This is a genomic window from Cardiobacterium hominis, assembly GCF_900637305.1.
Classification (GTDB): Bacteria; Pseudomonadota; Gammaproteobacteria; order Cardiobacteriales; family Cardiobacteriaceae; genus Cardiobacterium; species Cardiobacterium hominis.
Map to the genome: position 1 here is coordinate 1,542,501 of NZ_LR134365.1, position 56,187 is coordinate 1,598,687.

53 protein-coding genes, 2 rRNA genes and 1 pseudogene (1 of these 56 cut by a window edge) are annotated in these 56,187 nt (G+C 59.2%); 27 read left to right on the top strand and 29 right to left on the bottom strand.

What is annotated here, in order from left to right; genetic code table 11:
• Positions 1-131 precede the first annotated feature (131 nt).
• The 4 genes and pseudogenes from EL199_RS07540 (at position 132) to EL199_RS07555 (ending at position 4,773) form a co-directional block, all read left to right on the top strand.
• Positions 132-2,989 (top strand): 23S ribosomal RNA (locus tag EL199_RS07540).
• A gap of 99 nt (positions 2,990-3,088) precedes the next feature.
• Positions 3,089-3,204: ribosomal RNA gene (gene rrf / locus EL199_RS07545) — 5S ribosomal RNA — on the top strand.
• Positions 3,205-3,353: 149 nt separating this feature from the next.
• A complete protein-coding gene (locus tag EL199_RS07550; protein ID WP_004140246.1) occupies positions 3,354-3,830 on the top strand; it encodes a ComEA family DNA-binding protein in 477 nt (158 codons plus the stop codon).
• A gap of 226 nt (positions 3,831-4,056) precedes the next feature.
• Positions 4,057-4,773, top strand: a pseudogene (locus tag EL199_RS07555) (IS5 family transposase).
• 154 nt (positions 4,774-4,927) lie between these two features.
• On the opposite strand, the gene EL199_RS07560 reads toward EL199_RS07555, so the two are convergent.
• Positions 4,928-5,713: a Cof-type HAD-IIB family hydrolase gene (locus EL199_RS07560; protein ID WP_004142648.1), complete on the bottom strand. Its 786-nt coding sequence runs from the start codon at positions 5,711-5,713 to the stop codon at positions 4,928-4,930.
• An 18-nt stretch (positions 5,714-5,731) separates the two neighbouring features.
• Positions 5,732-6,817: a ribonuclease D gene (locus EL199_RS07565; RefSeq protein ID WP_232008273.1), complete on the bottom strand. Its 1,086-nt coding sequence runs from the start codon at positions 6,815-6,817 to the stop codon at positions 5,732-5,734.
• 131 nt (positions 6,818-6,948) lie between these two features.
• Here EL199_RS07565 and rpsF point away from each other — a divergent pair, with 131 nt between their 5' ends.
• The 3 genes from rpsF to rplI are packed head-to-tail and all read left to right on the top strand — an operon-like array spanning position 6,949 to position 7,956.
• Positions 6,949-7,281 (top strand): 30S ribosomal protein S6, encoded by a 333-nt coding sequence (rpsF, locus tag EL199_RS07570; RefSeq protein WP_004142644.1) that lies wholly within the window; start codon positions 6,949-6,951, stop codon positions 7,279-7,281.
• Between the two features lie 3 nt (positions 7,282-7,284).
• Positions 7,285-7,497, top strand: coding sequence for a 30S ribosomal protein S18 (gene rpsR, locus EL199_RS07575; RefSeq protein WP_004142643.1), 213 nt, complete (start codon positions 7,285-7,287; stop codon positions 7,495-7,497).
• A 9-nt stretch (positions 7,498-7,506) separates the two neighbouring features.
• The gene (rplI, locus tag EL199_RS07580; RefSeq protein ID WP_004142642.1) at positions 7,507-7,956 is read left to right on the top strand and encodes a 50S ribosomal protein L9; all 450 of its coding nucleotides are present in this window, start codon (positions 7,507-7,509) and stop codon (positions 7,954-7,956) included.
• A gap of 72 nt (positions 7,957-8,028) precedes the next feature.
• Here the strand turns inward: rplI and EL199_RS07585 are convergent, their stop codons facing one another.
• The 4 genes from EL199_RS07585 to EL199_RS07600 are packed head-to-tail and all read right to left on the bottom strand — an operon-like array spanning position 8,029 to position 10,812.
• Positions 8,029-8,616: a DNA glycosylase gene (locus EL199_RS07585; protein WP_004142641.1), complete on the bottom strand. Its 588-nt coding sequence runs from the start codon at positions 8,614-8,616 to the stop codon at positions 8,029-8,031.
• Positions 8,617-8,665: 49 nt separating this feature from the next.
• On the bottom strand, positions 8,666-9,103 hold the full coding sequence (locus tag EL199_RS07590) for a hypothetical protein (protein ID WP_004142640.1): 438 nt from the start codon (positions 9,101-9,103) through the stop codon (positions 8,666-8,668).
• A 55-nt stretch (positions 9,104-9,158) separates the two neighbouring features.
• On the bottom strand, positions 9,159-10,340 hold the full coding sequence (locus EL199_RS07595; protein ID WP_004142639.1) for an amino acid aminotransferase: 1,182 nt from the start codon (positions 10,338-10,340) through the stop codon (positions 9,159-9,161).
• Positions 10,333-10,812 (bottom strand): RDD family protein, encoded by a 480-nt coding sequence (locus tag EL199_RS07600; protein ID WP_004142638.1) that lies wholly within the window; start codon positions 10,810-10,812, stop codon positions 10,333-10,335. The genes EL199_RS07595 and EL199_RS07600 overlap by 8 nt, the downstream gene beginning before the upstream one ends.
• 141 nt (positions 10,813-10,953) lie before the next feature.
• On the opposite strand from EL199_RS07600, the gene EL199_RS07605 reads away from it, so the two are divergent.
• The 7 genes from EL199_RS07605 to EL199_RS07635 are packed head-to-tail and all read left to right on the top strand — an operon-like array spanning position 10,954 to position 17,339.
• On the top strand, positions 10,954-12,753 hold the full coding sequence (locus tag EL199_RS07605; protein WP_004142637.1) for a L,D-transpeptidase family protein: 1,800 nt from the start codon (positions 10,954-10,956) through the stop codon (positions 12,751-12,753).
• Between the two features lie 10 nt (positions 12,754-12,763).
• Positions 12,764-13,288 carry a 3-hydroxyacyl-[acyl-carrier-protein] dehydratase FabA gene (fabA, locus tag EL199_RS07610; protein WP_004142636.1) on the top strand — a complete coding sequence of 175 codons (525 nt, stop codon included), beginning with the start codon at positions 12,764-12,766 and terminating at the stop codon, positions 13,286-13,288.
• Between the two features lie 15 nt (positions 13,289-13,303).
• Positions 13,304-13,822 (top strand): DUF4865 family protein, encoded by a 519-nt coding sequence (locus EL199_RS07615; RefSeq protein ID WP_004142635.1) that lies wholly within the window; start codon positions 13,304-13,306, stop codon positions 13,820-13,822.
• A gap of 18 nt (positions 13,823-13,840) precedes the next feature.
• Complete coding sequence (gene fabB, locus EL199_RS07620) at positions 13,841-15,058, top strand: beta-ketoacyl-ACP synthase I (RefSeq protein WP_004142634.1); 1,218 nt, start codon at positions 13,841-13,843, stop codon at positions 15,056-15,058.
• Positions 15,045-15,836: a hypothetical protein gene (locus EL199_RS07625; RefSeq protein ID WP_004142633.1), complete on the top strand. Its 792-nt coding sequence runs from the start codon at positions 15,045-15,047 to the stop codon at positions 15,834-15,836. The genes fabB and EL199_RS07625 overlap by 14 nt, the downstream gene beginning before the upstream one ends.
• A gap of 24 nt (positions 15,837-15,860) precedes the next feature.
• A complete protein-coding gene (locus EL199_RS07630; RefSeq protein ID WP_004142632.1) occupies positions 15,861-16,658 on the top strand; it encodes an NYN domain-containing protein in 798 nt (265 codons plus the stop codon).
• Between the two features lie 9 nt (positions 16,659-16,667).
• On the top strand, positions 16,668-17,339 hold the full coding sequence (locus EL199_RS07635; RefSeq protein WP_004142631.1) for an epoxyqueuosine reductase QueH: 672 nt from the start codon (positions 16,668-16,670) through the stop codon (positions 17,337-17,339).
• Between the two features lie 94 nt (positions 17,340-17,433).
• Here the strand turns inward: EL199_RS07635 and EL199_RS07640 are convergent, their stop codons facing one another.
• The 5 genes from EL199_RS07640 to EL199_RS07660 form a co-directional block, all read right to left on the bottom strand.
• Positions 17,434-17,796: a DUF488 domain-containing protein gene (locus EL199_RS07640; RefSeq protein WP_004142630.1), complete on the bottom strand. Its 363-nt coding sequence runs from the start codon at positions 17,794-17,796 to the stop codon at positions 17,434-17,436.
• A complete protein-coding gene (locus EL199_RS07645; protein WP_004142627.1) occupies positions 17,793-19,082 on the bottom strand; it encodes an amidohydrolase in 1,290 nt (429 codons plus the stop codon). The genes EL199_RS07640 and EL199_RS07645 overlap by 4 nt, the downstream gene beginning before the upstream one ends.
• Positions 19,083-19,188: 106 nt before the next feature.
• Positions 19,189-21,462, bottom strand: coding sequence for a nitric-oxide reductase large subunit (locus tag EL199_RS07650; protein ID WP_004142625.1), 2,274 nt, complete (start codon positions 21,460-21,462; stop codon positions 19,189-19,191).
• A 174-nt stretch (positions 21,463-21,636) separates the two neighbouring features.
• The gene (locus EL199_RS07655) at positions 21,637-22,035 is read right to left on the bottom strand and encodes a hypothetical protein (RefSeq protein WP_004142622.1); all 399 of its coding nucleotides are present in this window, start codon (positions 22,033-22,035) and stop codon (positions 21,637-21,639) included.
• 103 nt (positions 22,036-22,138) lie between these two features.
• Positions 22,139-22,480: a rhodanese-like domain-containing protein gene (locus EL199_RS07660; protein ID WP_004142620.1), complete on the bottom strand. Its 342-nt coding sequence runs from the start codon at positions 22,478-22,480 to the stop codon at positions 22,139-22,141.
• Positions 22,481-22,645: 165 nt separating this feature from the next.
• Here EL199_RS07660 and glyA point away from each other — a divergent pair, with 165 nt between their 5' ends.
• From glyA to EL199_RS07715, 11 genes are all read left to right on the top strand, one after another.
• Positions 22,646-23,899, top strand: a complete 1,254-nt coding sequence (glyA, locus tag EL199_RS07665) for a serine hydroxymethyltransferase (RefSeq protein ID WP_004142618.1) — start codon at positions 22,646-22,648, stop codon at positions 23,897-23,899.
• An 18-nt stretch (positions 23,900-23,917) separates the two neighbouring features.
• Positions 23,918-24,376, top strand: coding sequence for a transcriptional regulator NrdR (gene nrdR / locus EL199_RS07670; protein ID WP_040355673.1), 459 nt, complete (start codon positions 23,918-23,920; stop codon positions 24,374-24,376).
• A 139-nt stretch (positions 24,377-24,515) separates the two neighbouring features.
• The gene (ribD, locus tag EL199_RS07675) at positions 24,516-25,625 is read left to right on the top strand and encodes a bifunctional diaminohydroxyphosphoribosylaminopyrimidine deaminase/5-amino-6-(5-phosphoribosylamino)uracil reductase RibD (protein WP_004142614.1); all 1,110 of its coding nucleotides are present in this window, start codon (positions 24,516-24,518) and stop codon (positions 25,623-25,625) included.
• The gene (locus tag EL199_RS07680) at positions 25,607-26,251 is read left to right on the top strand and encodes a riboflavin synthase (RefSeq protein WP_004142612.1); all 645 of its coding nucleotides are present in this window, start codon (positions 25,607-25,609) and stop codon (positions 26,249-26,251) included. The genes ribD and EL199_RS07680 overlap by 19 nt, the downstream gene beginning before the upstream one ends.
• Before the next feature lie 4 nt (positions 26,252-26,255).
• Positions 26,256-27,359: a bifunctional 3,4-dihydroxy-2-butanone-4-phosphate synthase/GTP cyclohydrolase II gene (ribBA, locus tag EL199_RS07685; protein WP_004142610.1), complete on the top strand. Its 1,104-nt coding sequence runs from the start codon at positions 26,256-26,258 to the stop codon at positions 27,357-27,359.
• A gap of 360 nt (positions 27,360-27,719) precedes the next feature.
• Positions 27,720-28,196, top strand: a complete 477-nt coding sequence (ribH, locus tag EL199_RS07690) for a 6,7-dimethyl-8-ribityllumazine synthase (protein ID WP_004142608.1) — start codon at positions 27,720-27,722, stop codon at positions 28,194-28,196.
• A gap of 234 nt (positions 28,197-28,430) precedes the next feature.
• Positions 28,431-28,865 carry a transcription antitermination factor NusB gene (nusB, locus tag EL199_RS07695; protein WP_004142606.1) on the top strand — a complete coding sequence of 145 codons (435 nt, stop codon included), beginning with the start codon at positions 28,431-28,433 and terminating at the stop codon, positions 28,863-28,865.
• Positions 28,866-28,966: 101 nt separating this feature from the next.
• Complete coding sequence (locus EL199_RS13530; RefSeq protein WP_004142605.1) at positions 28,967-29,095, top strand: hypothetical protein; 129 nt, start codon at positions 28,967-28,969, stop codon at positions 29,093-29,095.
• Between the two features lie 62 nt (positions 29,096-29,157).
• Positions 29,158-29,724, top strand: coding sequence for a hypothetical protein (locus EL199_RS07705; protein ID WP_004142603.1), 567 nt, complete (start codon positions 29,158-29,160; stop codon positions 29,722-29,724).
• A gap of 172 nt (positions 29,725-29,896) precedes the next feature.
• The gene (locus tag EL199_RS07710) at positions 29,897-30,403 is read left to right on the top strand and encodes an alpha/beta hydrolase (protein WP_004142598.1); all 507 of its coding nucleotides are present in this window, start codon (positions 29,897-29,899) and stop codon (positions 30,401-30,403) included.
• The gene (locus tag EL199_RS07715) at positions 30,400-30,960 is read left to right on the top strand and encodes a DNA-3-methyladenine glycosylase I (RefSeq protein ID WP_004142596.1); all 561 of its coding nucleotides are present in this window, start codon (positions 30,400-30,402) and stop codon (positions 30,958-30,960) included. Before EL199_RS07710 ends, EL199_RS07715 begins: the two co-directional genes overlap by 4 nt.
• Positions 30,961-31,115: 155 nt before the next feature.
• Here the strand turns inward: EL199_RS07715 and EL199_RS07720 are convergent, their stop codons facing one another.
• The 7 genes from EL199_RS07720 to citD all read right to left on the bottom strand — a co-directional run bounded on the left by EL199_RS07720 (position 31,116) and on the right by citD (position 40,794).
• Positions 31,116-34,148, bottom strand: a complete 3,033-nt coding sequence (locus EL199_RS07720) for an NAD-glutamate dehydrogenase domain-containing protein (RefSeq protein ID WP_050768109.1) — start codon at positions 34,146-34,148, stop codon at positions 31,116-31,118.
• Between the two features lie 199 nt (positions 34,149-34,347).
• The gene (locus EL199_RS07725) at positions 34,348-35,838 is read right to left on the bottom strand and encodes an anion permease (protein ID WP_004142593.1); all 1,491 of its coding nucleotides are present in this window, start codon (positions 35,836-35,838) and stop codon (positions 34,348-34,350) included.
• A complete protein-coding gene (gene citX / locus EL199_RS07730; RefSeq protein WP_004142592.1) occupies positions 35,835-37,241 on the bottom strand; it encodes a citrate lyase holo-[acyl-carrier protein] synthase in 1,407 nt (468 codons plus the stop codon). Before citX ends, EL199_RS07725 begins: the two co-directional genes overlap by 4 nt.
• 226 nt (positions 37,242-37,467) lie before the next feature.
• Complete coding sequence (locus EL199_RS07735; protein ID WP_004142591.1) at positions 37,468-37,842, bottom strand: endonuclease domain-containing protein; 375 nt, start codon at positions 37,840-37,842, stop codon at positions 37,468-37,470.
• Positions 37,843-38,120: 278 nt separating this feature from the next.
• The gene (gene citF, locus EL199_RS07740; RefSeq protein ID WP_004142589.1) at positions 38,121-39,626 is read right to left on the bottom strand and encodes a citrate lyase subunit alpha; all 1,506 of its coding nucleotides are present in this window, start codon (positions 39,624-39,626) and stop codon (positions 38,121-38,123) included.
• 2 nt (positions 39,627-39,628) lie between these two features.
• Positions 39,629-40,507 (bottom strand): citrate (pro-3S)-lyase subunit beta, encoded by an 879-nt coding sequence (gene citE / locus EL199_RS07745; protein ID WP_004142587.1) that lies wholly within the window; start codon positions 40,505-40,507, stop codon positions 39,629-39,631.
• Positions 40,504-40,794: a citrate lyase acyl carrier protein gene (gene citD, locus EL199_RS07750; RefSeq protein WP_004142585.1), complete on the bottom strand. Its 291-nt coding sequence runs from the start codon at positions 40,792-40,794 to the stop codon at positions 40,504-40,506. Before citD ends, citE begins: the two co-directional genes overlap by 4 nt.
• Before the next feature lie 232 nt (positions 40,795-41,026).
• On the opposite strand from citD, the gene EL199_RS07755 reads away from it, so the two are divergent.
• Both EL199_RS07755 and EL199_RS07760 read left to right on the top strand, forming a co-directional pair.
• Complete coding sequence (locus EL199_RS07755) at positions 41,027-41,677, top strand: transaldolase family protein (RefSeq protein ID WP_004142583.1); 651 nt, start codon at positions 41,027-41,029, stop codon at positions 41,675-41,677.
• Between the two features lie 101 nt (positions 41,678-41,778).
• Positions 41,779-42,366: a rhomboid family intramembrane serine protease gene (locus EL199_RS07760; protein WP_004142581.1), complete on the top strand. Its 588-nt coding sequence runs from the start codon at positions 41,779-41,781 to the stop codon at positions 42,364-42,366.
• Positions 42,367-42,400: 34 nt separating this feature from the next.
• Here EL199_RS07760 and EL199_RS07765 read toward each other — a convergent pair whose 3' ends face one another.
• The 11 genes from EL199_RS07765 to EL199_RS12995 form a co-directional block, all read right to left on the bottom strand.
• Positions 42,401-43,318 (bottom strand): hypothetical protein, encoded by a 918-nt coding sequence (locus tag EL199_RS07765; RefSeq protein WP_004142580.1) that lies wholly within the window; start codon positions 43,316-43,318, stop codon positions 42,401-42,403.
• 123 nt (positions 43,319-43,441) lie between these two features.
• A complete protein-coding gene (locus tag EL199_RS07770; RefSeq protein WP_004142577.1) occupies positions 43,442-44,734 on the bottom strand; it encodes an adenylosuccinate synthase in 1,293 nt (430 codons plus the stop codon).
• A 101-nt stretch (positions 44,735-44,835) separates the two neighbouring features.
• Positions 44,836-45,225, bottom strand: a complete 390-nt coding sequence (locus EL199_RS07775; protein WP_004142575.1) for a bleomycin resistance protein — start codon at positions 45,223-45,225, stop codon at positions 44,836-44,838.
• Positions 45,226-45,330: 105 nt separating this feature from the next.
• Positions 45,331-45,531, bottom strand: a complete 201-nt coding sequence (locus EL199_RS07780) for a DUF2065 family protein (protein WP_004142573.1) — start codon at positions 45,529-45,531, stop codon at positions 45,331-45,333.
• 343 nt (positions 45,532-45,874) lie between these two features.
• On the bottom strand, positions 45,875-46,867 hold the full coding sequence (hflC, locus tag EL199_RS07785; RefSeq protein WP_004142572.1) for a protease modulator HflC: 993 nt from the start codon (positions 46,865-46,867) through the stop codon (positions 45,875-45,877).
• Between the two features lie 15 nt (positions 46,868-46,882).
• On the bottom strand, positions 46,883-48,136 hold the full coding sequence (gene hflK / locus EL199_RS07790; protein ID WP_004142569.1) for an FtsH protease activity modulator HflK: 1,254 nt from the start codon (positions 48,134-48,136) through the stop codon (positions 46,883-46,885).
• A 19-nt stretch (positions 48,137-48,155) separates the two neighbouring features.
• A complete protein-coding gene (hflX, locus tag EL199_RS07795; protein WP_004142566.1) occupies positions 48,156-49,448 on the bottom strand; it encodes a ribosome rescue GTPase HflX in 1,293 nt (430 codons plus the stop codon).
• Between the two features lie 48 nt (positions 49,449-49,496).
• Entirely contained in the window at positions 49,497-49,799 is a 303-nt protein-coding gene (gene hfq / locus EL199_RS07800; protein WP_004142564.1) for an RNA chaperone Hfq, read from the bottom strand.
• A gap of 117 nt (positions 49,800-49,916) precedes the next feature.
• Entirely contained in the window at positions 49,917-52,718 is a 2,802-nt protein-coding gene (locus EL199_RS07805) for an SNF2-related protein (protein ID WP_040355905.1), read from the bottom strand.
• 8 nt (positions 52,719-52,726) lie between these two features.
• Complete coding sequence (locus EL199_RS07810) at positions 52,727-56,020, bottom strand: DEAD/DEAH box helicase family protein (RefSeq protein ID WP_004142560.1); 3,294 nt, start codon at positions 56,018-56,020, stop codon at positions 52,727-52,729.
• A protein-coding gene (locus EL199_RS12995) for a site-specific DNA-methyltransferase (protein ID WP_345921392.1) crosses the window boundary here: on the bottom strand, positions 56,020-56,187 show its 3' portion. Its footprint extends 1,653 nt past the window's final position; only the last 168 of its 1,821 coding nucleotides appear in the window; its start codon lies off the right edge, out of view; the stop codon is at positions 56,020-56,022. Before EL199_RS12995 ends, EL199_RS07810 begins: the two co-directional genes overlap by 1 nt.

Here is a 56,187-nt window from a genome sequence, read left to right on the forward strand (position 1 = left end):
TACTTATGTTTTCCTCTGCGTAGCCAACAGATGATGAGAGAGCAAGGCGAAAGCGAAGCATACTTCAGAATCTGAAAACGTAGAGTAGTAAAGAGAGAACAGCACAACCGAAAGATAACTTGAGGTTGTATGATCAAGTGAATAAGTGCACACGGTGGATGCCTTGGCGACAACAGGCGAAGAAGGACGTGGAAATCTGCGAAAAGCCCCGGGAAGCTGATAACAAGCAATGATCCGGGGATCTCCGAATGGGGCAACCCGACCTTAGGGTCATCCGTAGTTGAATACATAGACTGCGGAAGCGAACCGGGAGAACTGAAACATCTAAGTACCCCGAGGAAAAGAAATCAACCGAGATTCCGCAAGTAGCGGCGAGCGAACGCGGAGAAGCCCAATTAAGTTGCGTATGAGCTAGTAGAACATCCTGGGAAGGGTGGCCATAGAGGGTGATAGCCCCGTATACGAAAGCCATACACAATGAATCGAGTAGGGCGGGACACGTGAAATCCTGTCTGAAGATGGGGGGACCATCCTCCAAGGCTAAATACTCGTTGTCGACCGATAGTGAACCAGTACCGTGAGGGAAAGGCGAAAAGAACCCTGGTGAAGGGAGTGAAATAGAACCTGAAACCGTGTGCATACAAGCAGTCAGAGCATATGAAGATATGTGATGGCGTACCTTTTGTATAATGGGTCAGCGAGTTACATTCAGTGGCGAGGTTAACCGAATAGGGGAGCCGTAGCGAAAGCGAGTCTTAATAGGGCGATAAGTCTCTGGGTGTAGACCCGAAACCGGGCGATCTATCCATGGGCAGGTTGAAGGTTGAGTAACATCAACTGGAGGACCGAACCCACGCATGTTGAAAAATGCGGGGATGACCTGTGGATAGGAGTGAAAGGCTAAACAAGCTCGGAGATAGCTGGTTCTCCCCGAAAACTATTGAGGTAGTGCCTTGTAGATTGACTTACGGGGGTAGAGCACTGTTTCGGCTAGGGGGTCATACCGACTTACCAACCCGATGCAAACTCCGAATACCGTAAAGTTTTACTACAGGAGACACACGGCGGGTGCTAACGTCCGTCGTGAAGAGGGAAACAACCCAGACCGCCAGCTAAGGTCCCGAAATGACAGTTCAGTGGGAAACGAAGTGGGAAGGCTTAGACAGCTAGGAGGTTGGCTTAGAAGCAGCCATCCTTTAAAGAAAGCGTAATAGCTCACTAGTCGAGTCGTCCTGCGCGGAAGATTTACCGGGGCTAAACTGTCTACCGAAGCTGCGGATTTGCATGAAGATGCAAGTGGTAGGGGAGCGTTGTGTAAGCCGAAGAAGGTGTGTTGAGAAGCATGCTGGAGGTATCACAAGTGCGAATGCTGACATGAGTAACGATAATGCGGGTGAAAAACCCGCACACCGAAAACCCAAGGTTTCCTGCGCAACGCTAATCGGCGCAGGGTGAGTCGGCCCCTAAGGCGAGGCGGAAACGCGTAGTCGATGGGAAACAGGTTAATATTCCTGTACTGATCATAATTGCGATGGGGGGACGGAGAAAGCTAGGCCAGCACACTGTTGGATGTGTGTTTAAGCGCGTAGGTTGGGGACTTAGGCAAATCCGGGTTCCTAAGACTGAAACGTGATGACGAGTTTCTACGGAAACGAAGTGGTTGATGCTCTGCTTCCAGGAAAAGCCTCTAAGCTTCAGATTATGACAACCGTACCCCAAACCGACACAGGTGGGTAGGAAGAGAATTCCAAGGTGCTTGAGAGAACTCGGGTAAAGGAACTCGGCAAAATGATACCGTAACTTCGGGATAAGGTATGCCTCTGATAGTGAATAGCTGTTGGAGGCCGCAGAGAATAGGCCGCTGCGACTGTTTATCAAAAACACAGCACTCTGCAAACACGCAAGTGGACGTATAGGGTGTGACGCCTGCCCGGTGCCGGAAGGTTAATTGATGGGGTGCAAGCTCTTGATCGAAGCCCCGGTAAACGGCGGCCGTAACTATAACGGTCCTAAGGTAGCGAAATTCCTTGTCGGGTAAGTTCCGACCTGCACGAATGGCGTAACGATGGCGGCGCTGTCTCTACCCGAGACTCAGTGAAGTTGAAATCGCTGTGAAGATGCAGTGTACCCGCGGCAAGACGGAAAGACCCCGTGAACCTTCACTACAGCTTGACACTGAACATTGAAATAAGTTGCATAGGATAGGTGGGAGGCTTTGAAGCAGAGACTCTGGTTTCTGTGGAGCCGACCTTGAAATACCACCCTGCTTATTTTGATGTTCTAACGTAGACCCGTAATCCGGGTTGCAGACAGTGTCTGGTGGGTAGTTTGACTGGGGCGGTCTCCTCCCAAAGAGTAACGGAGGAGTGCGAAGGTGGGCTCGGTGCGGTCGGAAATCGCACCAAGAGTGCAAAGGCAGAAGCCCGCTTAACTGCGAGACAGACAAGTCGAGCAGATACGAAAGTAGGTCTTAGTGATCCGGTGGTTCTGAATGGAAGGGCCATCGCTCAACGGATAAAAGGTACTCCGGGGATAACAGGCTGATTCCTCCCAAGAGTCCATATCGACGGAGGAGTTTGGCACCTCGATGTCGGCTCATCACATCCTGGGGCTGTAGCAGGTCCCAAGGGTATGGCTGTTCGCCATTTAAAGTGGTACGCGAGCTGGGTTCAGAACGTCGTGAGACAGTTCGGTCCCTATCTGCCGTGGGCGTTGGAGATTTGAGGGAAGCTGTTCTTAGTACGAGAGGACCGGAATGGACGAACCTCTGGTGTACCGGTTGTCACGCCAGTGGCACAGCCGGGTAGCTATGTTCGGAAGGGATAACCGCTGAAAGCATCTAAGCGGGAAGCCCCTCCCAAGATAAGATCTCCCTAGACCTTAAAGGTCTCTAAAGATCCGTTGAAGACTACGACGTTGATAGGCTCCATGTGGAAGTGTAGTAATACATGCAGCTAAGGAGTACTAATTGATCGTGAGGCTTGATCATACAACGCTCAAGTTATTTTGAGCTGCTCAGAAGTTGAGGCGAAAAGAATTACGCGAATCTGATGCAAAGCATCAGAGGGAATTGAATGTAACCGGTTTTCCTGACGGCCATAGAGCTGTGGCACCACCTGAACCCATGCCGAACTCAGAAGTGAAACGCAGCATCGCCGATGGTAGTGTGGGGCTTCCCCATGTGAGAGTAGGACACTGTCAGGTTTTAATACAAAGCCTCCGGGAAACCGGAGGCTTTTTCTTTATACCATCTAGAGGTTTTTGTTGATTCGGCGGGGCAGGATATGCCAGAATGGCTTGGCGTCCAGGAAACGGACGCATTTAATCCATTTTTTACATGCGAGGAATGAACCATGCTGAAAACCATCAAAGTCTTGCTGATGAGCGCAATCTTGGGACTGTCCACAGCTGCTTTGGCTGTAGTGGATATCAACGCGGCAAACCAGGAAGAATTACAAACATTGAAAGGTATTGGTGCCAAGAAGGCCGCAGATATCATTGCCTATCGCGAAGCGCACGGTGGTTTTAAAAACGTGGAAGAACTGCTCAATGTCAAGGGAGTAGGTAAGGCAACGTTGGAAAAACTGCGTAGTGAAATCGTAGTTGAAGGTGACAAGGGCGTGGCGGTAGAGCAAGCCAAATCCGCAGGAGTTGAAGATAAAGGCGGAGAAGCAGATAAAGCGGCAGCGACAGAGAAGGCAGGGAAGGGCAAGGCTGTGAAGGCAGTCGAAGACAAGGCCGCGACTGACGCGAAAAATACGGAAGGCAAGGGGAAAGAAAAAGTCTCCAAAGCGAAGAAGGCTACCGAGGCTGCTGACAAGGGTAATTAAGTCTTAGCCGTCTCGCGGAAATTAAAGGCCAACGAGTCGTTGGCCTTTCCTTTGTATAGACATGATATAAGTCCGACGGTCGTAGATATAGCATTTATCTAAAGCGTTGTATGGTGCTGTATGGCTATAACCATCCGACTAGGGGCTGTTTGCAATTGGTCTAAGTACTTGAAAAAACCAAAAACGGCAGGAATAAAGGAAGTTCTGCAACAACCGTTACCCTGCCATGCCCCGAACATTACTCACTGATGAACTTTGGTCGAAGCTGCTCGCCATTTTGCTGGAATTCAACCTGTATGACAAACCCAATCTGCGTAGTACCATCGAAGCTATCCTCTACAGAATGCGCACTGGCTGCCCCTGGCGCAATATTCCCGCCACTTTCGGCAAGTTTCCAACGATTTACAGTTGCTTTAACCGATGCTCAAAGAAAGGAATTTTTCAGAAAATCCTCAAAAGATTATCCGCTGATGCCGACAAGGAATGGTTGATGATGGACGGCAGTTACATCCGGGCGCATCAGCATGCAGCAGGTGCTGCGGCATGTAGCGGCGAAGATGACCACGCCATTGGCATCAGCCGAGGCGGCACGACCAGCAAGATGCATCTGATGGTTAATGATGTCAGCGACGCGCCCGAACTGATAGCAGCTGTAGATTTGGGGGGAACGGAAGCTGTCAGCGCGGACAAGGGCTACGATTCGGACAAACTGCGCGCACAAATTGAGGAAGAAGGCAGCAAAGCCAATATTCCCTACAAACGCGACCGGGAGGAGAAGAACAAAGACATGGACTGGTATCTTTATAAAATCAGACATTTGGTTGAGAATACTTTTGCGCGCTTGAAACACTAGCGCGCTATCGCCACGCGTTATGACAAACTCAAGCGCAACTATCTTAGTACGGTTCTTTTGGGGTGCATCATGGTCTGGCTGCCGCTATGAGTGAAATGCAAACAGCCCCTAGCCCATAGCCCATATACCTATTCTTTTTCTCCCGGTAGCATTTGTAGGGAATATTGGCTTTGCTGCCTTCTTCCTCAATTCGTATGCGCACTTTATCTGAGTCGTAGCCTTGTCCTATACGCCTCGAATTCTTTCAGGGAAAAAGTGCCTCCAGTACTTGCGCCAGGCCGTCTTCGGCATTACTGGCGGTGACGTGGCGTACTTGCGCCTTGATGTCGTCTGGGGCGTTGCCCATCGCCACGCTGTAGCCGGCATAGCGCAGCATGTCGAGGTCGTTGTAGTTGTCGCCGAAGGCGATGACTTCGTCTGCACTGACGCCGAGGCGGTTTTCCATGAACTGGATGGCTTGCGCCTTGGTGGCGGCGCGATTGACGATTTCGAGGTATTCGTTTTTGGAGCGGTGGATTTCCAGCTGCGGATAAGCGGGTTTCAAGCGGTTCTCGAGCGCGAGGATGTCGGCGGCATCGCCCATAACGAGGATTTTGTGCACGGCGGTAAGCGGTGCTGCCGGTTTGGCGCTGGCGCGTAGGCCGGTGATATCGCCTTCTTGCGCCGTCCAGTAGTTGTCCGGTTCAGGGCTGTACCAGTGTGTGCCCTGGTAGTAGTTGAGCGAGAGGCGCGGCAGGGTTTCCAGCTCGGCTTCCAGCTGGCGGAAGTCGGCGTCGTCAAGCGGCACGCTGTAGAGTTCTTGCAGGTCGCCGTCCAGGATGAGGGCGCCGTTGTAGGCAATTAGCGGCTGTGCGCCGCCGATGGCGTTGGTGAATGGGGTGATGGCGAGCGGCGGCCGCGCCGAGACGAGGATGAAAGGGATGCCAAGGGAGACGACGTGGCGGGCGGCAGCAAGGGTGCGCGCGCTCATGCGGTGTTCGCGGTTGAGCAGGGTGCCGTCAATGTCGCTGAAGATGGCGCGGTAGGGCATGGGGTTCTCCTTTGGATTTTAGAGCAGTTTTCCGAGCGGTTCGCGGAAGAACGCGGCGCGCCAGCCGGTGAGCAGCGGGCTGGTCGGGTCAGGTTTGGCGACGTAATTTTTAAGGACGCGGGTGGGGGCGAGCATGTCGGGATGGATGTTGAGCGCGGCGGCGGTGTCTGCGATATAAGCGCAGAGTTGTTCGTAGTGTTGGCGCTTGGCGGGCGAGAGACGCGGGCTGGCTGGTGGCGCGGGGGGCGGGGTATTGTCGCTGAAGCGCTGCGCGAGGTAGGGCAGTTCTTGCCAGAGCAGATGGTCTGGCGCGAGGTATTCGGCGAGGTTTTCCGGGACAGACGGGCGTTTTTGCGCGATAGTGATGATTTGCCGGTCGCTCAGGATGGCGCGGCGCGGCAGGTCGTGCGCGGCGGCGAGGCGCTCGCGCGCTTCCACGAGGATTTGTGCGACGGGTTTGTCGTCGTGGCGCAGTTGTGGTGCGCCTTGCAGGCGGTACCAGTGCCAGGCGTCGCGCGTTTGTTGTTGACGGGCAAGTTGTGTCGCGCTTTCTTCCGCCCACCAGGCGAGGCGGCCGAGGCGTTGCAGGTCGGCAACGAGCAGCGGGTAGAGGCGGGCGAGCAGGCCGACGTCATCGGCGGCGTAGTCCAGTTGTGCCGCATTGAGCGGGCGGGCGAGCCAGTCGCTGCGGGTTTGGCTTTTGTCTGGAGCGATGCCGAGGTAGTGCTCAACCAGCGCGGCGTAGCTGACGGCAAGGTGGGGCGAGCAGAGGGCGAAGCCGGTTTGTGTGTCGCGGATGGTGGCGGGCAGGGCGTCGCCGCAGAGTTGCATCAATTCGAGGTCTTGCGCGGCGGCGTGCATGACGAGCGGCGCGGGGTGGTGCAGGATGGGCGCCCAGGGGATATCGCCTTCCAGCGGGTCGTAGAGTTGCGCGGTGCCGCCCGGTTGGCAGGTTTGTACCAGGGCGAGTTTGGGAATGTAGCTGCGTTCGCGCACAAATTCGCTGTCGTAGCAGAGGATGCGCGCGGGGTCGTAAGTGGTGTTTGTCGTGGCGTATTGCCAGGGGGTATGGATCATCGCGGTAAGGAGTGGTTTTTGCGGCAAGGTAGCATGTTTTTTGCTGCGGGCGATAGTTTGTTTTGACGGCTTTTTTCCGTATAATGCGCGCCCTTGCCGGTTCGCCGGCATTTCCTTGCCGCCGCACCGGCGGCTTTGTTTATCCATAAGGAATCTTTATGAGACATTATGAAATCGTGTTTCTGGTTCACCCGGACCAGAGCGAACAGGTCAATGCGATGAGCGAGCGTTATCGCGGCATCGTTGAGGCTGCCAAAGGCAAAGTGCACCGCTTCGAGGATTGGGGCCGCCGCGTGCTGGCGTATCCGATCAACAAGCTGGTCAAGGCGCACTATGTCATGATGAATATTGAGTGCGACGCCGCCACTCTGGCCGAGCTGGAAAACAACTTCCGTTTTAACGACGCCATTCTGCGTCACCTCACCATCCGTCGCGATGAAGCCGTCACCGAGGCTTCGCCGATGGCCGACAGCAAGAAGAAGGAGGGCTAAGTTATGGCACGTCGCAGATCCTGCCGTTTCACCGCCGAAGGCGTGAAAGAAATTGATTATAAAGACCTCGAAACTCTGAAAGCGTTCCTGACTGAGACCGGCAAAATCGTGCCGGCACGTATCACCGGTACCAACGCCTTCTATCAGCGCCAGCTGGCTACCGCCATCAAGCGCGCGCGTTTCTTGGCGCTCCTGCCTTACTCTGATCAGCACTAAGGGGGATACATGAACGTTATTCTGTTGGAAAAAGTAGCCGGTCTGGGCGAACTGGGTGACCGCGTTGAAGTCAAAGCCGGTTATGCCCGCAACTTCCTCATCCCGCAGGGCAAGGCAACCGAAGCGACCAAAGCCAATATTGAACGCTTTGAGGCGCGTCGTGCCGAGCTGGAACGTCAGCAAGCCGAAAAACTGGCTGATGCCGAGCGTCGTGCCGCAGCCCTTGCTGGCAAGGTGCTGACCATCCTCGCCAAAGCGGGCGATGAAGGCAAACTGTTTGGCTCTGTCGGTACGCAAGACATCGCCAATGCCGCCGTGCAGCAAGGTCTGCAACTGGCGCGCAGCGAAGTGCTGATGCCGCATGGCACCATCCGCGAGATTGGTGAATACACCATCGCGCTGCACCTCTTTGCCGGTATCAGCACCGAAGTGCTGGTGCGTGTCGTCGCAGGCGAATAAGCGCAAGCCTTGACGCCAAAGGGCGCCAAAGCCGGAGGGTGGCAACACCTTCCGGCTTTTTTTATGCGCGGCTTAGGGGATCAGGCCAATGGCGGCAAAACAGGCGCGGTAACTTTCCGCTTTTTTCGCCAGCGCCAGCGGATAGGCGCGCGATGAAGAAGGCAGGCGGTAGAGTTGCAGCGTGCGTTGCCCCAAGACTGCACGGCCGGGTTTGCCGATGGCAGGCGCGATGGTATCTGGCGGCAGCAGCGTGAGCAGGGTGCGGGTCGCCAGCTCGCCGGTGGTGAGAATGGCATGACAGCGCGGCAGACGGGCGAGAAGTGCGGCGAGCTCAAGCGGTTCAAGGATTTGCAGCGATTTGTCGGCGGCGTTGCCTTGCAGACGGCGGATGCGGTGCGCGGTGTCGCTGATGGCGATGCCTTTGTCGCCGAGGAAATCGCGGATGGCTGCTTCGCGGAAGCCTTTGCCGTCGGCGCTGACGAAATGTTCGCGGTCGTTGAAGAAAACGAGGCCGAAGATGCGCCACATGTCGTTTTGGATGTTCGGGTAGTAAAAATCCATTTTCCAGCGCTCGCGCGGCGGCGGGAAGCTGCCAAGCATGAGCAGGCGTGCGTTTTGCGGAGCGAAGGGCGGTAGCGGGTGGGTTTCGGTGTCGCTCATGGTTTTTTTATGGAAAACGGCTGCCGGGGCAGCCGTTTTTGTGTCTTGTTTATTTGCGGATGCTCCAGCCGTTTTGTGTGTTCAGCAGGCGGGTTTTGCCGTCTGCCGAGGCGTAGCCGCCTTTGACGCTGTCGAGGATGAGGCTTTCCGCATGGTCGGCGCCAAAGAGTTCTGCCTGGCTTTTGTCCGCAGCGAGGATGATGTAGAGGGCAAGGGTGGCGTTTGCCGGGTCTTGCAGGCGGATGTCGGCGACGTCAAAGGGCTGGATGCAGGCGTGGCGGAGTTTTGACCAACTTTGTCCGGCAGCGGGCAGGCAGCCGTGCGTGTCTTTGTCGCCGCCAAGTGCGGCTGGTGCGGCCGACGGGTCTTCGTCCAGATTCATTTGCGGTGGCGGCGGTGCGGGGTTGGCAGGCGGTTGGCGTTTGTGGCTGGTGGCGCAGGCGGTAAGCAGGGCGGCGGCGAGGAGCGGGAGCAGGAGGTTTTTCATGGTGCGCGTGTGGGGTCAAATGCAAAGCCACCTTGCGGTGGCTTTGTGCGGTTTTTCAGAGGACGGCTTTGACGGCGTCGGCGAGGCGCTGTACGTCGTTTTCGCTTTTCATGCCGGCGATGTTGATGCGGCCTTCGCCGACCATGTACACCGCGTAGTCGTTGCGCAGGCGCTCAACGCGCTCTTTGCCGAGCGGCAGCAGGGTGAACATGCCGCGGTGCGAGTCGGTGATGAAGTTCCAGTTGCCGCCGTGGCGGTTGAGGGCGTCGGCCAGTTGCTGGCGGCGCAGGCGGATGTAGGCGCTGACTTCGTCCAGTTCTTTGACCCAGTCGGCGTAGAGGGCGCTGTCGCCGAGGATTTCGGCAACGCAGGCGGCGCCGTGGTCTGGCGGCATGGAGACCATCGCGCGGCTGGCGACGGCGAGGTGGCTGCGCAGGGCATCGGCGGTGCGTGCGTCTTTGGCGATGGTGAGGACGATGCCGACGCGCTCGCGGTAGAGGCCGAAATTTTTGGAGCAGGAGGCAGCAATAAACAGGGTTTCGAGGCTGCCTGCCAGTTTGCGCACGCCGTAGGCGTCTTTGTCCAGGCCTTCGCCGAAACCGAGGTAGGCGAGGTCAACGACCGGCAGGAAGCCGCGGCGGGCGGCGATTTCCGCGACTTTGTCCCAGTCGGCCGGGGTGAGGTCGGCACCGCTCGGATTGTGGCAGCAGCCGTGCAGGAGGACGATGTCATCCGGCCCCATGTTTTCCAGCGCGGCGAAGAAGGCGGCGGTATTGACGATGCTTTTTTCGCGGTCGTAATAGGGATAGCTGTTCACGCCGAAGCCGCAGGCGCCGAAGATGGCGTGGTGGTTGCCCCAGGTGGGGTCGGGCGTCCAGAAGCGTTTGCCGGGAGCGATGGTACGCAGCACTTCGGCGACGATACGCAGTGCGCCGGTGCCGGCAACGGCCTGGTTGGCACGGGTGCGGTTGGCGTCGTGTTTGTCGCCGAGGATGAGCGCGGTCATGTGCTGGTTGAAGGCTTCCAGGCCATTGACACCGACGTATTTTTTGGTGGTTTGCCGCTGCCAGATGCGCTGTTCGGCGGCCTTGACGGCGCGCATTACCGGGGTTTCGCCCGTGGTGTCCTGGAAGATGCCAACGCCAACGTCTATTTTTTCAGGGCGCGGGTCGTCGCGGCAGAGTTGGGAGAGCTTGAGGATCGGGTCGTCTGGCAGTTTTTCGACGGTTTCAAACATGGTTTTTCCTTTTTTTCTTGGGGGATGGGTAGGGGTTGCCCGGCAGCAGGTAGAGTCGCGTGCGGGAGAGGCGGTCGTAGAGGGTGCGGCCGTCTTTGTCCAGGGCGCGCCACCATAGCCCGATTCCGGCCGGGGCGCAAGTAATCAGGGCGCAGAACCAGCGCAACAGCGCGCGTTTGCCGCCGATGGGGTAGCCGTTTTCGTCGGCAACGGCCAGCCGCCAGGCGCGCATGCCGAGCGTCTGCCCCTGTTTGCTCCAGAAATAGACGTAAAAGGCGATCCACACCGCGAGCAGCGCCGCTTGCAGGGCATAATGCAGCGCGCCACCGGTGATGCGCTCGCCCTTGCTGAAGATGATGAAGATGAAACCGACGCCTATCCAGCAGGCGGCAAGGAGGAAGCTGTCATACAGCATCGCCGCCAACTGGCGGAGCAGCGGGGCAGGGCGGGCGTTTTCGATGATGTGGGGCATGAGGCGGACTCGGTGGAAAAGGTTATGCTAGCACAGCGCGCAGCGGCGATTGCGGCGGCAAAATTTGTGGCGCGCGTACCGCGTTTACCGCTAAAATAGCGCGGTTTTTTATCCCCGTAACTTCATTTTCAGGAATTGTTCATGACTTCTTTTGTACGGCACCGCATCGCCACCGTTATCGGACTGTTGGCGCTCAACGGCATGGCTTTCGCGCAAGAACCCGTTGAGGAGGTGCTGTTTGACGAGGCGCCGCCTGCCATTGCCGATAATTTGCCGCCTGATCCCGCTACCGCTGCCGCCGAATTGTCCGAATCGGATTCCGTCGGCATCCTGCAGCCGTTGCCGCCGGAAGAAGTGCCGGTGCGCCAGCCGACCATCCGCGAGGAAATGCGCCCGTTCAACAGCCGCCGCATTGATTTGGTGGAAGCGCTGGTGCAGGAGCCGAAGCAGGTCACGTTTAACGGCAAGGTGTACGACCTGAAAAATCCGGACCGCGTCCGCGTCTTCTACGAAAACGAACAATATCCGACTATCTGGACGCAGGAAAACAAACTGCTCGACAACTTCGAGCCGTTAAAACGCCTCATCGCTGACGCGCCGCAAGACGCACTGCCGCCTGCGCGCTACCACGACGCACTCATCAACAGCCTGAAAGCGGGTGAACAATACGACGACATCATCGCTGCCGAACTGCTTCTGTCCGACGCCTACCTCTCGCTCGCGGGTGACCTTGCCAACGGACTGGTCAATCCGCGCAAAACGCAGCCGGAATGGAATGCGGAAAAAGTCAGCGACGAAGCGCTCGGTGAAATGCTGGCGCAAGGCATCGTCTCCGGCGATCTTGAAACTGCGGTACGCACCATCAACAACGGCAATCCGCGCTACCTTGCGCTGAAAAGCCAGTATAACGCCTTAAACGGCGCACCGGTGGCCGCCGAGCCCGCCGCCAGTACCCAACCGCTGCCGAAAGTCACCCTCAAACAGGGCATGAACCACGAAGCCGTTGCCATCCTGCGTGAAAAACTGGGCGCGCCTGCCACCGACGGTGACAGCACCTACTTTGACGGTGCCCTCGCAGAAGCCGTTACCGCCTACCAACAAAGCCACGGCCTCAAGGCGGACGGCATCGTCAGCGGCAAAACGCGCAACCTGTTGAACGGCAACAAAGCGAGCAGCGGTGGCAATGCCAGCGTTGACCGCCTAATGATCAACATGGAGCGCCTGCGCTGGATGCCGCAGGACATGGGCGAAAGCTACGTCCTCGTCAACATCCCTTCCTACTACGTCAAAATGTACCGCGGTAGTGAAGAAATCTACGCCTCCAAAGCCGTCGTCGGCCAGCGCGACCGCCAGACCCCGGCATTTACCGACAAACTGCGCCACATCGTGATGAGCCCGACCTGGACCGTGCCGCCGACCATCATGAAAAAAGACAAAATCAACAAACTGCGTAGCAATCCCGGCGCCTTTGACGGCAGCTTTGAAGCCGTGGTCGGTGGCCGCGTCGTCCGCCCCAGCGCGGTGGACTGGAGCGCACCCGGCGCCACCGGCTACCGCCTGCGACAAAAACCGGGCGCGCGTAACGCCCTCGGCCGCGTCAAATTCCTCTTCCCCAACAAACACGCCATCTACCTGCACGACACACCGAGCAAAAGCCTGTTCGGGCGCAACGACCGTGCCTTAAGCTCCGGCTGCGTCCGCCTGCAAAAACCGGAAGAATTTGCCAACATCCTCCTGCAAAACACCAACTGGTCGGCCGAGCGCATCAAAAAAGCGATGAACCAGGAAAAAGAACAATGGGTGAACACCCCGGAACAAACCCCGATCTACCTCGTGTACTGGACGACCTGGAGCGACCCGGACGGCAAAATCCAGACCGCAAACGACATCTACGGCAAAGACGGCGCCCTGCTGCAACAATACAAAAAAGCGCTGAACTAAGGAGGACACGATGAGCCAACACATCCCGCAAAACAGCTACAGCAAAGAAGAACTCCTCGCCAGCGGCCGCGGCGAAATCTTTGGCGCGGGCAACGCCCAACTGCCGCTGCCGAACATGCTGATGATGGACCGCATCATCCGCATCACTGACGACGGCGGCAAATACGGCAAAGGCGAAATCATCGCCGAACTGGACATCCACCCCGACCTCTGGTTCTTCGCCTGCCACTTCCAGGGCGATCCGGTCATGCCCGGCTGCCTTGGCCTGGATGCTATGTGGCAACTCGTCGGCTTCTTCCTTGCCTGGAAGGGGGGCGCCGGACGCGGCCGCGCGCTCGGCTGCGGCGAAGTCAAATTCACCGGCCAAGTCCTGCCCACCCATAAAAAAATCACCTATCACATCGACATCAAGCGCACCATCATGCGCCAACTGGTGCTCGGTATTGCCGACGGCACCATGTCCGTGGACGGCAAAGCCATCTACCACGGCACCGACCTCAAAGTCGGCCTCTTTACCAGCACCGACCAATTCTAACCGGAGAACCAGACCATGCACGCCATGCGTTATGCGATCACCCTGCCCGGTGATTACGACATGACGATTATCCGCAACCGGGTCGCAAAATCCGGGCATCTCATGGACGGCTTTCAAGACCTGCTGTTCAAGGCCTACCTCATTTCCGAAAAAACGGCAGGCGCCTTGCAAAACAGCTACAGCCCGCTCTACGTCTGGAAAGCCGCGGCAGGCATGAACAAATTTATTTTTGACGGTTACTTTGACAACATCCTGCGGGACTTCGGCTGGCAACACATCGAAATAGGCATTGCCGCCGGCGCCGCGCTGACCGATGCGTTCAAAGACAGCAAATACCTCACCGAAGAAATCGCTGCGATTAACCCGACAACCAGCCTGAAAAACCACAAACTCCAGGCTCAACCCCAAAATGACGAAACCGGCAAACTGGTCGTCTATAACCCGGACAAATGGCAACAAGCCGTCTTCACCTTCTATCGGGACAAGCCCGAAACCGAAAAAACGCGCTATGAAATATTGCACCTATCCATGTAACCAGGAGAACCCCCAAACATGAAACGCGTCGTCGTCACCGGCATGGGCATCGTCTCCAGTATCGGCAACAACTGCAAAGAAGTACTGGCCTCGCTGCAACAACTCCAATCCGGCATCAAACACAGCCCCGTGTACGCCGAAATGGGCCTGCGCTCCCAAGTAGAAGGCAGCATCAACATCGACACCAAAGCGCACATTGACCGCAAAATCCTGCGCTTCATGGGTGATGCTGCTGCCTACTGCTACATCGCCATGAAAGAAGCGATCGAACAGGCGCGCCTCTTGCCCGAACACATCTCCAATATCCGCACCGGCCTCGTCGTCGGCACCGGCGGCGCTACCCCTTCGGCACAAGTCGAAGCAGCGGACACCCTGCGCGCGAGCGGCGTCAAACGCATCGGCCCTTACGCCGTGACCAAAACCATGGCGTCCACCACCTCCGCCTGCCTCGCTACCCCCTTCCAAATCAAAGGGGTGAACTACTCCATCAGCTCCGCCTGCTCCACCAGCGCGCACTGCATCGGCCACGCCGCCGAAGTCATCCAGATGGGCAAACAGGACATCGTCTTTGCCGGTGGCGGCGAAGAAGTGCACTGGGCGCTGACCAGCATGTTTGACGCCATGGGCGCGCTTTCCACCAACTACAACGCCACCCCGGAAACCGCCTCGCGCGCCTACGACGCCAACCGCGACGGCTTCGTCATCTCCGGCGGCGGCAGCATCCTCGTCCTCGAAGAATACGAACACGCCAAAGCACGCGGCGCGACCATCATCGCCGAACTCACCGGTTACGGCGCCACCTCGGACGGCTACGACATGGTACAACCCTCCGGCGAAGGCGCGGTGCGCTGCATGCAAATGGCGCTGGCCGAACACGGCGGCGACGTGGGCTACATCAACGCGCACGGCACCTCGACCCCAGTCGGCGACACGCGCGAGTTAGAGGCCATCAAAACGGCATTTGCGGGCAAAACCGTGCCGCCCATCAGCTCGACCAAATCACTCACCGGACACGCTCTGGGCGCCGCCGGCTCGAACGAAGCCATCTACTCGCTGCTGATGCTGCAAAACCAATTCCTGGCCGCCTCGGCACACATCGAAACCCTCGACCCGAACGCCGGCGACCTGCCCATCCTGCGCGAAAGCCGCGAACAGCCGCTTAACGCCGTGATGAGCAACAGCTTCGGCTTTGGCGGCACCAATGCAACCCTCATCTTCAGCCGTGTCCAGGACTAAAACCGCCCTCGTTGCGGTACTCGCACTTGCCGCCCACATCGGCGGCAACGTGCAGGCACAATACGCCAACGGCGAAGAAATCCCCCTGCGTCCCGAACCGCCAGCCGCGGGCAAAATCGTCCAACAACCCGCCGAAAACACCGCGACCGCGGCGAACAACAAAAAAGCCGCCGAAGAAAAACTGCCGGGTGCAGGCGATGACCTGGATGCCTACGCCGCCGCGCAAATCGTCGCCCAGGCACAAGAAACCCACGCGGCAAAAGAAGCGGCAGCCGCCACACAAAACACCGAAACCGCTGCGGCAACATCCAGCCCCGCCGCGGCTGACGAAACCGGCGCCGCATCCGCGGCAGGGCAGGGCGGAGAGACCCCGGCTCCTGCCGCTACCAGCGAAAGCGAAACAGCCGCAGACGAACACAGCGACGACAACGTCGCCCTGCTGCCCGTCGAAAAACTCAGCCCGCCACCCGAACCGCCAGTGCAGACCGAAACCGTCGTCGTCGAACAAGCCATCTACCGCTGCCCCAAAGGCAAAAGCTACATCTACGTCGATGCCGACAAACGCAAAGGCTACAGCCGCTGCACCCTCTTCCGCGCCGAAAAAACCGAAGAAGTCCCGGTCGGCAGCCAGCCCGAAAAACCCTTGCCCGGCGGCAGCGCCAGTTGTAGCGGCACTATCAACTACAAAGGCAACACCTATCTCTTCCGCGACGGCATGCCTTGCCCCATCCCGGATAACATCTTCCGCCGTCTGACCCCAGCTGCGAGCAGCCGCTAAATTTTAGAAAAGTAGAAAAATAATATGTCCAGAATAAAAACCAGCCTAAATGTAATAGAAGAAAAAGCCGCCCGCTTAGCAGTTTTAATTGATGCAGATAACGCCTCATCGCAGACTATAAATGCCATATTGGAAGAAACTACAAAATTTGGCGACGCAACGGTTAAACGCATATATGGAAACTTCGTGAGTGGTGGCGGTAAATGGAAATCTGTAATTAATGAATTTGCTATTAAGCCTATGCAGCAATTTGCCTATACCAAAGGAAAAAATGCTACGGATGGTTTTATGATTATTGACGCAATGGACTTGCTCTATACCGAGCGCTTTGAGGGATTTTGTCTTGTATCAAGTGATAGCGATTTTACTGCATTAGCCATCCGTCTGAAAGAACAAGGGGTAATGGTTTATGGCTTTGGCAAAAAGCAGACGCCTGAAGCATTCCGCAATGCATGTAGCCAGTTTATTTATGTAGAAAACTTGATGCCAAAAACGATGGATAGTGTAGCAATAACTGAAATAGCCGAAAAGGCAAAATCTGCACAAAATGCGGTAACAACAGAAAAGACTATCGACAAAACAGAATCCCAACTACCACTAGATATCATCCGTAAAGTCTTCGAGCATTCAGATAACGAATGGATGGCAATAACTACCTTCGGCTCAACCTGGAAACGTTTACAAGTAGATTTTGATCCTCGTAGTTATGGCTGTAAAAAATTTACTGACCTAGTAAAAAAATATTCTGATGTATTTGCCTACGAGATGCGTCCAAATGCCGAAGGCACTCAAGAAAATATGTATGTCAAACTTAAAATATAAAATAAGACCATGAACATCAAAACCCCCTTCCAGCGCCCCAAACTCGTCCCTCCCGACGGCCATAACAAAGTCCTACTGCATTCCTGCTGCGCCCCCTGCTCAGGCGAAGTCATGGAAGCGCTGCTCGCCTCCGAAATCGACTACACCATCTTCTTCTACAACCCCAACATCCACCCGCGGCGCGAATACGAACTGCGCAAAGACGAAAACATCGCCTTTGCCGAAAAACACAACATACCCTTCATCGACTGCGACTACGATACCGACAACTGGTTTGCGCGCGCCAAAGGCATGGAATGGGAACCCGAGCGCGGCAAACGCTGCACCATGTGCTTCGACATGCGCTTCGAGCGCACCGCGCTGTACGCGCACGAGCACGGCTTTCCGGTGATTACCAGCTCGCTCGGCATCAGCCGCTGGAAAAACATGAACCAGATTAACGAAAGCGGTATCCGCGCCGCCGCGCCCTACCCGGATGTCCAATACTGGACCTTCAACTGGCGCAAGGGCGGCGGCTCGCAACGCATGATTGAAATCAGCAAGCGCGAACACTTTTACATGCAAGAATACTGCGGCTGCGTGTACTCGCTGCGCGACACCAACGCCTGGCGCCTGAAAAACGGCCGCGGCAAAATCAAACTGGGCGTGATGTACTACGGCGATGACGATAGCGACAAGTAGCCCCTGCGCTGAAGGTTTTTTGCAACAAGAATCCCGCCACTGGCGGGATTTTTTATGCGGATGGAGCGATAAGGCGGGTAGCCATAACCGTCGCTTAGTCCGCATGCAGATAATCCAGCAGCACCGCGATGTGCGAGCGTTCCGGCTGTTTGACGGCGGTGAGCAGTACGGTGCGCGGCTGTTCTTTGGCCAGCCGCCACAGTTCGGCCAGCGCCGCCTGGTGTTCCGGGTCTTGCAGCTCTTGACGGTAGCGCGCGGCGAAGGCGTCGTAGCGGTTGTCCGGGTCGGCGTGGTACCAGCGGCGCAGTTCGGCCGAGGGCGTCAGTGCTTTCAGCCAGACCACTTGCGCCATGAGTGCCTTGTGCACGCCGCGCGGGTAAAGGCGGTCAAGGAAGATGGCGGTTTCGCCCTCTTGCGGTTGGTAGTCGTAGATGCGGGCGACGCGGAAGGTGGTCATGGCTGGCTCCGGTTGAGGTGTTGTATGGCGCGGTAGAGGATGTCGGTTGCGGCGAGAAGCGCGTCTTCGTTGATGTCAAAGCGGGCGTGATGGTGTCCGGCGGCAAGCTCGCAGCCGATGAGGCAGTAGGTCGCTTCGCCGCCGCGCGCTTGTACGCGCTGCATGTACCAGGTGGCGTCTTCAGAGCCGCGCGCGCTGTGGTCTTCGGTTTGAACATGGTCGAAATGGGGTGAGTCCGCTGCCAAGCGCGCCAGTCGGGCGGCCAGCGCCGGACTGGGGCGGCAGTCGATGGCTTGTCCGGCAAGGCGGATTTCAGCTTCAACGCCATACATTTGTGCGGCGCCTGCAATGATGCGGCGCGCTTCGGCTTCGAGGTAGTCATTGATGCTGGCGTTGGCGCCGCGGGTTTCGATTTTCAGGGTGGCGTGGTCGGCGATGATGTTGCGCCCGCTGCCGGCGTGCAGTTCGCCGACGTTGATGCGTGAGGCGCCCGCGCTGTGACGCGGGATGGCGTGCAGGTTGAGGGCGGCGCTGGCAGCAGCGAGCAGGGCGTTTTTGCCGTCTTGTGGCGCGCCACCGGCATGGGCGGCGACGCCGCGGTAGATGACGTCCAGTTTGCTGCTGGCGAGAAATCCGCCTGCACCGGCGACGAAGCTGCGCTGCGGCACGCCAAGGCCGAGGTGGAGGGCGATGAAGTAGTCGGCATCGTCCACCACGCCCGTGGCGACTAGCGATTTGCCGCCGCGCACGCCTTCTTCGGCAGGCTGGAAGATGAGGCGGATTTTGCCGCGGAGGGCGGCGCGGTTTTCCGCGATGAGGGTAGCGACGGCGAGGCCGATAGCGCTGTGGCCGTCGTGGCCGCAGGCGTGCATGCTGCCGGGGTTTTGCGAGCGGAAGCCGTGCTGTTGCGGGTAGTGATCGGGCGCGTCGCTTTCGTGGATGGGCAGGGCGTCCATGTCCACGCGCAAGACGGTGGTCGGGCCGGGTTTGCCGCTATCCCAGTCAGCGACGACGGCGGTGTAGCCGTCTTTGAGCGCGTCAAGGAAGGCGGGATCGGCACCGTGTTCGCGTGCCCAGGTGGCATGCGCGGCGGTGGTCGCGGCGTCAGGTTTGCCCATGATGGCGGTCTCGCTCATCACCTCGCGTCCCAGGCGCAGGCGGTAGCCGAGGCGCACCAGTTCGGCGGCAATGCGGGATGCGGTGCGGATTTCGAGGAAGCCTTGTTCGGGATAGCGGTGGAAGTCGCGCCGCCAGGCGAGGAGTTGTGGTTTGAGGGTGTCGGACATGGGGGCTCCGGGCAGAAGAAGGGATACATACACCTGAGTGCTCGGTGTGTATGTATATTAAAACGAGAAAACCCGCCTGACGGCGGGTTTTTGCTGCGTGAGTGAATCAGCTTTGGGCGGTCGGGGTTGCCGCTTCGGCCGGTTCTTTGTGCAGCAGGCCTTTGACAATCTGGGTGCCGAAGGCGACTGCGCCGAGGATGAAGACGACGTCGCCGATGGTGCGTACCCAGCGCAGGGTGTGGATGATCGGCGTTTGCTCGGTGAATTCCGCGCTGCGCGCCCACCACAGGCCTTCGTTGATCGCGGCGTGTGCCTGGATGATGCCGATCGGCAGCAGGCTGGTGAAGAGCATCAATGCGAGGCCGAGGTTAAGCAACCAGAAGGCGCAGAACATCAGTTTGCCGTTCATTTGCAGGGTCGGGCGGATGTAGCGCAGGACCATCAGGGTGAAGCCGAGGGCGAGGAAGCCGTACACGCCGAACAGTGCCGCGTGCCCGTGGTTCGGGGTGGTGTTCAGCCCTTGCAGGTAGTAGAGCGAGATCGGCGGGTTGATGAGGAAGCCGAAGACGCCGGCGCCGAGCATGTTCCAGAAGGAGACGGCGATGAAGAAGGTCAGCGGCCAGCGCATCGGTTTCATCCATTCGGATTTGTGCTGGATGGTCCAGTTCTCGAAGGCGTCGTAGCCGAGCAGCACCAGCGGCACGACTTCCAGCGCGGAGAACATCGCGCCAATGGCGAGGATCGGCGTGGTGGTGCCGGCAAAGTAGAGGTGGTGGAAGGTGCCGGGGATACCGCCGATCATGAAGAGCATCGCGGCAAGCAGGGCGGCGGTGGTGGCGGCGCGTTTGCTGACCATGCCGAGGTTGTAGAAGATGAAGCCGACCGCGGTGGTGGCGAATACTTCAAAGAAGCCTTCTACCCAGAGGTGCACGACCCACCAGCGCCAGTATTCCATGATGGAGATATGGGTGTGTTCGCCGTAAACCAGCGCCGGGGCGTAGAGCAGGCCGATGGCAGCGGCGGAGGCGGTGAAGAGGATGAGCAGGCTCTTGTCGCCCGGCTGGCGCAGCGCCGTCCAGATGCCGCGCAGCATGAGGGCAAGCCAGAAGACGAGGCCGAGGAACAGGGCGATTTGCCAGAGACGGCCGATTTCGACGAATTCGTAGCCCTGGTGGCCGAGCCAGAAGTTCAGTTTGCTGTTCATCCAGCCTTTGAGGGCAACGAACTGGCCGAGGTAGGAGCCGACGACGACGACAATCAGTGCCCAGAAGAGCAGGTCAACGCCGAGTTTTTGGAATTTCGGGTCTTTGCCGCCGTTGATAATCGGCACGAGGAACAGTCCCGCGGCGAGGAAGCCGGTGGCGATCCAGAAGATGGCGGACTGGATGTGCCAGGTGCGGGTCAGGCTGTAGGGCAGCCAGTCGGCGACCGGGATGCCGTAGAAGTCTTGTCCTTCAACGGTGTAGTGCGCGGTGAAGCCGCCCAGCATGACTTGCGCGAAGAACAGCGCCGCGACGATCAGGAGATATTTGCCCAGCGCTTTTTGCGACGGGGTGAGTTTGACCAGGGTGAGCGGGTCACGTTCGGGGATGACGATTTCGTCGTGCTCGTGACGGGTGAAGAATGCCCAGATCCAGATAACGGAACCGATGCCGAAGATCAGGGTGACGACAGAGCTAATGGACCAGATGACGTTTTCTGCGGACGGATGGTTGCCAATCAGCGGCTCATGCGGCCAGTTGTTGGTGTAGGTGACGTCCAGATTCGGGCGGTTGGTGGATGCTGCCCAGGCAGACCAGAAGAAGAAGGCATTGAGCTTGGCGCGCTTGTCGGCGTCAGGCAGGGTGTCTTCTTTCATCGCATAGGCTTCGCGCAGTTTGTGCAGTTCCGGGGCGCTGCCGAACAGTTTGTCGTAATAGGCGGCAACACCTTCGATAGAGCGGACGCGGTCGGCAGAAAGGGTGACCTTGCCGGTTGCCTGATCGTAAGTGTTCTTGCGGAACGCCTGCTGCGCGTCGTAATGCAGCGTGGCCTGATCGCGTTCAGAGAGCTGGTCGTAGGGCTTGCCGTATTCGCGTTGCGCCTGCTGGTCGAGCCAGCCGAGCACTTCGCGGTGAATCCAGTCAGCGGTCCAGTCCGGCGCCTGATACGCGCCGTGTCCCCAGACCGTACCGACCGACATGCCGCCGATGGATTGCCAGGCGGACTGACCGGCGAGAATATCGGCCTCGGTGTAAATCGTTTTGCCGCTTTCATCGACAAATTCCGCCGGAATCGGCGGACGTTCGTTATAAATTTCCTTGCCGAAATAGCCAAGGATGATGAACGAACCAATCATAATTAGGCCGAGAATTATCCACAGCCTCTTGTATTCTTTCATGTTTTATTGCCTCCAGGGAACAGAAAATGCAGCGACGGACGTCGCGACGCGCGGCATTTTTACAAAAGGGCAAGGAGGCTACCTTGATAAAGGTCAGGATTGTAATAAATTCTTTAATATTTGGCGGCTAGCCAAGCGGGCAAATCAAAGTGCAGAACGACTGGGAAAGCGTTGCTAGAGACGGATGCGCCAGCCGTCAGCGGTGTGGTGCAGCGTAACCACACGGGGAAAAGTCGTGCCGTCTTGGGCGGTAATGACGAGCGGCAGGCGCAGCGCATCGCCATGGCCAGCGGCGCTTGGTGCAGCGTTGCCCGCAATCTCGCGCAGGCCTTGATGCGCCTGCACCATCTCCGGCAGCGCACCGAACGCGGCGCGCACCAGCACGAGCTTGTCATCCGGTGCAAGACACGCGGGCGCCTGCGGCGGGAAGTAGAGCAGGGCGGCGGCACGTTCGCTGTTGCCTTCCAGCCAGGCGGTGAAAAAGGCGGTGGCGGCGGCAAGCGGTTCGTCTGTTTGCGCGAAGGCAGGGGCGGTGAAGGCGGCGACAAGGGCGAAGATGAGGCGAGTTTTCATGGTGGCTCCATTAGGCGCTACTGTGTATATAAGGATTATACATACACGAACCCCGCTACCCTGTATGTAAATAAGAAAAAACCGCCTTGCGGCGGTTTTTCATTTATTGCGCGGCAGGCGCGGCCTCTTTTTCTTTGGCGACAAAGGCTTGCGCGTCGGCGAGCGTACCGAGGTTGGTTACCTTGCGATAGCCCATGCCGTTCAGCACCTGTTGCGCGACACCGGCACGGCGGCCGCTGCGGCAGTAAACGTAAATGTCGGCGTCGTGGTCTTGGGTGATCTCGCTGATTTTTTGCGAGACTTCATCGACCGGGATGTTCACCGCGCCGTCGGCGTGCGCTTCGGCAAATTCTTCTGGGCTGCGCACGTCAATCAGGTATTGCTCGGCGGAGGCGGCGAGGGAGGCGGCGGCGAGCAGGCTGCCGAGGACGAGTTTTTTAAGCATGAAGGGTCTCCGTGGGTTGTTGAAAAGGCGGGCAATGTTACGGGGCGGGCGAAAAGCGGGCAATGGCGCGGTGTCGCAGGATTTTGCTTCGCCGTCTCGCAGTTGCCCCGCTATGCGGAAATCGCTACCATAGCCCGCCTCAAACCCCTACCTTAATTTCTCCCCATGTTTAGTAAAGATATGACCATCGCGGGCTTCGATGATGAGCTGGCCGCCGCCATTCGTGGCGAGGCGCAACGCCAGGAAACGCACATCGAGCTGATCGCTTCCGAGAATTACGCCAGTCCGCGCGTGCTGGAAGCGCAGGGCAGTTGCCTGACCAACAAGTACGCCGAAGGTTATCCGGGCAAGCGCTACTACGGCGGTTGCGAGCATGTTGACGTCGTGGAAACACTCGCTATCGAGCGCGCCAAGACGCTCTTTGGTGCCGATTATGCCAACGTGCAGCCGCATTCCGGTTCGCAGGCCAACGCCGCCGTTTTCCTTGCACTGTTGGAAGCGGGCGACACCATTCTGGGCATGGATCTCGGCCACGGCGGCCATCTCACGCACGGCTCACCGGTGAGCTCCTCCGGCATCCTTTATAACGCCGTGCATTACGGGCTTGACCTGAAAACCGGCTTGATTGATTACGACGCGATGCAGCGCATTGCCAACGAACACAAGCCAAAGATGATTATTGCCGGCTTCTCCGCTTACTCGCAGGTGCTGGATTTACAGCGCTTCCGCGACATTGCCGACAGCGTCGGCGCGTATCTGCTGGTCGATATGGCGCACATCGCCGGATTGGTCGCGACCGGACTCGCGCCGAACCCGGTGCCGATTGCCGATGTCGTCACCTCAACCACCCACAAAACCCTGCGCGGGCCGCGCGGCGGGCTGATTCTCGCGCGCGCCAACGAAGCGATTGAGAAAAAGCTCAACTCCGCCATCTTCCCCGGCATTCAGGGCGGGCCGCTGATGCAGGTCATCGCCGCGAAAGCCGTCGCGTTTTTGGAGGCGCTGGACCCCGCCTTCACCAAATATCAGGAGCAAGTACTGGATAACGCCAAAGTCATGGCCAAAGTCTTCCTCGCGCGCGGTTACGAACTGGTCTCCGGCGGCACCAAAAACCACCTGATGCTGCTCAACCTCGTCAATAAAAACCTCACCGGCCGCGCCGCCGATGCCGCCTTGAGCCGCGCCTACATCACCGTCAATAAAAACGCGGTACCGGATGACCCGCAGCCCGCCTCGGTAACCAGCGGCATCCGCATCGGCACGCCCGCTATCACCACCCGCGGCTTCAAACAGGCGGAAGCGAAACAGGTCGCCACCTGGATTTGCGACATTCTGGATGACATCGACAACGAAGAAGTCATCCTCGCCGTGCGCGAAAAAGTGAGCAAACTCTGCGCCGAATTTCCGGTGTACGGCTAACCGCAGCGGAGCGCGTCCTTGCATTGCCCCATCTGCCACCGGCCCGATACTCGCGTCATTGACTCGCGCCTCATCAGCGACGGCAGCAAAATCCGCCGCCGTCGCGAATGCACCAACCCCGCCTGCGCCACCCGCTTCACCACCTACGAAACCGCAGAAATCTCGCTGCCGATGGTAATTAAACAAAACGGCGAACGGCAGGCGTTCTCGGCGGAAAAACTGCGCAACGGCCTGCTGCGCGCCATCGAAAAACGCCCGGTGAGCGTCAATAAAATCAATCAGTTGATAGAAGATATCGAAAACCGCCTGCGCATCAGCGGCGACCGCGAAGTCGCCTCGCGCAAAATCGGCGAATGGGTCATGGCGGGGCTGAAAAACATCGACCATGTCGCCTATATCCGCTTCGCTTCAGTCTATTTGAGCTTTCAGGATGTGGAAGCCTTCATCAACACCATCGCCGAACTGCGGCGGAATTGAGCGCTTTTGCTTTGTGGCAGCTTGGGGGCGCGAGGATGCGCTGACCCGGCCTGTACATTTACATACACCTGAGCGCTCATGGTGTATGTAAATTCCGCCCGCCATCCCCTTGAACCAGAAACGCCGGAAACCACCAACCATGACCACCGCCGCACAAGACATCCCCTGGATGCAAGCCGCCCTCGAATTGGCACGACAAGGCATCTTCTCCACCGCCCCGAACCCGCGCGTCGGCTGCGTGATCGTCAAAGGCGGTGAAGCCGTCGGCAAAGGCTTTCACGTCCGCGCCGGTGAGCCGCACGCCGAAGCGCACGCCCTGCGCGAAGCGGGCGCTGCCGCCCGTGGCGCCACCGCCTACGTCAACCTCGAACCCTGCGCGCATCAAGGCCGCACCCCGCCCTGTGCCGACGCGCTGATTGCCGCTGGCGTCGCCCGCGTCGTCGTCGCCTGCCGCGACCCCAACCCGCTCGTTGCCGGACAGGGCATCGCCCGCCTGCAAGCGGCGGGTATTGACGTCACCGAAGGCGTCTGCGAAGAAGAAGCGCAGGCGCTCAACAGCGGTTTCTTCCGCCGCATCACCACAGGGCGTCCGTTTGTCACCGTCAAACTCGCCGCCTCGCTCGATGGCAAAACCGCACTCGCCAACGGCGAAAGCCAATGGATTACCAGCGAAGCGGCGCGCGCCGACGTGCATTACCACCGCCTCGCCGCCGACGCCATCATCGCCGGCACCGGCAGCATCATCCGCGACAACGCCCGCCTGACCGCGCGTTACCCGACCGAACTGCCGAACCAGCCGCCGCTGCGCGTCATCATCGACAGCCGCCTGCGCACGCCGCGCGATGCCGCCGTTTTCGACGACCCCTCGCCCATCCTCATCGTCTGCGGCATGGATGCGCGCGCGCCGAACTACCCCGCGCACGTCGAATGGCTGCGCCTGCCGCTGGTCGGCGGCCGCGTGCCGTTGCCCGCGCTTTTGGACGAACTGGGCACGCGTGGCGTCAACAACGCCTTCGTCGAAGCGGGCGCTTCTCTCGCCGGTGCCTTTCTGGAACAAAACCTCGCCGACGAAATCCTGCTCTATCTCGCCCCCTGCCTGCTCGGCAGCGGCGCGCGCGAACTGGTACAACTGCCGCCGTTACAGCGCTTATCTGATAGAATGCGCGCCCGCATTGACGACTGCACCCCCATCGGCGCCGACCTGCGCCTGCGCCTCACCCCGGAAACCCCATGTTCACAGGCATCATAGAAACCACCGGAAGCTTGCAACGCCGCGACGACCACGGCGACGACTGCACCCTCACCATCGCCTCCGACACCTTCGATTTCAGCCGCTGCGCCCTCGGTGACAGCATCGCCGTCAATGGCGTCTGCCTCACCGCCGTCGCGCTGACCCCACACAGCTTCAGCGCCGACGTCTCGCACGAAACCCTGCGCCTGACCACCCTCGGCAGCCTGCAAAGCGGCGACGCGGTAAACCTCGAATACGCGCTGACGCTCGCCACCCCGCTTGGCGGCCACCTCGTCAGCGGCCACGTCGATGGCGTCGGCGAACTGCTCGCGCGCGAAGCCGACGCACGCAGCGAACGCCTCACCTTCGCCGCGCCCGCGCCGCTTGCGCGCTACATCGCCGCCAAAGGCTCGATAACCATCAATGGCGTCAGCCTCACCGTGAACACAGTCGATGCCAACCGCTTCAGCGTCAACATCGTGCCGCACACCATGAGCCGCACCACCCTCGGCGCACTACAACCCGGCGACGCGGTGAACCTTGAAGTCGATCTCGTCGCCCGCTACCTCGAACGCCTGCTGACGGCGCCGCAAGAAAACAGCGGTGTCCTCACCCTCGAAACCCTGCAAAAACACGGATTCTGAAGCTATGCCCCTGAACACCACCCCGGAAATCATCGACGACATCCGCGCCGGCAAAATGGTCATCCTCATGGATGACGAAGACCGCGAAAACGAAGGCGACCTGGTCATCGCCGCCGAACACATCACCCCCGAAGCCATCAACTTCATGGCGAAATACGGGCGCGGCCTCGTCTGCCTCACCATCACCCAGGCGCGCAACGACCAGCTCAAACTCTGGCCACAATCGCGGCGCAACAACTCGCCCTACCACACCGCCTTCACCGTCTCCATAGAAGCCGCCGAAGGCGTTACCACCGGCATCAGCGCCGCCGACCGCGCCCGCACCATCCTCGCCGCCACCGCCAAAGACGCGCGCCCGGAAGACCTCGTCCAGCCCGGCCACATCTTCCCTATCGTCGCGCGCGAAGGCGGCGTCCTCACCCGCGCCGGCCACACCGAAGCGAGCACCGACCTTGCCCGCCTCGCCGGACTCGAACCCGCAGCCGTTATCGTGGAAATCCTCAAAGAAGACGGCTCGATGGCGCGCCGCCCCGAACTTGAACAATTCGCCGCCGAACACGACATCAAAATCGGCACCATCGCCGACCTCATCGCCTACCGCCTGGAGCGCGAACAAACCATCGCTCGCATCGCCCAATGCGAACTACCGACCGCATACGGCAGCTTCACCCTGACCGCCTACCAAAGCATCTACGACAAAAACCGCCTGCACTACGCGCTCACAAAAGGCCACATCCAGGCGAGCCGCCCGACCTTCGTCCGCGTACACGTACAAAACACCCTGGGTGACCTCTTCCACGCAGATTTGCGCGAGCGCACCCACACCCTGCAAGAAGCGCTGCAACGCCTCGCGCAAGAACCGGATGGCATCATCGTCGTGCTGGACGACGCACAAAGCCATAACGACATCATCAGCCGCATGGTCGCCTTCTCGCACAACAACCCGCCGCCGAAACGCCCGCAAGAACAAGACCTGCGCACCTACGGCATCGGCGCACAAATCCTCATCGACCAGGGCGTCGGCAAAATGCGCCTGCTCTCCGCACCGTACAAATTCACCGGCATCTCCGGCTACCAGCTGGAAGTGAGCGAATACCTGGCGGAATAAAAAACCTTCCCTGCCTGTTTCCCTCCCCCGTGGGGGAAAAGTTAGGGGCCGTTGACAATTCGACGAACGAGCCCCTCTCCCTCTGGGAGAGGGGTTGGGGTGAGGGCAGCAATCAATTGAAAAACAGGAATTTTGGTTCATCAATGATTGCTCACCCCCTCCCCAACCCTCCCCCGCCGGGCTTCGCCCTGCAGGGGAGGGGGTGTAGAAACCGCGCTAGTCGTTGAATAGTTCCCCTTCCCCCGTGGGGGACTGGAACAGCTCGTCTGAAGGACGAGAAAGTTAGGGAGGGAACAGCAAACCACCCCGCGCAGCGACACCATCACCAACAAACCATTTACCAAAACACAAGGACCCCACATGACACACCAAGTAAACCGCCTCGAAGGCGACTACATCCTCGAAAACGCGCGCTACGCCATCATCTGCTCGCGCTTTAACGACTTCATCGTCAACAAACTCGAAGCAGGCGCCATCGACACCCTGAAACGCCACGGCACCGACCTCTCCAACATTGACGTCGCCTACGTCCCCGGCGCGCTCGAACTCGGCATCGCCGCGCAACGCCTCGCCGCCACCGGTCGCTACGACGCCATCATCGCCCTCGGCGCCGTCATCAAAGGCGCGACTGCCCACTTTGACATCGTCATTGGCGAAAGCGCCAAAGCCTTGAGCCACGTTGCGCTCAGCCACGACATCCCGGTCATCAACGGCGTGCTGACCACCAACAGCATCGAACAAGCCGTAGAACGCGCTGGCACCAAAGCCGGTAACAAAGGCGCGGAAGCGGCACAAGTCGCCATCGAAATGGTCAGCCTGCTGCGCCAAATCGGCTAAACAAATTTCCCCTCCCCAGCGAAGCGGGGGAGGGATAGGGAGGGGGTGTGAAAAGTCGCGTAGCGACCGCATCAAAACACATTACAAACGACACGCCAAACCTGAACTCCACCATTCTCCCTCCCCCTGTGGGGGAAATGTGGGGGCATCCGCACACCTCGCATCACACAAACAACCCTGCACAAAACCCAGCCCCCGCTTGCGGGGGCAACTTCATAAAACCAGACACAAACCATGAAAAACCTCAAACGCCAGGCCATCGAACAGCGCAGCCGCGCCCGCCGCCAACTCCTGCAAGCCCTCTACCAATGGCAAATGAGCGGCGATGACCCGTGGAGCGTGCGCCGCAACCGCCTCGTCGATCCCAAAACCGGCGACATTGACGACGACTACTTCAACGCCGCCTTTGACACCATCAGCGAAAAACGCGACCTCTACGACACCCGCGTTGCCGAACACACCCACCGCCGCCCCAGTACACTCGACCCGGTAGAGCGCGCCATCCTCTGGATTGGCATGTACGAACTGATTGAGCGCTTCGACATCCACCCCACCGTCACCATCAACGAAGCGGTCGAACTCGCCAAACAATTCGGCGCGGCAGACAGCTACAAATACATCAACGCCACCCTCGACCACCTCGGCAAAACCCTCCGTCCCAACGGCTGAAAATCTACCTCGCCCACGGCCGTGGCGGCTCGCGGCACAGCAAAGAAACCTTCCACCTCGCGCGCACCGTCAAGCGTGCCAGCCGCGACACCCCGCGCGAAATGATGGCAAGCCTCACCGTTGCCGAGGTGCGCGAGCAGATGCCCGAACAGGTCATCGCCTACCAAAAACGCAACCCCGCCCCGATTTGGATGCGCTGGTCGCCGATCTGCACACTGCCGCCGCTATAACCATCCCGTTTTTTCACTCCGTCCGACTGTATTAAAAAGTCCCGTAACCCAAAAGAAACATAATGAAAAACCCCCTACTCCTACTGCTTGCCGCCTACGCCCTTCCTGCGCTTACCCAAACGCACTATCCCACCGCTGTAGCGGACGGCTTGGAAAAAATGGCCGCACCGTGCGTACAGGCCAAAGGGAGCCCCTATTTCAAGCAAGCCCTGACCGTTGCCGATTTGAACATCGACGGCCTGCCCGAATACATCGTGGACGGCAGCCGCTTCGTCTGCAAGGGTGCGGAATCCGCTATCAACCAAGACGGCGGCGGCACGGTGGAAATCTACACCGGTCAGAGCGACGGCAGCGCCCGCCTCGCCTTTGCCCATGCAGCGCACGGAACCTACTTGAAAGACGATTATTCCTACGCCAAAGCCGAAGCGGACATCGCCGTTGGCGGCGACCCGAAAACTGCCGGCAACCTCTCCCGCCTGTATCTGATTGTATCGGGCGAGTTGTGCCGTAAAAACCGCGAAACCGAGCCTGAATCCCCCTGTATGCGCCCGCTGGTGTGGAATATCGAGAAAAGACAGTTTGAGTTTAACGGTGTCCATGCCACCATTGGTTTGAGCGAAAGTAAGTAGGTCGGGCATAAATGCCAGACCTACAAAATGGATTTTTGGGCGGCGATGAAAGTGTTTTACAAGCTGTCAGAACTTGTTCAGAATCTGCGGCAATATCCACCGCAGGCGCCCGTACCGTCCTGCAAAAAACAAACGACTACCTCCCCCCAAAACGCCAGCACATACTGAAACCATGAAAATCTACCTCGCCCACGGGCGTGGCGGCTCGCAGCACAGCAAAGAAATCTTCCACCTCGCGCGCACCGCCAAGCGCGCCGGTCACGAAACCCACTGCATCAACGATACCGACAGCGAAGACCCGGAACTGCGCAGCGCGCGCCTGACCGCGCTTGTCGCCGCCGAGCCGGAACCCGTCGTGCTGATGGGCTTCAGCATGGGCGGCTACACCGCGATGCTTGCCGCCGCCGCTCACCCGGAAAAAGTGCGCGGCCTCTTTCTCGTCGCGCCCGCGCTGTACGCGCCGCGCTATCAAGTGAAAAGCTATCCAACCATCAGCCCGACCGAAATCGTCCACGGCTGGGATGATGACGTCATCCTCTACGAACACTCGGTGCGCTATGCCAAAGAGGCGGGCGCGACCCTGCACCTCGTCCCCGCCGGACACCTCTTTTACCAGGCCGATGAACTGGCGCTGCTCTGCCGCCATTTCGCCGATTTCCTCGCCCGCCTTGAGCCATGAGCTACTGCATTTACGTCGCCGCCCTGCCGCCGGACGACCCGAACCGCCACTATCACGACCACGAATACGGCTTCCCCATTGACGACGACAACCGCCTGTTTGAGCGCCTTGTCTTTGAAATCAATCAGGCGGGGCTGAGCTGGAGCACCATCCTGCGCAAGGCGGACAACCTGCGCCGCGCCTATCACCACTTCGATATTGCCACCGTCGCCGCCTATGGCGAGGCCGACGTTGCCCGCCTGCTCGCCGACCCCGGCATCATCCGCAACCGCCTGAAAATCAGGGCGGCCATTCAAAACGCGCGCACCATCCAGCGCTTGCAGGCAGAGTACGGCAGTTTCCGCGCCTGGCTGGACGCGCAACCGCCGCAGGATAAAACCGCCTGGGTCAAGCTGTTCAAAAAGACTTTCACCTTTACCGGCGGTGAAATCACCGGCGAGTTCCTGATGAGCAGCGGCTACCTCCCCGGCGCGCACCAGCCCAACTGCCCCGTTTACCCGCGCATCCTCGCCGCCCGCCCGCGCTGGGCAGCGCAGGAAGATGGCAATGCGCCATGATTTATAGTCGCGGAAACATTTGTTTTGTATCCATGGTGCGCCAAGGCACACCCTATGCACCCCAGCAATGAAACACCGTATGAGATTTTCGGAGGATTGCGATAAACAAGAAACCCGCCGGATGGCGGGTTTCTTTATGCTCTGAACACAGGCAGTTATTGGAACATTCCCTGTCCGGCGAGGCGGGTGAGGATTTGTTGCCAGTCTTCTTCGAGGCGGGTGTCGTCTTGGGCGGCAAGAACGGCGTTGAGTGCCTCGTATTGCAGCGGCAGGGCGGCGAGGCGCGCGGCGAGCGCTTCCGGCAGGCCGAGGTTTTGCCAGGCGGCCTTGTCGCGCGGGCGGCTTTGGCCGCGTTGCGCGTGCGCGGTGGCGAGCAGCGCGGTGATGCGTTTTTGCAGCTGGCTGATGGTCGCTTCCAAGTCGTCGCCGCTGACGCCGTGGTGGGCGAGGGCTTCGATGCTGCGCTCCAGATGGTCGCGCAGGCGCAGTTCGAGTTCGATTTGCAGGGTGGCGGGGACGCGGTTGTCCTGCGCCTCTATCTCTTGCCATAGCGCCTCCGCGTCGCTTGTTTCCCGCGCGATGGTGTAGTAATTGACCAGCGCCGGCAGGTCGCCGCTCGCCTGGCTGGCGCGCCAGGTGGCGGCGATGCCGAGGCGGTTCACTAGGTCGTTGGTAAGCCAGGTGCTGGTGATTTCGCGGTGCAGGCGGTGTGTCGCCATGTATTTGCTGTATTTTTCCGCGAGTTGCGCCGGGAAGTAGTGGCGCAGGTTTTGTTGGTGGTACGGCGCATCCGGCAGGTTTGAGGCGAGCAGGTGGTCGTAGAGCCACATTTTGCTGTAGGCGAGGAGGACGGCGAGTTCGGGCGCGGTGAGGTTGTCGCTGGCGTCGCGGCGTTTGCCGAGGCTCGCGTCATCCGGCAGGTTTTCGATGGCGCGGTCCAGGCGGTCTTCGGCTTCCAGTTGTTGCATCAGCCGCGCGTAGTCGTCGAGGTTTTCGCGCCGCGCCAGCGCCAGGCTGAGGGTTTGCGGCTGGAGGTAGTTCTGCCGCAGGACGTGTGCCGCGACGCTGTCGGTCATCTCCGCCAGCAGCGCATTGCGCGCGGCAAGGTCAAGTTCGCCCGCTTCTATCGCCTGGTTTAGGAGGATTTTGATGTTGACTTCGTGGTCGGAACAGTTGACGCCGCCGGAGTTGTCGATGGCGTCGGTGTTCAGGCGCACGCCGTTTTGGGCGGCTTCGATGCGGCCGCGCTGGGTCATGCCGAGGTTGCCGCCTTCGCCGATGATTTTCGCGCGCACGTCGCAGCCGTTGATGCGCAAGGCGTCGTTGGCGCGGTCGCCGACTTGCGCGTGGCTTTCGTCGCTTGCCTTGATGTAGGTGCCGATGCCGCCGTTCCAGATGAGGTCCACCGGTGCTTTCAGCAGGCGGCTGATGAGTTCGGTCGGGGGCAGGCTGTCTTCCTGGATGTCAAAGGCAGCTTTCATTTCCGGGCTGATGGCGATGGTTTTGTCGCTGCGCGCGAAGACGCCGCCGCCCTGGCTGATGAGCGCGGGGTTGTAGTCCGCCCAGGTAGAGCGCGGCAGGCGGAAGAGGCGCTCGCGTTCGGCCAGGCTTGCCGCCGGGTCGGGGTTGGGGTCGATGAAGATGTGCAGGTGGTTGAAGGCGGCGAGCAGGCGGGTGTTGGCAGAGAGCAGCATGCCGTTGCCGAAGACGTCGCCGCTCATGTCGCCGATGCCGATGGCGGTGAAGGTGTCGTCTTGCTGGATGTTTTTGCCGAGCAGGCGGAAGTGGCGCTTGACGGATTCCCAGGCGCCGCGCGCGGTGATGCCGATGCCTTTGTGGTCGTAACCCGCGCTGCCGCCGGAGGCGAAGGCGTCGCCGAGCCAGAAGCGGTATTCGGCGGCGATTTGGTTGGCGATGTCGGAGAATTTGGCGGTGCCTTTGTCGGCGGCGACGACGAGGTAGGGGTCGTCTTCGTCATGGCGCACGGTGTCGGCGGGCGGGACGATTTTGCCTTCGACGAGGTTGTCGGTGAGGTCAAGCAGGCCGCGGATGAAGGTGCGGTAGCAGGCTTTGCCCGCTTCCATGAAGGCGTCGCGGTCGGCGGGCGGGTTTTTGACGACGAAGCCGCCTTTGGAGCCAACCGGCACGATGATGGCGTTTTTCACCATTTGCGCCTTCACGAGCCCCAGCACTTCGGTGCGGAAATCGGCGTGGCGATCCGACCAGCGCAGGCCACCGCGCGCCACTTTGCCGCCGCGCAGGTGCACGCCTTCCACTTTGGGTGAATAGACCCAGATTTCGTAGAGTGGTTTGGGTTTGGGAAGGCCGGGGATGTCGCGTGCGGCGAATTTGAAGGCGAGGCGGTTTTTCGGCTGACCGTCGGCGTCTTTTTGGTAGTAGTTGGTGCGCAGCAGGGCGGTGAGGAGGTCAAAATACCAGCGCAGGATGGCTTCGTGTTCGGCGCTTTGTACTTGTTGCAGACGGTTTTGCAGTTCGCTGAATGCGGCGGTGGCGTCGCCCGCCTGCTGCCGCATTTTGGCGTGGAAGGCGGCGATGAGCGCGGCGGCGGCATCAGGGTTGGCGTTGAGCGCGGCGCAGATTTGTTCGTAGTTGTAGGGCGCGCCCGCTTGCATCATGTATTTGCCCAGCGCGCGCAGCACGGCGATTTCGCCGATGTCGAGCGTGGTTACGAGCAGGAGCGCGTTCAGGCGGTCGCTGTCTGTCGTGCCCGTCCAGATGCGGCGGAAGGCGTCCGCCAGGCGGCTTTCCACCGCTTCCGGCGCGATGGCGGCGGGCAGGGTGAGTGTGTATTGTTGTAGCCAGTAGTCCGGCGCGATGGCGTAGGGCTGCACGCTTTCGACGGTGAAACCGATGTTTTCCAGCAGCGGCAGGACACGGCTCAGGCTGGCAGGCTGGCCGCGGCCGTAGAGTTTGAGTTGCAGTTGGCGTGCATCCGTGCCGCGCGCCAGTTTGAGTGCCAGCGGCGGTTCGGCGGGCAGTGCTTGCAAGGTTTGCGCGTCGGCGATACCGTCTTCCGGCGGGAAGGCGTCGCGGTAGGCGAGGGAAAAGGCTTCGGCAAATGGCGCGAGCGCCGCTGCATCCGGTGTTTGTGCGAAGCGCGCGCTCCAGTCGCCGAGGGATTGTAGTCGTGCGTGGATGTCGGTATGCGGTTTTTGCCCTGTAGCCATGTTCATACTCCCATGTTTTTGCGGTATTTGTGGTGTGCGGTGACTTCGCGTTGGCGAGGTATTAAGCCCGCGTTAATTTTATCATGATGCGTGATTTTTTGTGGAATTTGGGCGAGAAACGTTTATTCAGACACAGTTTTCATCATGGTAGGATAAAAAAACCGCCCCGGAGGGCGGTTTTTGCTTGAATGGGTAAGTTTTACAGCACGCCCATGCCGACCAGCGCTTTCCACCAGGCGAAGCCGATGGTGACGTGTATCAGCAGGTTGCCGAAGGCAAAGACCGCGCCGACAATCCACCACGATTTGATGTCGTTATAGCCCGCGCCGTAGATGACCGGTGCCGGGCCGGAGCCGTAGTGGGTGAGTGCGCCGCCGTAGCAGTTGGAAAAGAGCAGACCGAGGGCGAGCAAGGTCGGGTCGGCACCGGCGGCAAGGCCGACGGCAGCGAAGACCGGCACCATTGCCGCGATGTAAGCGCCGCCAGAGGCGAAAAGGTAGCGCACCGCGACACTCATAAAGAGGATGATGATAGTGGCGATGGTGCTGTCGATGCCGCCAAAGTTGAGGTTTGCCTGCATGGTGGCAGAGAGCCAATCAAAGAAGTGCGCTTTTTCCAGTACGCCGGAAAGACCGAGCAGACCGCCGTACCAAACGAGGGTGTTCCAGGCGCCTTTGTTTTTCAGCAGGTCGTCCCAAGCGAGAACGCCGAGGATGACCAGCAGGGTCATGATGCTGATGGCGGTGGTGGAGGCTTCTTTGATGCCGATATATTTACCGAGCGCCCAAGAAACAACGGCGAGGATAAAGAGGCCGAGCAGGGTTTTTTCGCGGATGGTCATCGGACCGAGTTCTTCCAGTCCTTTCTTCGCAATCGCCTTGTTGTCGAGTTTTTTCAGCTCTGGCGGGCAGAGGACATATACCACCAGCGGGGTGAGGAAGAGGCAAATCAGACCAGGGATAGAAGCAGCGTAGAACCATTGCCCCCAGTCGAGCAGGAAGGGGTGGCTTTTGCCATAGACCTTGCCGATAAGTTCCATCGCCAGCATATTCGGCGCCATCGCGGTGATGAAGAAGTAACCGGTGGCTTTGACGACCATGTAGGTATTGAGCAGCAGGTAGCGCCCTGCCTTGCGCGGGCTGGTGTCCGGCTCGGAGCCGAGCGAGACGGCGACCGAGTTCATGATGGGGAAGATGATGCCGCCGGCGCGTGCGGTAACAGAGGGCATCGCCGGCGAAATGAGCAGGTCCAAGCAGGCATTGACGTAGCCGAGGCGCAGGGTGGTGCTGCCAAGCTTGCCGATGAGCAGGTAGGCGATGCGCTTGCCAAGACCTGTTGCGACAAAGGCGGTACTCATCGCGAAGGCGGCGAAGACCAGCCAGGTAGTGCTGGATTTGTAGCCATTGAGGACGTCTTTTTCTTTCAGCGCGACATCAACCGCTTTTTGCGCTTCGTTGTCGAACCATTGTTCGTCCGGCGCAATGCCGATGGCGATGGAGGCGAGGGAGACGCCCGCGAGCAGGATGACCGGCAGCGGGAAGGCTTTGAGGATGATGGCGATGATGGTGGCGATGTAGATGCCTGCCAGATGCCAGCCGATGTTGGTCAGGCCTTCCGGTGCGGGGAACACATACGTTGTCGCGATGATCGCGATCAGGATGAGGTAGTGGATGGCTTTTTTGGTACTCATAGAAGGGTTCCAGGGTTGGGGGTGAAGTGTTGGCCGAGCCAGGCGGTCAAGGCAAGCAGGTCGGCGCTGCCGCCCGCGCTCAGGCGCTTGGCAGCGCAGTTGCGGGCGTAAGCCGCGATGGCGTCGCTGAGGCGCGCTTCATCGGCAAGGGTGGCGCGGTCTGCAAGCAGGGTACGCGCCCAGTGCTGGTGCGCGCGCAGGCCGTCCAGACCGACGCGCGCCAGGGTGGTGCTGTCGTCGTTGGCGGCGTAAAGCGCGACCAGCGCGGCCAGCAGGGCGCGGCGTTCGTTGCCGTCCGCCGCGAGTTCTTGTTGGTAAAGGGGTAAGGCGTGCGCACTGACGGTGGCAAAGCCGCTCGCCGCTTCGCCGCGTGCGCCGCTGATGCCGTGGCGTGCGTAGCCGCGTTTGCCCGCGCTGTCGCAGTCTCCTTGGCGCAGTTCGGCGAGGATTTCCGCGCAGAGGGCGCGCACGTCTGCCTGTACGTCGGCCAGGGTCGCCGCATGTTGTTCGGCAAGGCGTTTGCCCAGCGCCGCAGCGGTGAGGCCGAAGGCGAAGATGGCGCCTTTGTGGGTATTGACGCCGCCGGTTGCCGTGCGCATCGCCGCTTCTGCCGCAAGTCCAATCGGGCGGATGGCGGCGAGGAGGGCGGGGCTCGCAGGATGTCCGGCGAAGGTCATGCCCGTTGCCGCGCAGTCGCCGAGGTACGGCGCGATGGCGTCGGCGCTTCGCAGGAACAGAGCGAGGTTCATGTCGTGATGGCCGCCGTTGTGTGCGGCATCGACCAGTCCCGCTTTGGGCGTCAGCGTCGCTTCGCGGATGAGCGCGTCGCGCATCGTCGCTGCTATCGCTTGTGCCTGTTGGTGCAGGCGGTAGCGGCGGGCGATGTCCGCTTGTAGTGCGGAGATGTCGTGGCGGCGTTCGCGCGCGCAGGTTTTGGCGTCATCGTCACAGATGAGGCAGCGGCGCGGCGGCAGGCCGAGGTCGCGGCGTGAGACGGCGACGCCGCCGCGGTCGATAATGTCGATATCCCACAAGCGCGCCAGCGGCGCGCGGTTTTCCAGCGCCAGCATCCGCGTTTTCCAGTCGTGTGCCTCGCCGTCAAGCAGGTAGAGCGCGTGATGGCCGCTGTCATCCACCGCTTCTATCCGCGCGCGCGCATCATCAACGTGCGGGCGCAGGGCAGCAAGGGCTGCGGCGAAGATGGCGTCCAAAAGCGGGCTGCGTTTGACCGCGCCGGGGGCGACAAGGGTGAGCGAGAGCAGTACGCCGCCCTGCGCGAGCATCGCCTGTTGCCGGGCGACGCGGGCATCGCGCGCGGCGAGGACGGCGTCAAGCGCGACCGCCTTGCCGCTGGACGTGGGCAAGGTAGTGGCAATGGGGCGATAGTGCAGGGTGTGGGGCATGGGGTGGTTTATGTGCTGGTTGAATGGCTATTTAAGCGCAAGGGATGCGGACGAACCTCACTCCCGCCCCTCCCCCACAGGGGGAGGGGGCAGAACGGCGGCATCTCACGCATGGGTTCACGCATCGCAATATCCGCGAAGGAAACAAGGGTTCAAAAAGCAGCGGAGCGACCCCCTCCCCCCGTGGGGGAGGGCGGGGGTGGGGTTCGTCGCGGCTACGCCGGTGTTATTGCGCATTCTGTTCTTCCAGTTTGTGCAGGATGGCGGTGAGTACCGCTTCTGTCTGTTGCAAGACTTCGTTGTTCCAAAACCGCAATACGGTGAGACCATGTTGTTGCAGGTGGCGAGTACGCTGCGCGTCGTAAGCGGTCTGTTCAGTGTGTTGTCCGCCGTCAATTTCGATCACCAGCTTTGCTTCGAGACAGACGAAATCAAGTATGTATGTACCCAACGGCTGCTGACGGCGGAATTTGTACCCGGCCAACCGCTTGCCGCGCAGATGCCGCCAGAGGCGCTGTTCGGCAAGGGTCATGTTTTGCCGTAATTGTCGTCCGTTAGCGGTGATTTGCGGGTTGGCGTAGGTAAAGAGGCGGTTGGTCATGGTGTTTGGTTTACTGACTATTTGACAGCGAGGTATGCGGACGAACCCCACCCCCGTCCCCTCCCCCACGGGGGGAGGGGGGAAATCGCGGCGGAGTACGGGCAACGGTTGCCGGGTTTGGCAGTACGTTTACATACACTTGAGCGCTCAAGGTGTATGTAAACGAAGCGCTGCCCGACACCACGGGCGTGCCGTCAGTAACCCCACCCCCGTCCCCTCCCCCACAGGGGGAGGGGGGAATCGCGGTGCGACCGCCCCATGGGAGAGGGAGGCTTGCTTCAATCCGCCACCTGATAGACGGTGTCGATGACGCTGCCGTCGCGGTAGCGCACGATGGCAACCGGTTTGTCGGTGAAGCGGATTTTTTCCGGTTTGCCGGTGAGTGCGATGGCGCGCTGGTACAGGTCTTCTATCGTCGTCAGTTCAACCCCGGCGTCGCGCAGGCGTTGTGCCAGTTGCGGGCGGCGCGGGTTGACGGCGATGCCGTGGTCGGTGATGAGGATGTCGATGTGTTCGCCGGGGGTGATGCAGGTGATGACTTCGTCAACCACGGTCGGGATGCGACCGCGTACCAGCGGGGCGACGATGATGGCGAGGCGGGCATTGGCGGCGGTATCGCAGTGGCCGCCGGATGCGCCGCGCAGGACGCCGTCTGAACCGGTCAGGACGTTGACGTTGAAGCCGGTATCGATTTCGAGCGCGCTCAGGACGACGACGTCGAGTTGTTCGACCGATGCGCCTTTGGAGCCGTAGTTGGCGTACTGGTTGGCGCTGATTTCGATGTGGTTCGGGTTGCGCGCCAAGGATTTGGCGGCGTCGGCGTCAAAGCTCTGTACGTCCAGCAGTTTTTTGATGAGCCCTTTTTCGTGCAACTGCACCATGGTGGCGGTGATGCCGCCGAGGCCGAAGCTGGCGGTGATGTTGTCGCGGCGCATTTTGTCTTCGAGGAAGCGGGTGACAGCGAGTGAGGCGCCGCCGGTGCCGGTTTGTAGCGAGAAGCCGTCGTAGAAGTAGCCGGATTTGGCGATGACTTCGGCGCAGCGGCGGGCGATGAGCAGTTCGCGCGGGTTGGTGGTCATGCGGGTGGCGTCCGCGCCGATTTTCGCCGGGTCGCCGACAGCTTCGACCGGCACGATGTAATCGACTTCGTCCTGCGCGATGCTATGCGGTGCGGTCGGGAAGTCTTCTATCGCTTCGGTGAGCAGTACGACTTTGTCGGCGTATTGCGCGTCGGTCATCGCGTAGCCGAGCGAGCCGCAGATGCTTTGTCCGTGCTGGCCGTTGGCGTTGCCGAAGCGGTCGCAGACCGGCACGCCGAGGAAGGCGACGTCGATTTTCAGCTCGCCGCTTTTGACGAGGTGGACGCGGCCGCCGTGCGAGTGGATTTGTACCGGCTCTTTGAGGATGCCGGCGGAGATGGCGTCGGCGAGTTTGCCGCGCAGGCCGGAGGAGTAGAGTTTGCTGACCACGCCGTTTTTGATGTGCTCCACCAGCGGCGCGTGTACGCCAGTGAGCGAGCTGGAGGCGACGGTGAGGTTCTTGAAGCCCATTTTTGCAAGGACGTCCATCACCATGTTGACGGTGTAGTCGCCGCCGCGGAAGCCGTGGTGGAAGGAGACGGTCATGCCGTCCTTGAGGCCGCAGGCGCGTACCGCGTCTTCGATGCTGGCCAGCACTTTGCGCGGCTCGCGTTCGCCGAAGACGACTTTTTTCTCGCGGACTTCGAAGGGTTTGAGGTTATTGGCTGCGGCGAGTCCGCCTTTGACCCGTTGTTCTCTGTTCATGTTTATTCCTCCCGGATTCCAGATGCGGCGGCGCGTTGCAGCACCAGTTTGGCGCGCTCGATGATGGGGCTATCGACCATTTTGCCGTTGAGCGAGACGACGCCGGAGCCGTTGCGTTCGGCTTCTTCAGCGGCGGCAATGACCCGTTCGGCGTGATCGACTTCTTTTTGCGTCGGCGCGAACAGGTTGTGAATCAGCACAATCTGGTTCGGGTTAATCAGCGACTTGCCATCAAAGCCGAGCTGCTTGATGAGCGATGCTTCGCGCAGGAAGCCTTCCTCGTTGCGCGCGTCGGAATAAACGGTATCAAACGCCATCAGGCCGTTGGCGCGGGCGGCGTGCAGGATGCTGCTGCGCGCAAACAGCAATTCAATGCCATCCGGCGAGCGCTCCGTTTTCATGTTGCGCACATAATCTTCCGCGCCCAGCGCAATGCCCATCAGGCGCGGCGAGGCCTTGGCGATGTCGTTCACCGCGAGAATGCCCTGTGCGGATTCAATCGCGGCGAGCAACTGCGTACTGCCGACGGCGCGGCCGCAGGCTTTTTCGATTTCGGTAATGGCGGCGTCCATGTCGATAATGTCCTGCGCGCTGTCAGTTTTCGGCAGGCGGACAATGTCCGTACCCGCGCGTACCACCGCGTTCAAATCCAGCAGACCAAACTCGGAGGCGAGCGGATTGACGCGCACCACCGTTTCCAGCTCGCGATAGAGCGGGTGTTGCAGGGCGTGCGCGACCAGCATCCGTGCGGTGTCCTTCTCGGCGAGCGCGACCGAATCTTCCAGGTCAAACATGATGGAATCGGGCTTGTAAATAAAGGTATTGCTGATCATCGCCGCGTTCGCGCCCGGCACGAACAACATACTTCTGCGCAGTTTCATAGCACTTTCCCCCAATCGACCGGTTCATCGGTAGCGCGCAACAGCGCCGCTTTCAGCCGCGCGCGCAGCACACAATCGAGCGCGCCGCGGTCTTCCAGCTTGAGCGCGACCGCGGTCACGCCCAACTGCGCCAGCACCTCGTGCACGGTGGCGCGGATTTGTGCGTCGAACTGCTTGCCGACGCTGCTGTTTACTTCCAGCGACACGCCGGAAGCGGCGGGCGCGACATAGACCATGACATCGCTGGACTCGACCGTCCCGGCGACACTCTCTTTACGGATTAGCATACGAACACCTCCTCTCAGGCTGGTTGCAAAGCGCATGGCCGCCCGGAAACGTCCGGTGCGGCAAAAAGTCGCGCTATCTTAGAGAAATTAAAAAATGATGACAATCGCGAATCGTCGCTGTTGCGACATCTCCAGCCTAACAGACTGATTTTGCGACAGGCGTGAGCGTTACTGGCGGCGAAAAAACGCGGCTTTGTATAATGCCGCCTCCACCCCGAACCGGAGCCTCATCATGTACCTCGACAGCGCCGATCCTGCCGCCATTGCCCGCTACCAGCCGCTGGGCATCCTCAAAGGCATCACCACCAACCCGACCATCCTGAAAAAACAGGGCGGCGCGCGCGAGGCACAACTTGCTGCCATCCTCACCAAGCGTCCGCCGCTCTTGTTCGTGCAAGTCCTCGGCGCGACCGCCGCCGATATGCTTCGCGACTATCACCACATCCTCGCCAATTTCCCCGACGACCCGCTGGGTTTCAAAATTCCGGTGAACCACGCCGGATTGGAAGCCATCGCGGCGATGCGCGCGCACCGCCTCGACCTGCCGCTGCTCGGTACCGCCATTTACAGCGCCGAACAAGCCATCCTGGCGGGTATCGCTGGCTGTGACTTCGTCGCGCCCTACATCAACCGCATGGAAAACAACGCCATTGACCCCTATGCCGTCATCGCCAGCACCCGCCGCTACTACGACAATCACGCCATTCCCTGCCAAATCATGGGCGCGAGCTTCAAAAATACCCAACAAATCCTGCACGCGCTGGACGCTGGCGCGCATACCTGCACCCTCCCGCCCGACTTACTGCACGCGATGCTGGAAAAACCGCTGGTCGAAGCGGCGATACGGGCATTTAATGCCGATGGTGGAGCGGGAAGTGCCTAAGTTTAGGAATGGGGCAACAGCGCTACTCCCTCTGGGGCAGAATTGGGTTTGCTGACTATTACCGCCGATGCCACAGATTCCAAAAGCCATCCTGAAAAATCATGAACCCCGAACTCCTTGACCCGCAACGCTGGCTACAATATGCCGCCAAATATCCGCTGCTGGCATTGCTCGCCCTCATCTGGGCAGGTTTTATTCTGGACCTGCTGACGTTCAGAAAGCTGCGCAATTTCCTCGGCATTCGCCCGCGTCGTTTTCTTTATTTGCCGACCATATTCACTGCGCCGTTTTTTCATGTGGATGGGGCGCATCTGCTTTCCAACAGTATTCCTCTCGCCATTATGGGTTTTTTAAGCGCCAACTTACTGCCGCTGCCAAAATATCTGCTCCTACTGCTGATTGCCGCCACGGGGAGCGGTTTCGGCGTGTGGCTGTTCGGGCGCAATGCCATCATGCTTGGCGCTTCGGGATTGGTCTTTGCCCTGTTTGGCTTTTTGCTCGCCAATGCCGCTTTTATTCATGATCAATGGGCGCTCTTTTCGGCGATTGCGGCTTTTTTGCTTTATGGCGGTCTGTTGTTGTCTTTATTCAAGCATCAACCGCAAGTTTCCTGGGCGGCGCATATTTGGGGTTTTGCTTCGGGGATTCTCGCCGCGTGGTGGTTTGCGGGTGCGCCGTTGCCGCGTTAGCGTGTATAAAAACGGCCGGATTTTCCGGCCTTTTTTAGGTCTGTGTTTTTTTCGGTGGCGGGACGGGGATGAAGGGGTTTTCGCCGTTTCGCACCAGCGCGAGGAATTGTGCCGGGGAGAATTTGCCGCGCTCATAGTTTTCCGGGCGCAGCATTTTGGCGGAGTGTTTGTAGTAGTGCCAGAACCAGCCGTTGTTGCCGCCGCTGATGCTGTCATCGAGCGGGATTTTTTGGCTGCCGTCGAATTTCGCCGGATGGTAGCCGATGTCGCCGCTTTCGATGTGGATGTAGTCGGGGCTGTCGGCTTCGCGCGGCATGGCGTGTTCTTGTGAGAGGAGGTAGGGCGCGCGGATTTTGCCCGCGATGTGCAGGGTGCCCTGGTTACCCGCGCCGCTGATGCCGAGCGCGCTGTCAAGGTCGCCGAGGATTTCGAAGTGGCCATCGGCGGAGTGGAGGTAGTCGGCCTGGACGTTGCCGCTGACAGAGAGGTTGAGCGCGGCGTCGTCCAGCAGCGCGCCTTGCAGGGTGAGGTTGCCGTCGATGATGATGTGGTTGCGGTAGGCGGCGGCGTGCAGTTCGGCGGCTTGTTGTTGCAGCCAGGCGCTGTTGAGGTCGCCGTTCAGGGTGAGGTCGCCGTGGTAGATGAGAACGGGGGCGCTGTCATCGTCGTAGTGGTCGGCGATTTGGCTGCCGGGGCGGTCGCCGTAGCGCGCGATGGCTTCTTGTGCGCTGATGAGGATTTTCGGCGGGATGTGTTCGGCGGCGGCGCGGGTTTTCAGGGTTTGCAGCGCTGCTTGGATTTTTTTGTGGATGCGTTCGGCTTTTTGTAGCAGTTTTTTTTCGAGCGCGCCGGGGAGGTAGATTTTTTGGCTTTCGTCGCGGGCAATGAAGGGCAGGACGATGAGGATGAGGGTGATGAAGCCGACAAAGAGGTAAACGGGCAGGTATTTCATGCGGTCGTTCCGGGGTGGTGGGGCGCGGTGGTTCGGCAGCGGCAATGCGGCGGGTAAGCCACCCCGCGGACTTGCACGGTCCATGCAAGTCTCCTCTCCCCGGAGGGAGCGCGGGGCGGGTGTTCAGCCGAGCAGGGTTTCCCGCTGGATGGTGTGGACGCGGTCGGGGCCGGTGGAGACGATGGCAATCGGCAGGCCAAGCGCGTTTTCGAGATAGGCAATGTAGGCGCGTGCTTTTTCCGGCAGGGCGCTGTAGTCGGTGATGCCGACGGTGTCGCTTTGCCAGCCGGGCAGGGTCTGGTACACGGGTTGGCAGCGCGCCAGTTCGTCCGCGCCGACCGGAGCGACGTCAAGGCGCTCGCCGTCCATGTCGTAATGGGTGCAGACCTGGATTTGCGGTAGAGCATCGAGGACGTCCAGTTTAGTGAGACACAGGCCGCTGATGCTGGAGTTGTAGATGGCGCGGCGCAGGGCGGGCAGGTCTATCCAGCCGCAGCGGCGGGCGCGGCCGGTGGTGGCGCCGTATTCGTGGCCGACTTCGGCGAGGTGTTTGCCGGTGGCATCCAGCAGTTCGGTTGGGAAGGGACCGCCGCCGACGCGGGTGCTGTACGCTTTGGCGATGCCGAGGATGTAGTCCAGATGGCGCGGGCCGACGCCAGAGCCGGTTGCAGCGCCGCCAGCGGCGGTGCTGGAGGAGGTGACGAAGGGGTAGGTGCCGTGGTCGATATCGAGCATCGCGCCTTGGGCGCCTTCGAAGATGATGTGGTCGCCCGCTTCGCGGTGGCGGTAGGCGGCAAGTGTCACGTCGGTGATGAGCGGGCGGACGCGCGCGGCGTAGGCGAGCCATTCGCTGGCGACGTCGTCGTAGGAGACGGGCGCGGCGTGGTAGTAGTGTTCGAGCTGGAAGTTGTGGAAGTCCATCAGTTCGCGCAGGCGTTCGCGGAAGGTTTCCGGGTGCATGAGGTCGGCCAGGCGCAGGCCGCGGCGCGCGATTTTGTCTTCGTAGGCGGGGCCGATGCCGCGTCCGGTGGTGCCGATTTTGTTGGCGCCGCGCGCGGCTTCGCGTGCCTGGTCGAGCGCGCTGTGGCTCGGCAGGATGAGGGCGCAGGCGGGCGAGATGTGCAGGCGCTCCATGACGGGCACGCCGGCGGCTTCCAGCGCGGCGATTTCGGTAAAGAGGGCGCGCAGGCAGAGGACGACGCCGTTGCCGATGTAGCTTTTGACGCCTGCGTGCAGGATGCCTGCCGGGATGAGGTGCAGCACGGTTTTTTTGCCATCGATGACGAGGGTATGGCCAGCGTTGTGCCCGCCCTGGTAGCGCACGACGGCGCCCGCTTTTTCGGTGAGCAGATCGACGATTTTGCCTTTGCCTTCGTCGCCCCATTGGGCGCCGATGACGACCAGGTTTGTACTCATGGGTGTTTTCCTTGGTTAAGTGGTGGGGAATGCGGTGGGTAGTTTACCTTCGGGGAAGTAGTGGTGTATTCACGGATGCGGCAGCCTTCATCCGAGATTTGTCAGTTTGTAAATCTGAGCAGGTATCCATTGGGGTCTTGGATGAGGAATTCTATTTGTTCTTCCGCGATGCCATTGACCAGATAGGTGCTTTTTGTAAGTTCTCGGTAAATGTCCATTTGTCCGTTTTTAACGGTTTCATAGAGCGCTTCAACGTTCTCAACGGCGATGGATAGGTTTATTCCTCGCCCTAACGGGTATTCCAATGCACCAGTGTTCCAGCCTTTGTCATGGATTTGTTCAAACATGAATTGGCTATCCTCGAATGACATGAAGACAAAGTTTTCTTCGGCTCGTTCATATTCTATTTTGAACCCCAGTTTTTTATAGAAGTCTTTGGTCTGGCTTATGTCAAACACGGACAATTCCGGTATCAGTTTGTTAAAGTTCATGGCAATGTTTTTATCAATACGGATGGGTTTTTATCGGTTGCCTGGTATTTCTTGTTTGCAGGCCATTGCAAAGGTGGGGCAGGGACGGGTGATTATGGGGTGTTTCTAGTGCGCGAGCCATAGTAGCAGGGCGACGATGAGGATAGCGGTGGCGGCCATGCCGAGGCCGATGCGGCGCAGGGCGCTGTCTGGCAGTTCGCCCAGTTGGTGCATGGTGCGGCGCCAGACGGCAGGGGCGATGCCAATCAGCGCGCCTTCGCAGAGGAGCATGAGGGCGAGTGCCAGCCACCAAGTGGTCATGTTCATGGGATTCGGCCAGTAGCGGGTGGCATGGGAAGATGGCGGTGCGTCAAGGCGCACGCTATGGGGCTGTTTACATACACCTGAGCGCTCAGGGTGTATGTAAATGAGGATGGCGTAGTTTTTGGGGTTTTGCCGCTGCGCGGTTTATTTGCTGCCCCCACCCCAACCCTCCCCCACGGGGGGAGGGCGCTGTTCCAGTCCCACAGGAGGGAGCTATTTATGTTGTTTTGAATGAGAGTAGTCGCTGCGGGGTTGGTTTGCTGCCCCCACCCTAACCCTCCCCCACGGGGGAGGGAACCGTGTACGTTGCACGTCTTGCGTGGGAAGGGGTGAGTGGCTGCGGCGGTCATGGCAGCACGGTTTCTTTGTCTTCTGTTTGTTCGCGGGCGGCGGCTTCTGCCGGGATGACCGGGTCGGCGACGGGCGCGATAGTCGGGGCGGGCAGGGCGGCGGGCGCGGTTTCGGCGTCCAGCGGGGCGCTGTCTTCGTTGTTCAGGTAGCGGAAGTAGCGGTTGTCCGGTTTGACGATGAGGGTGCTGCCGCCGAGGCTGTCGCGGTAGGCGGTGAGGCTGCGCCAGTAGCGGTAGAAGTCAAGGTCGGCGCCGTAGGCGGCCGCGTATTGTTTGGCGGCGCTGGCGTCGGCTTCGCCGCGCATGATGTCGGCTTCTTCGCGTGCTTTGGCGAGGAGTTCGGCGGCTTCGCGTTCGGCGGTGGCGCGGATGACCGAGGATTTTTCTTGGCCGCGCGCGCGGAAGTCTTTGGAGACGCGCTCGCGTTCGGCGCGCATGCGGTCAAAGACGCGGTCGCGGATTTCGTCGGAGAAGTCCACACGCTTCAGGCGCACGCCGAGGACTTCGATGCCGTAGCGCGCTTCTGCCTGGCCGGAGATGCGACGGCTTGCCGCGTCCATGATGGTGCCGCGGTCTTGCGAGATGGCTTCTTTGACGGAGCGCTGTACGAATTCACCGCGCAGGTTTTCTTTGACCATGTTGTCGAGGAGGCGGCTGGCCTGGTCGAAGTTGCCCTGGACGCTGGTGTAGAAGGTGCGGATGTCTTTGATGCGCCATTCGACGAAATAGTCCACGATGAGCCATTTTTTTTCGTTGGTCATGAAGCGCTCGGGTTCGACGTCCAGGCGCTGGATGCGGGCGTCGAAGAATTCGACGTTCTGCACGAAGGGGACTTTGAATTTGAGTCCGGCTTCGTCGTCGGTGCTGATGAGGCGCGAGAATTGGGTGACGACGGCGATTTGGCGCTCGTTGATGATGTAGGCGCTGCTGGCGAGGATGATGAGGGCGACCATGATGGCCGCGAGGAGGGCGTTGGTTCTGTGGTTCATGCGGGTTTCCTGGCGTTAGCGGCTGCGGCTGCGGTCGTTGCGGCTGTTGTTGCTGGCCGGGGTTTTGCCGTTGGCGGCGGCGGGGGTGACGATGGGCGCGGGCGGGATGTTTGCCGCCGGGGCTGTGCTTTCGCTTGCGAGCGGGGCGGGCAGGGCAGGGGCGTCGCCAAGGTTGATGATGGGGCGCGCGTCGTCGGCATCGACCAGTACTTTGTTGCTCTGCGCGTAGATGCCTGCCATGGTGTCAAGGTAGAGGCGTTCGCGCATGACGGCCGGGTTTTCGCGGTAGGCGGCGAGCAGATTGTTGAAGCGGCTGCTGTCGGCGGCGGCGCGGGCGAGGGTTTCGGCTTTGTAGGCTTGTGCGGCTTGTAGCAGGCGTTTGGCTTCGCCTCTAGCGACCGGGATGCGTTCGCGCGCGTAGGCTTCGGCTTCGAGGCCGAGGCGTTCTTCGTCTTCGCGGGCGCGTACGGCGTCTTCGAAGGCGTCCTGGACTTCTACCGGTGCGCGCGCGTCTTGGAGTTCGAAGGCGACGATTTCGAAGCCGAGGTTGTATTGTTCGAGGGTTTTGTCGATGATTTGTTTGGCTTCTTGTGGCCACTCGCCGCGTTTTTCGATGAGGATGTCATCAACGGTGTTGCTGCCGACGACTTCACGGATGGCAGAGATGACGATGTCGCGCAGCACTTCTTCGGGCTGGTTCGCCTGGAAGAGGTAGTTTTTCGCGTCGCGGATGCGGTATTGCACGGCGGCGCCGATTTCGACGATGTTTTCGTCGCTGGTCAGCATTTGGCCGTTGCGCTGGTCGCTGGTGCTGACGCGGCCGCTTTGACTTTTGAATTCGCCGACTTTCATCGAGGAGATGGAGGTGACGTCCACTTTGTTGACTTGACCGAAGGGCACGGGGACGTGCCAGTTGAGGCCGGCTTTGGTGGTGCGGGAGTAGCGGCCGAGGAAGGTTTCGACGCCGTTTTCGCGTTCGCGCACGGTATAGACGCCGCTTGATAGCCAGGCGACGAAGAGGGCGGCCAGGATGAGCAGGATGATTTTGCCGGAGAGGCGGAAGACGGCAGGGCCACCGCCGTTGTCGCCGCCGCTGTTGCCGTTGTTACGGCGCGGGTTGCGGCGCAGCAGTTTGTTGAAGAGTTCGTCCAAGTCTGGCGGCTGGTCGTTTTTTTTGTTGCCGTCGTTGTCGTTGCCCCAAGGGTCTTGTGCCATGGCGACCGGCTGCGGTCGGCGCCGGCTCAGGTGGCCGAGCAGGAAGGTGAACATGGGTTGCGGGTTCCTTTGTTTACGGTATGTCTGAATGGGTTTGGAGTTCAAGGCGGCGATTATACTTTGATTGTATCTGGTGATAGTGCTTTTCGCGCAGGCGGATGTGTAGCCATTGGCTGCCGTCAGCGGCGCTACGTTCTTCCAGTACGGCGTGTTCGGCGTAGAGCGCGGCGCGCAGCGCGCCTTCGTGCGGCGCCAGGTGCAGCCAGCCGTTTTTTTCGTCGCTTTTGAAGTAGGCGACGATGGCGTCGGTGAGTAAATCCACGCCCGCGCCGGTCAGCGCCGAGAGGAAGACGGCTTCCGCCTTGCCGTCCGCGCCCGGTTTGACGCGGGGTGCCTCGCCGCGCAGGTCGATTTTGTTATAGACGCGCAGGGTGGGGACGTCGGCGGCGTCAATGCTTTTCAGGACGTCTTCGACGACTTCTTCGCGCTCCAGATGGTGCGGGTCGGCGACGTCGATGACGTGCAGCAAGAGATCGGCGCGTGCGGTTTCTTCCAGCGTCGCGGAAAAAGCGGCGACGAGTTCGTGCGGCAGGTCGCTGACGAAGCCGACGGTGTCTGCCATGAGGATGGTCTGCGGTCCGCTGTGTTGCAGTTTGCGCCAGGTCGGGTCGAGGGTGGCAAAGAGCTGGTCTTGCGCGTACACGTCCGCTTCGGTCAGCGTGTTGAACAGGGTGGATTTGCCGGAGTTGGTGTAGCCGGCCAGCGCTACGGTCGGGATGTCGCGCCGCAACCGCGCCTTGCGGTTTTCCTCGCGCTGCTTTTGCACGCGCGCGAGGCGACGTTGCAGCTGTTTGATGCGCGCGGCGAGCAGGCGGCGGTCGGTTTCGAGCTGCGTTTCGCCAGGGCCACGCAGGCCGATACCGCCTTTTTGTCGCTCCAGGTGCGTCCAGCCGCGTACCAGGCGTGTTGCCAGGTGGTTCAACTGCGCCAGTTCGACTTGCAGTTTGCCTTCGTGGCTGCGCGCCCGCTGCGCGAAGATGTCCAGCACCAGTCCGCTGCGGTCAAGCACGCGCGCGCTGCACAGTTTCTCCAGATTGCGCTCCTGTGAGGGCGAGAGCGGCGCGTTGAAGATGACGAGCTCAATGTCGTGCGCTTTTACCGCTTCGGCCAGCGCTTCTGCCTGACCGCGGCCAATGTAATAGCGCGGCTCGGCTTCGCCGCGGCTGTAGCGCTCCGCCCAGATGATTTGCGCACCGGCAGAGCGCGCCAGCTGGTGGAATTCTTCTTCGACCGCCGGATCGGGGGTACGGTTGATATCAACCTGCACCAGCGCGGCGCGTTCGCCGCTTTTCGGTCTCTCAAACAAAACGCGCCTCCCTTGCGGAAAGCGCGGCGAAAACAGGCTGTCGTCGCATCAATAGAGCGGGTCGGTGCTCGGACGGGCGGCGGTTTCCGCAGCAGGGGCGGCAGGCTGCTCGCCTTCCACGCCTTCTTCGTCTTCACCGGGCAGGCGGACGTTGCGCGCCGGCACGATGGTCGAAATCGCGTGCTTGTACACCATCTGCGAGATGTTGTTGCGCAGGAGTAGCACGAAAGCGTCAAACGATTCGATTTGTCCCTGAAGTTTGATGCCATTGACCAGATACACGGATACCGGGATGCGTTCTTTGCGCAGGGCATTGAGGTAAGGATCTTGCAGGGATTGGGATTTACTCATTGTTGTTGTACTCCGAAAGGTTTGGGGAAGCGCCGTCTCTTGGTCGGAGATGACGCGCGCGCAATGTATCACAAATCACCGCCTGCGGGCGGATTTTGTCGCGGCGTGGTGCGGGTTTCAGACGATTTGCCAGTGCAACACCAGCAGGTTTTCGCTCGTGGTTTGCTGGGTGATGCGTGCGCGCAGTTCGCCGATGAGATGCTCGCGTTTGGCCTCGATTTCGTCCTCGCGTTCTTCTATATGGCTGCGCAATTTGCGGATGCGTTGCCGCTGCCGTTTCAGGGTTTCCTCCGCCGCGAGCTGTTCGGCGCGGTCGGTGAGTGTCTCACTGCGGCGTTCTTCCTGTTTGAAGGCGCGTTTGGCTTCTTCCAGCTCCCGCTCCAGGCCGCGTATCTGGTCTTCTGCCCATTGCGCAAGACGCTGGCGTGCTTCCACCATTTCCGCGTCGCTCATGCCTTTTTGTCGCAACGTTTCTTGTTTGATATTGGCGGCAGCGCGTTCTTCCAGCAAAGCGGGCATGGCAGGGGCGTCGCCTGCATCCTCTCCGGCAAGGGCCAGCAAATGGCGGCAGAAATCGGCATCAAGTGCTTCGCCTGCGTCATTAAATGCGGTGAACACCAGCGCTTCTGTCGTTGCCGCCCGGCTGTTGGCGATGAGTTTGTCGAGGCGTAACCAGCCGCGTTGTCCCTGATGACGGGCGATGTCGCTGATTTTGCCGTCGCGTTCGTCATAGCGGAAGACGATACGGGCAGGCGGCATGGCAAGCGCCAGCGCCTGCTCCAGGCACCACTCACCGAGCAGTGTGTTCGGGCGCAGCAGAAAATCCTGCGCGTCTGCGTTGGCAATCAAGCGGTAATAGCCCGTTGGCGTGGCTGGCAGCGGCGATTGATGCAGATAGAAACGGCGGTTTTTTTCATCAATACGGTCGGCATAGGGGTGCAGGACAAACTGCGACAAGCGCCAAAACCAGCGGTTTGCCTTGTCCAGGCGTTGGTCAATTTCTGCGCGGCTCAAATTCAGCCGCTCAATCACGTCCTGGTCGAGCGCGTCGTGCATTGTCGCTTCAGTCTGCGCCAATCGCGCGCTAATTGCTTCCTCCAAATCTGCCTGCAACTGGTCAAAGGCGCGGTCAATTTCCTGAGGTGTGCGGCAGTTGTCGAAAATCTGCGCGACGCGCTTTTCGAAATCGAGATCGGCATTTTCCACCCGTCCCAGAATGTCATTGGATGCGCCAAACAGCCCGCTAAACAGCTGAAATTTCTCGGTGAGCAATTCGAGAATGCGCTTGTCCGCCTCGTTGCGGCGGTTGAGGAAATTAATCACCACCACGTCAGACTCTTGCCCGTAGCGGTGGCAACGGCCAATGCGCTGCTCCACCCGTTGCGGATTCCACGGCAGGTCATAGTTAATCAGCAGCGAGCAGAATTGCAGGTTCACACCTTCCGCTGCCGCCTCGGTGGCAATCATAATCTGCGCATCGTGGCGGAAGCGGTCAATGAGCGCGGCACGCTTGTCGGCGGAAACCGCGCCGGTGATGCGGTTGCGGTTTGCCGGGTTGACCTGCCATGCCTCATAAATGGCGCGTGCGGCGGCGTCATTATTTGTGCCGTTAAACAGCACCACCTGCCCTTTGTAGCCGTTTTCCTGCAAGAACGCGGCGAGATGCTGCTGCGTGCGCGTTGATTCCGTAAAAATAATCGCCTTCTGCTTGGCTTCCAGCTCAGCCATCCGCGCAAAGCCGGTTTGCAGCGCCTCCAAGAGCGCCTGCGCTTTGCTGTCCGCGCCGCTGCACAGCCGCTGCGCCTGCGCGATAAAGCCCTCCAACAGGGTGATTTCCTCCGCCAGCCGCTTCGCATCGGGCGACTCCGGCGGCTCCTCCGCTTCTTCCCATTCCTCCGCGCTGTCATACACATCCTCGTCGGGAAAGAGTGCCAGCAGCGCATCTTCCTGCGCTCCCTGTTGCAGTGCGCGCAAGCGGCTGCGCATCACCTCCAGCGTGCCAAGTACCGCAAACGGGCTGGAGGCGAGCAGCTTGCGCAGAATCATCCCGGTAAGATGACGCTGACGGCGCGGCAGGGCATAAGCATTCTCGCGTTGCAAAAACGTCGAGACATTCTGATACAGCGCGTGCTCATCATCGCGCGGTGTGAATTGCTGCGTCAGCGCATGGCGCTGGGTAAAAGACACATACTCGCGGATATCGCGGCGTAACGTGCGCTGCACAAAACCACGCAAACGCAGACGCAACGCATCGCTATTTTTCTGCGTAATAAAATCGTGGCGGAATTGCTTGGCATCACCGAACAAATACGGATCAAGAAACAGCGACAAACCATACAATTCCATCAGCGAATTTTGCAAAGGTGTAGCCGTCAAAAGCAGTTTCTTCTTACCAGCAAAGGCAATGCGCAAAGCCTGGCCAATCTTATTACTATCCTTATAGGCATTGCGCAATTTATGCGCCTCATCCAGCACGACACAATCCCAATCCGCCGCCTGTAATAGTGCGGCATACTTGCGTGCAAACTCATAAGACATAATCAACACGCCATCGGCAAAAGGCGGCAAACTGCCCTCGGCAATCACACCGGGCAGGGCGAATTTCTCGTATAACTCCTCCTGCCATTGCTTGCGCAGCGATGCCGGACAAACCACCAACAAACGCCGCCGGCGCTCCGCCCATAACTGACAAAGCGTCAAACCCGCCTCAATCGTTTTGCCAAGACCGACCTCATCGGCGAGCATCACCCCTTCATGCAGCGGATGCTTGAGCGCAAATAACGCCGCATCAATCTGGTGCGGATGCAAATCTACCTGCGCATTCATAAGCGCGCCAGTCAAATCACCGGCATCATGATTATTGGAAAAACAGACAATTTCATGGGCAAAATACTTGGCCTGATGCGCGGTGGTTTTCATGCCCGTATTCATACAATTCCTCCTTCTGCCAAAATCATGGCAAACATCTCCGGCAAATAATCATCATCCATAAAAAGAATATGGCGCGCGCGGAAATCCTCGTCCGTCCAGTCCGCGACATTAAGCAAATCCCGCCGTGCGGTGACAGAGAGAATAAAACTGTTCAGAAAAATATCCAGCTTTAACTCCTGCTGCAAACGCTTGACCTCATCGGCAAGGCCAAATTTCGGGTCGCTTAAATCTATCTGACGGATACCTTTCGGGTCAATCAGCGACAACCATTGCTGTCCGCTATCCCTGTCCACCAGCCACAAAAGAAAATCCGGATAAAAATTCCCGGCGAGTGCAAAACCCAGTCCTTTGCTCTTGTTTGCCGCATTGCGTAACAAATACAAATCGCGTCCGCCAGTCCAGCGCATTAATTCGCCGCTGTCATGCGCCGCTTGCAAATCGCGGACAAAGCGAATTTCACTGTGCACATTCATATTGAGCGGCTGCATTTTCAGCGGCAGATTGTCCTTGTCTTCCAGCACCATAATCGGGTAATACAAATGCGCCGGGAAACAAATGGCGCTGATTTGTGGCGCGCGCCAATTGAGCACTTCCCTGATGCGGTTCGATTCCACTAAAGCCTTTAATTCCAGCAGCTTTTTCTCATAATCACGCCCAACATCGTTCGGTTCAATCGTAAACTGATAGCCATTTTGCATTGAGCCATTGTCGCTATCAACCAGCACCGTTTCATAAAACTTCCCCTCATATGCCGCTTTCAATCGCGCATAAAAGACTTCGGTATAAAGACACAACAATTCCAGCAACAAATCCTGTTGCTTCAACACATCGGCAAACGAAAGCACGCTGAGCGCATTTGCCGGAATAAACAAGGTGTACCAGTCATTGCCCTCGGCAAACGCGCGCAGGCGGGCTTTGTCGAGACGCAAATTGCACCAGGTGCGGCGTTGCTTGAAGTCAAGCAATTGCAAATACAGCGCATCCCAATCAAACAACGGGAAAAGGCGGCTATCTAGCGTATGAATCTCGCGCTGATTAACGTGCAGGGCAGTTTTGGCCGCCGTACTCAAGGCTTCCACGCGCGGATAGCGATCCAGCGTGGCATGAATCTTTTTAATCTTGTCGCGCCATTCTTCCGGCACCTCATACAAATCGATTTTTTTCTGCCGCTTGAAGCCCATATTCTGATTGTCTTTATAGCCATCTTTCAGCCGCAGTGTTTTTAATTTCACCGCAGGCAAATTGGGCTGTACCTTGAAATCCACCATCAGCATTTCATCCGGCGGGGTAATGCCTTCCTCGCGCAAATACGCCTTGAACTGCTCCATATACCCGGCGCGGATACCGAAAATATTGAGCGTTTCCAGCTTGTCGAGATGCAATCCTTTTGGACGCTCTGCCGCCAGACTGCGTTTCAAAGAAAAACCGCGTCCTTTCAGACGTACGCCGCGCCCGAAAAGCTGAATAATCTGGCTGCCTTCGCTCTTGCCCATATTGAGCAAACCCATGGTAGAAACGCGCCAGCTGGACCAGCCTTCCGAGAATTTGCGCGAACCAATCAGCACATGAATCGGGCTGTCTTTCTGGTTAATCTTGGCAAAAAGACCGGGCGAAAAATCATCGCTACGGCAGACAAAATCGTCGCGGCTTTCCGCCGTTTTGAAAAAACTGCTGGCATCGCCAATATTGATGACGGCAAACGGCGTGCCATTCTCGCCCACAGAAAGCGCCAATTCGCCTTCGGCCTTTTTCAGCAGCGACAAATGCAAACGGCCGCCCGCAGGCGCATGAAAAAGACGCTGCAAAATATCGGCGTACAAATCCGCTTCCTTGCCGAGAAACGCCATCAGCGGCGCAAAGCGCTGGCTGAAGATATTGTTGCCGTGCCTATCGACAATCTGCGCCTTGTCCTCCAGCAAGGCGTGCAACCAGCGCTGCACTTGCTCCGCCTGATTGAGGAAAAAGGCGAGAAAGCGCACCACCTGCAACACATCGCTGTCATCATCGACAGCCTTGCTGCCCACAACCTTGTTGCCGACGAATACCCATAGCGGCCGCTCCAGATTCCATTCATCGAGTCGCGCGCCGCCCGTATCAAACAAATGCAACTGCTGATAAAACGACAACAGGCAGGCCGTCAAATACAAATCGCCGTGCAAGGTATAGCCCGCGTCATCCATATTGAGAATCAGGCTTTCCTTGCCATAGCCGTCGGCATAAAAATACTTGTAGGAATAATCAAACAGCACCGCCTTGGCATAGGTTTCAAACATCGCCGTTTGCTTGGCCGCGCGTTTTTCCGCCGGATTAAGGGCGACGATGGCGCGCTGTTCCGCATCCAATTTTTTCGTATTTTTAGTGCGAAAGTAAGTATGAGCCTTTTTTTTGATTAATTCCTCTTCCTCTTCCTTAATCGTCTTTTCGTTTGCTACCGCTTGGCCAAACGTTGCCGAATACTCAAAAGCAAAACCATCGCCAATTAGTGCAGCGCGCCGTTTCATCCAGGCATCGCCAGAGGTGCCGCGATGCCCCTCATCGACCAGTACCAAATTGCGCCCGGCAAAAGCGGCAACGGCGACGGTTTTGTCGCCATCGCGTTCCGCCAGTTTGTTGATGTCGATGATTTCAATATCGTCAAAAAGGTCAGAAGTGGTATTGCTCTTGTCAAAGAACTTGGCGCGCATACCGGAATCGACGAATTCCTGCAAATGCTGCCTGCTCAGGCCTTCGTTAGGTGTCAGTAAAATGATCTTGTCCAGCTTTTCCGGGCAATAATGGCGGAATTGCAGAATATTGACGTGCATCAGTAGCGTCTTGCCGCTGCCGGTGGCATTCCAAAAAGCAAGCTTGTTCAAATCTTCGCTGTCATAGGGCGAGAGATTGCGCGCCTCTATTTCCTGTGAATACTGCGCTAGCGTTTGATTAAGCGCATCGCGTAATGCTTCGCGGCGATTGAAATACCAGTCCAGATAGATTTCGGTAAAGAGCAGCGACAAATACTGAAAATATTTGAGCTGCAATTCATGCCCTTCCGCATGATTACGCTTGGCGGTAATTTGCTGCCAATGCTGGACGATATTGAAGTCATAACGGCGCAGCGTTTGTTCGTCTATTGCATCGCTATGAAAGAGGCTGTTGTTGAGCTGCTCAAAGAAGCGGGTTTGCCCGCTCTCATCCAGCCCGCTGAAGCGGTCATCACCAAGGCGGGTTTTGAAATCTTGCAAATTACGCTGGTTAAAGAGAGAAAGCAGCCAGCGGTTAATAATGAGGTGGTCGTGAAAAGTCGCCATTATTCCGCCTCCGCAAACATCAGGCGAAGAAACTCCGCTTCAATACTGCGAATTTTCAGCGTGCGTGCGCTGCCGCCATCGGCATCGTTGTCCTGCCAAACGGTGGGCAAAGTGTGGTCGCCGTTGATATAGATTTCGGCAAATTCGCTGTCTTGCGGGTTAATCCG

What these genes read in the sequence shown, in the direction of transcription:
- rpsR (WP_004142643.1), top strand. Translation starts at nt 7,285, where the DNA reads ATGGCACGTCGCAGATCCTGCCGTTTCACCGCCGAAGGCGTGAAAGAA.
- EL199_RS07760 (WP_004142581.1), top strand. Translation starts at nt 41,779, where the DNA reads ATGAACCCCGAACTCCTTGACCCGCAACGCTGGCTACAATATGCCGCC.
- nusB (WP_004142606.1), top strand. Translation starts at nt 28,431, where the DNA reads ATGAAAAACCTCAAACGCCAGGCCATCGAACAGCGCAGCCGCGCCCGC.
- EL199_RS07735 (WP_004142591.1), bottom strand. Translation starts at nt 37,842, where the DNA reads ATGACCAACCGCCTCTTTACCTACGCCAACCCGCAAATCACCGCTAAC.
- EL199_RS07590 (WP_004142640.1), bottom strand. Translation starts at nt 9,103, where the DNA reads ATGAAAAACCTCCTGCTCCCGCTCCTCGCCGCCGCCCTGCTTACCGCC.
- fabA (WP_004142636.1), top strand. Translation starts at nt 12,764, where the DNA reads ATGAGCCAACACATCCCGCAAAACAGCTACAGCAAAGAAGAACTCCTC.
- EL199_RS07775 (WP_004142575.1), bottom strand. Translation starts at nt 45,225, where the DNA reads ATGAACTTTAACAAACTGATACCGGAATTGTCCGTGTTTGACATAAGC.
- EL199_RS07600 (WP_004142638.1), bottom strand. Translation starts at nt 10,812, where the DNA reads ATGCCCCACATCATCGAAAACGCCCGCCCTGCCCCGCTGCTCCGCCAG.
- EL199_RS07770 (WP_004142577.1), bottom strand. Translation starts at nt 44,734, where the DNA reads ATGAGTACAAACCTGGTCGTCATCGGCGCCCAATGGGGCGACGAAGGC.
- EL199_RS07710 (WP_004142598.1), top strand. Translation starts at nt 29,897, where the DNA reads ATGAAAATCTACCTCGCCCACGGGCGTGGCGGCTCGCAGCACAGCAAA.
- EL199_RS07550 (WP_004140246.1), top strand. Translation starts at nt 3,354, where the DNA reads ATGCTGAAAACCATCAAAGTCTTGCTGATGAGCGCAATCTTGGGACTG.
- EL199_RS07780 (WP_004142573.1), bottom strand. Translation starts at nt 45,531, where the DNA reads ATGAACATGACCACTTGGTGGCTGGCACTCGCCCTCATGCTCCTCTGC.
- EL199_RS07720 (WP_050768109.1), bottom strand. Translation starts at nt 34,148, where the DNA reads ATGGCTACAGGGCAAAAACCGCATACCGACATCCACGCACGACTACAA.
- EL199_RS07725 (WP_004142593.1), bottom strand. Translation starts at nt 35,838, where the DNA reads ATGAGTACCAAAAAAGCCATCCACTACCTCATCCTGATCGCGATCATC.
- EL199_RS07755 (WP_004142583.1), top strand. Translation starts at nt 41,027, where the DNA reads ATGTACCTCGACAGCGCCGATCCTGCCGCCATTGCCCGCTACCAGCCG.
- EL199_RS07655 (WP_004142622.1), bottom strand. Translation starts at nt 22,035, where the DNA reads ATGAAAACTCGCCTCATCTTCGCCCTTGTCGCCGCCTTCACCGCCCCT.
- hfq (WP_004142564.1), bottom strand. Translation starts at nt 49,799, where the DNA reads ATGAGTAAATCCCAATCCCTGCAAGATCCTTACCTCAATGCCCTGCGC.
- EL199_RS07645 (WP_004142627.1), bottom strand. Translation starts at nt 19,082, where the DNA reads ATGTCCGACACCCTCAAACCACAACTCCTCGCCTGGCGGCGCGACTTC.
- EL199_RS07810 (WP_004142560.1), bottom strand. Translation starts at nt 56,020, where the DNA reads ATGGCGACTTTTCACGACCACCTCATTATTAACCGCTGGCTGCTTTCT.
- citX (WP_004142592.1), bottom strand. Translation starts at nt 37,241, where the DNA reads ATGCCCCACACCCTGCACTATCGCCCCATTGCCACTACCTTGCCCACG.
- rpsF (WP_004142644.1), top strand. Translation starts at nt 6,949, where the DNA reads ATGAGACATTATGAAATCGTGTTTCTGGTTCACCCGGACCAGAGCGAA.
- EL199_RS07805 (WP_040355905.1), bottom strand. Translation starts at nt 52,718, where the DNA reads ATGAAAACCACCGCGCATCAGGCCAAGTATTTTGCCCATGAAATTGTC.
- ribBA (WP_004142610.1), top strand. Translation starts at nt 26,256, where the DNA reads ATGCCCCTGAACACCACCCCGGAAATCATCGACGACATCCGCGCCGGC.
- EL199_RS07765 (WP_004142580.1), bottom strand. Translation starts at nt 43,318, where the DNA reads ATGAAATACCTGCCCGTTTACCTCTTTGTCGGCTTCATCACCCTCATC.
- hflK (WP_004142569.1), bottom strand. Translation starts at nt 48,136, where the DNA reads ATGTTCACCTTCCTGCTCGGCCACCTGAGCCGGCGCCGACCGCAGCCG.
- EL199_RS07615 (WP_004142635.1), top strand. Translation starts at nt 13,304, where the DNA reads ATGCACGCCATGCGTTATGCGATCACCCTGCCCGGTGATTACGACATG.
- EL199_RS07630 (WP_004142632.1), top strand. Translation starts at nt 15,861, where the DNA reads ATGTCCAGAATAAAAACCAGCCTAAATGTAATAGAAGAAAAAGCCGCC.
- citE (WP_004142587.1), bottom strand. Translation starts at nt 40,507, where the DNA reads ATGAAACTGCGCAGAAGTATGTTGTTCGTGCCGGGCGCGAACGCGGCG.
- EL199_RS07650 (WP_004142625.1), bottom strand. Translation starts at nt 21,462, where the DNA reads ATGAAAGAATACAAGAGGCTGTGGATAATTCTCGGCCTAATTATGATT.
- ribH (WP_004142608.1), top strand. Translation starts at nt 27,720, where the DNA reads ATGACACACCAAGTAAACCGCCTCGAAGGCGACTACATCCTCGAAAAC.
- rplI (WP_004142642.1), top strand. Translation starts at nt 7,507, where the DNA reads ATGAACGTTATTCTGTTGGAAAAAGTAGCCGGTCTGGGCGAACTGGGT.
- EL199_RS07660 (WP_004142620.1), bottom strand. Translation starts at nt 22,480, where the DNA reads ATGCTTAAAAAACTCGTCCTCGGCAGCCTGCTCGCCGCCGCCTCCCTC.
- citF (WP_004142589.1), bottom strand. Translation starts at nt 39,626, where the DNA reads ATGAACAGAGAACAACGGGTCAAAGGCGGACTCGCCGCAGCCAATAAC.
- citD (WP_004142585.1), bottom strand. Translation starts at nt 40,794, where the DNA reads ATGCTAATCCGTAAAGAGAGTGTCGCCGGGACGGTCGAGTCCAGCGAT.
- EL199_RS13530 (WP_004142605.1), top strand. Translation starts at nt 28,967, where the DNA reads ATGATGGCAAGCCTCACCGTTGCCGAGGTGCGCGAGCAGATGCCCGAA.
- glyA (WP_004142618.1), top strand. Translation starts at nt 22,646, where the DNA reads ATGTTTAGTAAAGATATGACCATCGCGGGCTTCGATGATGAGCTGGCC.
- EL199_RS07605 (WP_004142637.1), top strand. Translation starts at nt 10,954, where the DNA reads ATGACTTCTTTTGTACGGCACCGCATCGCCACCGTTATCGGACTGTTG.
- EL199_RS07635 (WP_004142631.1), top strand. Translation starts at nt 16,668, where the DNA reads ATGAACATCAAAACCCCCTTCCAGCGCCCCAAACTCGTCCCTCCCGAC.
- EL199_RS07640 (WP_004142630.1), bottom strand. Translation starts at nt 17,796, where the DNA reads ATGACCACCTTCCGCGTCGCCCGCATCTACGACTACCAACCGCAAGAG.
- fabB (WP_004142634.1), top strand. Translation starts at nt 13,841, where the DNA reads ATGAAACGCGTCGTCGTCACCGGCATGGGCATCGTCTCCAGTATCGGC.
- EL199_RS07680 (WP_004142612.1), top strand. Translation starts at nt 25,607, where the DNA reads ATGTTCACAGGCATCATAGAAACCACCGGAAGCTTGCAACGCCGCGAC.
- hflC (WP_004142572.1), bottom strand. Translation starts at nt 46,867, where the DNA reads ATGAACCACAGAACCAACGCCCTCCTCGCGGCCATCATGGTCGCCCTC.
- EL199_RS07715 (WP_004142596.1), top strand. Translation starts at nt 30,400, where the DNA reads ATGAGCTACTGCATTTACGTCGCCGCCCTGCCGCCGGACGACCCGAAC.
- EL199_RS07595 (WP_004142639.1), bottom strand. Translation starts at nt 10,340, where the DNA reads ATGTTTGAAACCGTCGAAAAACTGCCAGACGACCCGATCCTCAAGCTC.
- ribD (WP_004142614.1), top strand. Translation starts at nt 24,516, where the DNA reads ATGACCACCGCCGCACAAGACATCCCCTGGATGCAAGCCGCCCTCGAA.
- EL199_RS07585 (WP_004142641.1), bottom strand. Translation starts at nt 8,616, where the DNA reads ATGAGCGACACCGAAACCCACCCGCTACCGCCCTTCGCTCCGCAAAAC.
- EL199_RS07560 (WP_004142648.1), bottom strand. Translation starts at nt 5,713, where the DNA reads ATGCCCTACCGCGCCATCTTCAGCGACATTGACGGCACCCTGCTCAAC.
- EL199_RS07705 (WP_004142603.1), top strand. Translation starts at nt 29,158, where the DNA reads ATGAAAAACCCCCTACTCCTACTGCTTGCCGCCTACGCCCTTCCTGCG.